Raw genomic sequence first — 56,267 nt, forward strand, 5'->3', positions numbered from 1 at the left:
CCGTGCTGCCGTTCGACTTGCATGTGTAAGGCATGCCGCCAGCGTTCAATCTGAGCCAGGATCAAACTCTTCAGTTCAATGCCTGTTACTGTTTTCGGTCTCTTTCGAAACCGGTCGCTCACTCAACGTACTGACGATGATTAATCCGTCCTAAGACAGACAAACCTTCCTCTGATACTTCGTGTGAGACTCTTGATACTTTTGCTATTACCCGTTCCGAAGAACCGGCCGCACCCGCATCAAGCGCCCACACTTATCGGCTGTTAGTTTTTAAAGAGCACATCGCAGAACAGAACCACTGCACTTCTGTCTTGCGTCGCTGCATCAGCAGCAGAGAAACGAGATTATGAACAACGTTTTGAAGTCTGTCAACAAGAAATTCGAACTTTCTTTCTCGCTAACTGCGCTCGGTGCATTCAACTACCTGCCCCACAACGCGACGTCCAACCCGTCTTTCCCGCTCCCTTCGCGTTCATCGAATCGCGAAGGAACGGAATTCTAGTGACCCTGATCGAGAAGCGCAAGGGCAGCATTGAAAAAAATCGTGCATCTCCGGCCAGGCACTTCGCCCCTGCTCCGGCGTTGGCCAAACGGCCAGCGGTAAAAGCCACGGCTGAGCGACTACAATCAAAGGTTCACCGCACTAACTCATTCCAGTACCGATATGCGCTCGCGAATCGCCAAACGTATTCCCCCAGACGCCGACAAGCTCGTCAGCCTCTCCCTCGCGCTCTTCGCGTCCGGCAGCCGCGTCGAGGATCGCTTCTGGGAAGCCCGCCTCGACACGCTCATCGCCAAGCTCGTGCGCAACGGCAATCAGACCACGCTCGATGCTGCGCTCGATCACCTTCAGCAGAACCATCCCGACGCATACGGCGCGCTCGCCGACATGGCGGAGACGCACAGCGAGTCGTTCTCCATCGACATCGACGGCACGCCTCACGAAGCGCTCCTGATCGCCGCCCCGGTGCTCGCCTGGACGCGCTATGCCATCCCGTCGGGCGCGCTCAAGAGCGATGCCGTCGACGCCCTGCGCACGCAAATGCAGGCGCATATCCTCGCCACAGACGTGCGCGTCGCCGTGGCGCCCTATCTGTACAGCATCGACCAGTTGCCGCGCCATCACGTCGACACGGCCCGGCTCGCGCAGCAGCTGCTGCAAGGCGCGACGGGCGGCGCGACGATCCGGCTGAATCTCGCCGATCTTCCCGAAACCTCACCGATCCTGGCCGATCCGCGCTTCCTGCTCGCGTTGCTCGTGGTGCCGTCGGGCGCCGCGTTCTTTCGCTGGCAGGAAGACGAGAACGGTAGTCGCGTCGAACGGGGGCAATGCCTCGAACAGTGGACGACGCAAGGCGGTCCGAGCTTCGCCGCCATCCTTCCAGGTTGCGAATTCGAGTGCTTGCTGCCGGATGCCTACTATTCAGCCTGTCGCGATGCCGACGAGCAAGTTCGCCCGCATACCGTACGGACCGCAGTCCGCTATCTGTTCGACACGCTCGGGACGGCGCCGCAAGATCTGCGCGCGGTCATTGCCGGGTTCGGCGAGCGACGCATCGACGAGTACCGCATCGGCTTCACCCGTCGCGGCAGCAATGACGTGATCTACGGCGTGGTCTGGCCGCTGTATGGCCGCGAGAACGGCGAGCTCGGCATGGAAGACGACACCGCCGAACTCGAAGGCGCGAACGGCCCGGTCGAGGAGATCGTCGAGTTGCTGAAGAAGGCAGGCGTGACGGACGTGCGTCGTCATGCCGGGCGCTTCGAGCCCGAGTTCTGCGACGACTGCGGCGTGCCGCTCTACGCAGATCCGCTCGGCGAGATCGTTCACGCCGAGATGCCCGAGGACGCCGAACCCGCGCAGCCACACTTCCACTGACGCGCGAAGCCACTGCCGGAACTCAACCAACCCCGCCCTGTGCGGGGTTTTCTGTATTTACGCCTATGCCATTCGGCTAGGGCGCGGAACGGCCCGGAATTTGTCAATATTGCCGAAACGCCTGCCATATGGGCGATAACAATCCCGGCGCGGAGGCGCGTGCGGGGCACTTTTGACACGAGGTCAAGCATGAATATCAATATCATCGGTTCCGACGCAGAACGCCGCGCGGGCCTCAAAACCTTGCTGCGCCGTATCGCTCGTCAAGCGCAGTTCAATGAGGCGAAGGACTGGAGACAAGCTCGTTCGTTACTGCTGCGCACCAGCCCTGACATGATCATGATCGACTGGACATCGGATCTGCGCGCCTATGACTTGCAGTCCATCCTGGACGAAGTCCCGCGCGTGCCCGCCGCCGTGATGATCGACCGTTGCAGCGCGGGGCTCGTGTACTCGCTGATGAACGCCGGCGCCATGGGCATCGTGCCGCGGGCGCTCGACCCCGCGCTGATCCTGCGCGCGCTCGAGATGGTGCTGGTGGGCGGCCACTACATCCCGGCCGATATCGTCGATCCCGATCTCACGCGCGAGATCGCGGCGCGGCGCGCGCAAGTAGTCGAGAAGCAACTGCTCAAGGTCCGGCACCATCCCACCTTGTCGCCGCGGCAGCAGCAGATCATGCGCTGCGTCCATATGGGAAGCACCAACAAGATGATTGCCAAGACGCTGGGCATCAGCGAGGGCACCGTGAAGATCCACCTTGCAAGCATCTTCCAGCAACTGGGCGCAAGCAATCGCGCTGCGGCCGTCGCCATCTACAACGGCGTGCTGAATCCGCATCTCGCCATTCTGCGTGGCCTCGACGAGCAGCCCATGCCCGTCGTGACCGGTGAGCCCGGCATCATTCCGTTGCGGCGCTCGCGCAAACGTTATCCTTCGCTGACCGACCTCGACCCGGGCTCGCTGCCCATGGCCGCGGAGCCGCGATCGCCGTTCTAGGAAAAAAGCGTGCAAACGGGTCCGTCCTTTGCGCACACGTTTCACGCGCAACGAGTAATATGCAAGACATGGGGTTCTTCTACACACCGCTACCGCTGTGGCTGACGGTTGGCAGCTGGGTCGCCGCCGCTGGCCTGCTCGCGCTTGCCGTCCTGCAACGTCCGTTCACGCGTCTGCAGGACGCCACGCTACAGCACGTCTGGCTCGGCACCATCGTCGCCGTCACGGTGCTATGGGCCTGCAACGCATGGTTCGATGACGGCCCCGTGATCCATCTGCTCGGCGCAACCCTCATGGTCACGTTGTTCGACTGGCGGCTCGCGCTGATCGGCACAGCGGCAACCACCGGACTCGCCGCCGTCGTGCTTGACGCGTCATGGCTCAACGTCGCGACCACGTATCTGCTGTTCGGCGCGTTGCCAGTGGGCGTATCCACGCTGCTTCATCGGCTGAGCAATGCATGGCTGCCGCGCAATCTCTTCACATTCATTGCAGGTCACGGCTTCATCACGTCGGGCGCAGCGGTCGCCGCCGCATGCGGCGCCACCGTGCTGCTCGAGATGGCGCTGGCTACCGGCCCCTTTGTCGTACCGGCCGCGTTCATGCGCGGCTCCTTCCTGCTCGGTGCGGGCGAGGCCCTCTTCACCGGCCTGCTCACCATCCTCATCACGGTCTACAAGCCCGCCTGGATCACGACGTATGACGTGCGCCGTTATCGGCTGGATCGTGGTCCACGCGTCTGAAGCGCGTTTGAAGCTTGTCACCGGCATCCTGGCAGTCACTTGCGTACGGTCTGGTTCGCTCCATTTCAGACCGCCCGCGATGGGAACGCGCGCAAAGTACGATAAGATTGAACTCCTTCCCCACACGGCGCATCTTACTTGGCCGTGTCTTCTTAGCGCCTGACCTGATGGATAGTAACTACGCACCGCGCCGGCTGCTGCGGCTCGTCGGCCGGTTGACGGTATGCGTGTCGTTGGCATGCGGGGTGTCCGCCTTTGCCGATACGCTCGACGAACGCAACGAGTTGATTCACCACTTCGTCATCGACTTCAACGCCAATCCGCTCGTGGCGGATTGCGCCGCGCACGGCAACTTCATCGCCAGCACGTCCACTGCGTTCGACCACGTCGAGTTCCCCCCCGAGTCGTTCGATTCATCGCACTCCGGCATCGAGCCGTGGAACGATTCGTTCGACGAGAAGAAGCAGCGCATCAAGGTGGACAACGTCGTGACGGTCGAAGGTCAGGGCATGCCGAAGAGCGACGAGCGCAACCCTACGCCATTGAAGTTCCGCTGCGGGTACGTCGGCAGCCAGTTGCTGGCGTTTGGCTGGAACGATCCCGTGCCGCCGCTGCGTCCGCAATCGCATGCCACGCGCAGCACCAAATCCAAGCACGGCGCCAAGACCAAGTCATCGGGCAAGAAGAGCACGTCGAAGACGAAGTCAACCAAGAAGAGCAGCAAGAAGCACTAGGCTGCACGCCAGCAGGCAAGCCAGATCAAACGAACAGGGCGTGGTCACGCGATGTGACCACGCCCTGTTGCGTATGAACCCAAGAAATACACCTTATTCCGCAAACGCCTGCACATGCCACAGGATGGCCTGCAACATCGAGGCACCCAGCGCCGCGCTGCGTGCACCACTCCAGCCCACGCTCTCGTCCGGCAGATTGGCGTTGTCCTTGAACGGCATCTCGAGCGTCAGTGAAAGACACCCGTACTCGTTGCCGATGTACTTCGACGCCAGCTTGAGCGCATCCGTCTGATACTTGCTCGCCTCATAGCCATGGACGTCCTGGAAATCCGGGCTCGCCTGCTTGAAGAACTGCACGAAGGCCTTCTGCTCCGCTGCCTGCCGTTCGGTGAAGCCCGGCAGCATCTCGGACCCGGCGACGAACACATACGGAATGGCCTCGTCGCCATGGATGTCGAAGAACATGTCGCAGCCCATCTCGGCAATTGCCTCGCGCACGGCCAGCACTTCGGGACTGCGTTCGGCGCTCGGCTCCATCCACTCGCGATTCAGATTCGCGCCCGCCGCGTTGGTGCGCAGGTTGCCGAGCATGCTGCCGTCGGGATTCATGTTAGGCACGATATGGAAGATGGCCCGCTCGAACAGCGCGCGCGCCACGGGATCGCCCGACCAGTCGCCGAAGCCGGCCAGCCGCTTGACGAGCCCTTCGACGAACCATTCGGCCATGGTCTCGCCCGGATGCTGGCGCGCGATGATCCAGATGTTCTTCTTCGGCGGCGCATCGCCGAAATCGGGGATGCCGAGCGAGAGTATCGACATCGGCCGGCCCTGCACCGAGCTGCCGATCTCCGTCAGCGTCGCGAGCGGCATCTGCTGGACCGCGCCGAGGAATTCGGAATGACGCTCCTCGCTGTACGGCTCGAAATACGCGTAGTAGATGCGGTCGAAGTCCGGCGTGTGATCGATCGTCATCACCTTTCCGTCGTACTCCGTCGACACGCGGAACCAGTTCACGCGGTCATAGCTCGCGACCGCTTCATAGTCGCGCCAGCCTTCCGGAAACGCGCACTGCGCCGCGTTCTCGAAGGTCATCACGAGACGCTCGCCGCGCGCGCCCGACACCCGGAAGTAGAACCACTGCGCGAAGTCCGCCTGCGTATCCGGACGGATGCGCAGACGAATGTCGGCGGGGTCGTCGGCGTTCAGGACGTCGATTGCGCCCGCGTCGAAGTTGCTCGAAATGGAGATGCTCATAATGGTGTCCTTTGGCTGTCGTGTTCGCGTCATTGCGGGCGTCTGGCGTCGGGCTCAGTCCGCGATGCGCCGGCGAAACACATAAGTCGAATCGTTCGATGCCTTCGCGTCGAACGCGTAGCCTTCGCTGTCGAAATCCTTGAGTGCTTCGGGCTCGTCGATACGGTTCTCCACCGCATAACGCGCCATCAGGCCGCGCGCGCGCTTCGCGTGAAAGCTGATGATCTTGTAGCGGCCGCCCTTCCAGTCCTCGAACACGGGCGAAATCACGGGCGCCACGAGCTGCTTCGGCTTGACCGACTTGAAATACTCGCCCGACGCGCAATTCACCAGCACGCGCGCGCCGCGCTGCTTGTGCAGCTGCTCGTTGAGCGCTGCCGTGATGCGTTCGCCCCAGAACGCGTAGAGATCCTTGCCGCGTGCATTGGGAAACTTCGTGCCCATTTCGAGCCGGTACGGCTGCAGCAGGTCGAGCGGCCGCAAGAGCCCGTAAAGACCCGACAGCACGCGCACGTGATTCTGTGCGAAGTCGAGGTCGCTCGACGACAGGCTTTTGGCGGCGAACCCTTCGTACACGTCGCCATTGAAGGCGAGCACGGCCTGCTTCGAGTTCTGCGTGTCGAAGGTGGTCGACCATTCCGCGAAACGCTGGAAATTCAGGGCGGCGAGCGGATCCGAGATGCCCATCATGCCGCCGATTTCCTGCGGCGACAGCTTGCGCAGGCCGTGAATCAGTTCGGCGGCGTCATCGACGAATTGCGGCAGCGTGTGTTTGCGGACGTGAGGCGGCGTCTCGTAGTCGAGCGATTTGGCAGGCGAGAGAACGATTATCATGGAGGCTCGCCGGCACGCCGCCGGCGATCATAGGCATAAACCCCAGATTGTATCGAATGGACCATTCCGCCGCGCCGCTGCCGCAGCCGCAGCCGTCGCAGTCAACGCCGCCGTCACCGTCATTGCAGCCGTCGCCGCTGCGCGTCGTGCTCGATTCGAACGTATGGATCGACATCCTCGTTTTCGACGACCCCGCTACGCGCCCGATCCACGCGGCTCTCGAAGCCCGCACGCTCGAAGCGCTGATCGACCGCCGCTGTCTCAGGGAACTCACGCACGTGCTGGATTATCCGCAGTTCGTGCGCATGGACGTGGACGCAAGGGCGGCGCTCGCGACGGTCGCGCGCCTGACGACGCTCGTCGAAACGAACCTGGCCGAAGACGCGCCCCCGCTGCCCAAGTGCAAGGATCGCGACGACCAGAAGTTCCTCGAGCTCGCGCATGCGTCCGGTGCGCACTGGCTCGTCTCGAAGGATCGGGCGGTGCTGAAGCTCGCGCGCCGCGTTGCACGCGATTTCGGTTTCCGCATCGCGGAGCCGAAGCCGTTCGTCCACGAACTCGAAGCAGCCGCGGCCATTGGCTGACACAGACTGACGCTGCACTAAAATAGCGTGCACACGCGCTTCAAAGTGCTTTCCGCATCTGCATTCCATATCGCGACCTATCCGCCGACATGACCATGAACGCCACGCACGAACTGCCGCCCGCTTCACCCGATGCCTTCCCGTCGCGCCTGCCCAACGTGGGCACGACCATCTTCACCGTGATGAGCGCGCTTGCGACGCAGAAAGGCGCGGTGAACCTCGGTCAGGGTTTCCCCGATTTCGATTGCGACGCACGCATCGTCGATGCCGTGGCCGACGCAATGCGCCAGGGTCACAATCAATATCCGCCGATGGCAGGCGCCGCGCCGCTGCGCCAGGCGATCGCCCGCAAGATCGAAGCGCTCTACGGCCGCGCCTATGACGCCGACCGTGAGATCACGGTGACCGCCGGCGCGACCCAGGCGCTGCTCACAGCGGTGCTGTGCTGCGTGCATCCGGGCGATGAAGTGGTCGTGATCGAGCCGATGTACGACAGCTACGTGCCGTCCATCGAGCTCGCGGGCGGCAAGCCGGTGTTCGTGTCGCTGGAGGCGCCGGACTACGCGCTGCCGTTCGACAAGATCGCCGCCGCGATCACGCCGAAGACGCGCCTGCTCATGATCAACACGCCGCACAATCCGACCGGCCGCGTCTGGCGCGCCGAGGACATGCGCAAGCTGGAAGACATCGTGCGCGGCACCGGCGTGCTGATCGTGTCCGACGAGGTCTACGAGCACATGGTCTACGACGGCGCGCCGCACGAAAGCGTCTCGCGCTATCCGGAACTGGCGAAGCGCAGCTTCGTCGTGTCGAGCTTTGGCAAGACCTTTCACGTGACGGGCTGGAAGATCGGCTACGTGGCGGCGCCCGCCGCACTGACCGCCGAGTTCCGCAAGGTGCATCAGTTCAACGTGTTCACGGTCAACACGCCGATGCAGATCGGTCTCGCGCATTATCTCGACGACCCGAAGCCGTACCTCGAACTGCCCGCGTTCTACCAGAAGAAGCGCGACTTCTTCCGCGCCGGTCTGGCGAACTCGCGCTTCTCGCTGCTGCCTTGCGACGGCACTTATTTCCAGTGCGTCGATTATTCGAAGATCAGCGACCTGCCCGAAGCCGAGTTCGCGCAATGGCTCACGAGCGAGATCGGCGTGGCCGCGATTCCGGTGTCGGCGTTCTATCACGAGAGCCATGAGTCGGGCGTCGTGCGCTTCTGCTTCGCCAAGAAGGAAGAGACGCTCGCCCTCGCACTCGAACGGCTCGCCAGGCTCTAAAAAGGGTGCGCGGTCCGCCGCGCGCCGCTGAACGGCTCGCCCGGCGCCGCGCCGCGCGGGCCTGTGTGGTCCACTTCCGAAGGAGCCGAACCGCATCATGAGTCAACCCGAATACCGCATCGAGACGCTCGGCATCGTCGGCAGCGGCGCGATGGGACGCGGCATCGCGCAGATCGCCGCGCTCGGCGGCCTGAACGTGCTGCTGCACGATACGAATCCGCAGGCGCTCGCCGCCGCACGCGCCTATCTGTCCGATACCTTCGCGCGCCTCAGCGCCAAGGGCAAGCTGAAGGAAGCCGATGCGCACGCAGCGCTCGCCCGCATCCGCGAAGCCCACGACACGAGTGAACTGGCCGGCTGCGACGCCGTCATCGAGGCGATCGTCGAGAATCTCGATATCAAGCGCGGGCTGTTCCGCGACCTCGAAGCCGTCGTCGGCGAGCGCTGCATCCTGGCGTCCAACACGTCTTCGCTGTCCATTACCGCAATCGCCGCGGGCTGCGCGCATCCGCAGCGCGTCGCGGGCTTCCACTTCTTCAATCCGGTGCCGCTGATGCGCGTCGTCGAAGTGATCGACGGCCTGCGCGGCGATGTCCAGGCCGGCGATGCGTTGATGGCGCTGGCACGTCGCATGGGTCACACGCCGGTGCGCGCGAAGGACATGCCGGGCTTCATCGTCAATCACGCCGGACGCGGCATGAACACCGAAGGCCTGCGCGTGGCGAGCGAAGGCGTCGCGAGCTTCGCGACCATCGACCGCATCATGCGCGAGCAGGCGGGCTTCCGGCTCGGGCCGTTCGAACTGCTCGACCTCACCGCGCTCGACGTATCGCATCCGGTGATGGAGTCGATCTATCACCAGTTCTACGAGGAGCCGCGCTTCCGGCCGTCGCCGATCACGGCCACGCGGCTCGCCGGCGGCCTGGTCGGACGCAAGACGGGCGAAGGCTTCTACCGTTATGTCGATGGCAAGCCCGACGTGCCGCCCGAAGCCGCCGCGCCCACGCGCCTGCCCACCCGCGTGTGGATCAGCCGCGCGTGGCCCGCCGGACGCGAGCAGGTGCTGAAGCTGATCGCGCGCTGCGACTGCTCGGTGCATCTCGACACCGGCCACACGCCCGCGCCGGACTCGCTGATCGTCGTCACGCCGCTCGGCGTCGATGCCACCACCACCGCCATCAACGAACATCTCGACGCCACGCGCGTCGTCGCCGTCGATACGCTGTTCCCGCTCGACACCGTCGCGCGCCGCACCGTCATGACGACGCCCGCCACCACGCCCGCGATGCGCGACGCCGCCCACGCGCTGTTCGCCGTCGACGGCGTGCCGGTCAGCGTGATCCGCGATTCGACCGGCTTCGTCGCGCAACGCGTGGTCGCGACCATCGTGAACATCGGTTGCGATATCGCGCAACAGGGCATCGCGACGCCCGAGGACATCGATCTCGCCGTGACGCTGGGGCTCGGCTATCCGCATGGCCCGCTCGCACTTGGCGACACGCTCGGCGCGCACACCGTGCTCACGATCCTGCGCAACATTCACAGCGTGCTGGGCGATCCGCGTTACCGCCCTTCTCCGTGGCTCACGCGGCGCGCCCAGCTTGGACTTCCGCTTACCCATATCGAGGAGCTCGGATGAGCGCCGAACTACTGACATCCCGGCCGGCCGGCAGCGACACCACGCTGGTGCTGAAGCTCTCCAATCCGGGCGCGCGCAATGCGCTGCATCCGGACATGTACGCCGCGGGCATCGAAGCGCTGAATGCAGCCGAGCGCGATGCAAGCGTGCGCGCCATCGTGCTGACCGGCGCGGACAACTTCTTCTGCGCGGGCGGCAATCTGAACCGCCTGCTCGAGAACCGCGCGCAGGATCCGTCGGTGCAGGCCGAAAGCATCGACTTGCTGGCCGAATGGATCAGCGCGCTGCGCGCGTCGACCAAGCCGGTGATCGCGGCCGTCGAAGGCGCGGCAGCCGGCGCGGGCTTTTCGCTGGCGCTGGCGTGCGACTTGATCGTCGCCGCCGACGACGCGCGCTTCGTCATGTCCTATGCACGCGTCGGCCTGACGCCGGACGGCGGCGCATCGTGGTTCCTGGCGCGCGCGTTGCCGCGCACGCTCGCGAGCGAGGTGCTGCTCGAAGCGAAGCCGATCGGCGCCGTGCGGCTGCATGAAGTGGGCGTGGTCAACCGGCTGACGAAGAAAGGCATTGCGCTCGATGCCGCCATCGCCTGGGCCGACGATCTCGGCAGCGTGTCGCCGAAAGCGCTGGCACGCATCAAGGCGCTGATCGGCGCTGCGGAAACGCAGGGGCTGCCCGCGCATCTCGACATGGAGCGCGACAGCTTCGTCGATGCGCTCCATCACGGCGACGCGCACGAAGGCATCACCGCGTTCCTCGACAAGCGCCAGCCGAACTACCGCTGAACCATGGCCCACTACGAGCTGCCGCGACGGCGCCGCATCTTCCTGATGCGGCACGGCGACGTCACCTACTTCGACGACAGCGGCCGCGCGATCGATCCGGAAAGCGTGCCGCTCAACGAACGCGGACGCGAGGAAGCGCGCGCGGCGGGCCGTGTCTTTGCCGCGCAGCAGGTGCGTTTCGACCGGGTGATCGTGAGCGGGCTGCCGCGGACGGTCGAGACCGCGCAACGCGTGCTCGCGGAAACGGGCCAGCAGATCGATATCGAAACCTGGCCCGACTGGCAGGAGATTCGCGGCGGCAAACTGAAGGACCTGACCACCGCCGATATCGAGCGTGCGTTTCTCTCGGTATTCGATGGCGTCGTGGCTGAAGACACGCAGTTTCTCGGCGGCGAGACCATCGGTCAGTTGCTGGATCGCGCGGTGCCCGCCGTCGCGCGGCTGCGCGCGGACACGACGTGGGACACGGTGCTGCTTGTGCTGCACGGCGGCGTCAATCGCGCGCTGTTGTCGCACGCGATCACGGCGGGCGGGCGCGCGTTCTTCGGGCACCTGTCGCAGGCGACCGGCTGCATCAATGCGCTCGACGTCGGCGAGAAAGCCGGCGACTGGGTCGTGCACGCGATCAATCACGCGCCTTCAGCGCCGCTGCACGCCGACGTGCGCAACACGACGATGGAACTGCTTTACGCTCAATTCATCCGCTACAAGGCCGGCGACATGAACTGACGGCGCCGCGCAACACGGAGGAGACGATGCAGGATTACTCCGCGTTCGAGGGAACGCGTCCCGTGCAGGAACAGCAGCGCTTCGACACCGGCGCGCTTGCCGCGTGGCTCGCAGCGCACGTCGATGACTTCGACGGCCCGCTCACGGTCGAGCAGTTCGCGGGCGGACAGTCCAATCCCACTTTCAAGCTCGTCACGCCCGCGCGCAGCTACGTGATGCGCACGAAGCCCGGGCCGGCGGCGAAGCTGCTGCCGTCGGCGCATGCGATCGAGCGCGAATACCGCGTGATGGACGCCCTCGCCGCGACCGACGTGCCCGTCGCGCGCATGCTCGCGTTGTGCGAGGACGAGAGCGTGATGGGCCGCGCGTTCTATGTGATGGCCTATGTCGAAGGCCGCGTGTTGTGGGACCCGTCGCTGCCGGGTCTGTCGCGCGAGGCGCGCGCCGCGATCTACGACGAGATGAATCGCGTGATCGCCGCACTGCATACGGTGGATGTCGACGCCGCCGGACTGTCGGGTCATGGCAAGCCGGGCAACTACTTCGAACGGCAGATCGGCCGCTGGAGCAAGCAGTATCTCGCTTCGCAGACCGGCGAGATCGACGCGATGAACCGTTTGATCGACTGGCTGCCGCAGCACGTGCCGCACACCGGAAAGCCGCACGTGAGCGTGGTGCACGGCGACTTCCGGCTCGACAACCTGATCTTTCACCCGGCCGAACCGCGCGTGCTCGCGGTGCTCGACTGGGAACTCTCGACGCTCGGCGATCCGCTCGCCGATCTCGCCTATCACTGCATGGCGTGGCACGTGGACCCGTCGAAGTTTCGCGGCATCGCGGGACTCGACTGGGCCGCGCTCGGCATTCCCGACGAAGACGCCTACGTGCAGCGCTACTGCGAACGCACGGGTTTCGCGATCGAAGGCGACTGGAACTTCTATCTCGCGTACAACATGTTCCGCATTGCCGCGATCCTGCAGGGCATCATGAAGCGCGTCGTCGACGGCACTGCCGCGAGCGCGCAGGCCATCGACGCAGGTCAGCGCGCCCGGCCGATGGCGGAACTCGCCTGGCAGTACGCGCAGAAAGTCGGCCGCTGACCCAAAGGGAGACACCATCGATGAACTTCGACTACACGCCCAAAGTGCAAGCGTTGCGCGAGAAGTTGCTGGCCTTCTTCGACGCGCACATCTATCCGAACGAACGCGCCTATGCCGACGAAATCGCGGCGAATCGCGCGGCGGGCAATGCATGGGTGCCGACGCGCCTCATCGAATCCCTCAAGGAACGCGCGCGCGCCGAGGGTCTGTGGAATCTGTTCCTGCCGTCGTCCGGACGCGGCGCCGGTCTCACGAATCTCGAATACGCGCCGCTGTGCGAGATCATGGGCCGCGTGCCGTGGGCGCCGGAAGTGTTCAATTGCAGCGCGCCCGATACCGGCAACATGGAAACCATCGAGCGCTACGGTTCCGACGCGCAGAAGGCCCAATGGCTGGAGCCGCTGCTGCGCGGCGAGATCCGCTCGGCGTTCCTGATGACCGAGCCGGAAGTGGCTTCGTCGGATGCGACGAACATCCGGTGCAGCATCGTGCGCGACGGCGACAGCTATGTGATCGACGGTCACAAGTGGTGGTCGTCGGGCGCGGGCGATCCGCGCTGCAAGATCTACATCGTGATGGGCAAGACCGATCCCGATGCGCCGAAACACGCGCAGCAGTCGATGATCCTCGTGCCCGCGGATTCACAAGGCGTCACCGTGCATCGGCCGCTGCACGTGTTCGGCTACGACGACGCGCCCCACGGCCACATGGACATCACGCTGCAAAGCGTGCGCGTGCCCGCCGCCAATCTGCTGCTGGGCGAAGGCCGCGGCTTCGAGATCGCGCAGGGACGGCTCGGACCCGGCCGCATTCATCACTGCATGCGGCTGATCGGTCTGGCGGAACGCGCGCTCGAACTGATGACGAAGCGCACGCTCGAACGCGTGGCCTTCGGCAAGCCGATCGCGCAGCATGGCGTGACGCAGGAGCGCATCGCCGAGGCGCGCATCATGATCGAACAGGCTCGACTGCTGACGCTCAAGGCCGCCTTCATGATGGACACGGTCGGCAACAAGGGCGCACGCGGCGAGATCGCGATGATCAAGGTGGTCGCGCCGAACGTGGCGTGCCAGGTCATCGACTGGGCCATCCAGGCGCATGGCGCGGGCGGCGTCAGCGACGACTTTCCGCTCGCCTACGCGTATGCGTCGGCGCGCACCTTGCGGCTCGCGGATGGCCCCGACGAAGTGCATCGCAACGCCATCGCCAAGCTGGAGTTCGGCAAGTTCGCGTAGTCAGAACGCGTGGCGCGTGATGAATTCCGCGACGCATGCGGGTTTATCGGCGCCTTCGCATTCCACCGTCACGCGCCACGTCACCTGCACGCTGCCCGGTTCGACTTCGCTCGCCTGCTCTACCTCGAAGATCGCACGCAGCCGGGAACCCACGCGCACCGGCGACATGAAACGCACGCGGTTCAGCCCGTAGTTGACGCTGACGCGCGCAGCGAGCGGCACGCACTGCGCGAGCCACATCGGCACCAGCGACAGTGTCAGGAAGCCATGCGCGATCGTGCCGCCGAACGGCGACTCACGCGCGGCGCGCTCCACGTCGACGTGGATCCACTGATGATCGTCGGTGGCGTCGGCGAAGCGGTTCACGCGCGCCTGATCGATCGTCGTCCATTCGCTCACGTAGCGCGCGTTGCCCGCTGCGGCGAACGCGTCCGCCGCGCTCTTCAACGAGGCGACGCTCATGCTTCGGCCGCCGGCTGGCGCAGGCCGAAGAGCGCGGCGGAATCGACGGTCAGCACGAGCTCGCCGTGCTGGTTGTGCGCCTCCCAGCGCGTCTGCACGATGCCGCGATCCGGCTTGCTCTTCGACACGCGCTTGTCGAGCACGCGCACCGTCAGCCGCACTGTGTCGCCGACGCGCACCGGCTTGAGCCAGCGAATGTTGTCGAGCCCGGGCGAACCCATCGAGGTCGAATCGCCGACCATGTCGCGCACCAGGATGCCCATCATCGCGGCGCAGGTGTTCCAGCCGCTCGCGACCAGGCCGCCGAAGTGCGAGGCCTCGCCCGCTTCTTCCGACAGATGGAACGGCTGCGGATCGTAGCGCTCCGCAAAGCCGACAATCTCCTCGCGCGTGAATGTATGCGCGCCCAGGACCACCGCGCTGCCAGTCTCGAAATCTTCATAAGCGTATGTCATGCGTGTCTCCTCGCTGCACGTCAGTCTTCGGTCATGGAGAACGCGCGCAATGAAGCGAAGCGCGCGAGATGATGATCGACATCGCCGAGCGTCGTCTCGATGATCGAGAGCCGCTTGAACCAGTGCGCCGCCGGCAGTTCGTGGGTCACGCCCATGCCGCCGTGCAGCTGCACCGCCTGCTGGCCGACGAAACGCGCGGCCTGCCCGATGCGCGCCTTCGCGGCGCTGATGGTCCGGGCGCGGCGGTCGGCATCGTCGTCTTGCAGATGCGCCGCCGCGAGATAGGTGATGGAGCGCGCCTGTTCGATATGGATCAGCATGTCCACCATGCGATGCTGCAACGCCTGGAAGCGCCCGATCGGCATGCCGAACTGCTGGCGCTCACGGCTGTAGGCGACGGTGGCGAGATGCAGCGCATCGAGCGCGCCGAGCGCTTCGGCGCAGAGCAGGAAGCACGCGTGATCGGCGATCCGCTGAAGCGTCGCCGCGCCGGTGTCGCGCTTGCCGAGACGCGTGGCGGGCGACCGGTCGAAGACGAGGGTCGCGGCGCGCTGTCCGTCGATGGTCCGGTATTCGGTCACACTCACGTTCGCCGCGTCCTTCCCGACGATGAACAGCGCCACTTCGCCATCCAGCCGCGCCGGCACGATCCAGTGATCGGCCTGCGCGCCGTGCTGCACCATCGATTTCGTGCCGGCGAGCGTGAAGGCGTCGCCATCTGCCGTGGATTCCGTGCGCAGCTCGAAGAGGTCATAGCGCGCATGCGGCTCGCTGAACGCGACCGCCAGCTTGATCTCGCCGCGACCGGCGCGTTCGAGCAATGCTGCCGCTGTCGCATCGTCTTCGCGTGCGGCGAGTCGCAAGGCCTCGATGCCCACCGCCGTGGCCCAGTAAGGCTCGACCACCTGCGCACGTCCCAGCTCCTGCATGACCACGAGCATGTCAACGGGATTGCCATCGAAACCGCCCTGCGCTTCGGGCACCGGCAACGCGAGCACGCCCAGCTCGGCGAACGCACGCCAGTGTTTGTCATCGACGCCCGCCGCCGATGCCACGATCTTCTGACGCGCATCGAACGGATATTCGCGCTCGAGATAGCGGGCCAGTGCATCGCGGAATTGCTGCTGTTCGTCGCTGAAAGTGAAGTCCATGCGCCGCTCCTCAGAGTCCCAGGATCATCTGCGCGATGATGTTCTTTTGAATCTCGTTCGAGCCGCCGTAGATCGACGTCTTGCGGAAGTTGAAGTAGTACGCGGCGAGCGGCGCGGCATCGTCGTCGCCGGTTTGACTGTGGGCGCGTTCGCCTTCGAGAAACGCGGGATCGAAGGCCGCTGCCTGCGGGCCGATGGCCTCGACCATCAGTTCCGTCAACGCCTGCTGCACTTCCGTGCCCTTGATTTTCAGCATCGACGCCTCAGGCCCCGGCCCCTGCCCGCCCGCCTCGCTCGCCACCACGCGCTGCACCGTCATTTCGAGCGCCATCAGCTCGATTTCGAGCGCGGCCACCTTGGCTGCGAACAACGGATCATGCAGCAGCGGCTTGCTGCCTTGCGTGCGATCGAGCGCCAGCCGCTTCAGGAACTGCAGTTCGCGTTTCGACTGCCCGACCCGCGCGATGCCCGTGCGCTCGTGGCCGAGCAGATACTTCGCATAGGTCCAGCCGCGATTTTCTTCGCCGACGCGGTTCGTCACCGGCACCTGCACGTCCTCGAAGAAGACTTCGTTGACTTCGTGATCCTCGTCGAGCGTGATGATCGGACGCACGGTCACGCCCGGCGTCTTCATGTCGATCAGCAGGAACGAAATGCCTTCCTGTTTCTTCGCGTCGGGGTCGGTACGCACGAGGCAGAACATCATGTCGGCGTGCTGGGCGAGCGTGGTCCAGGTCTTCTGGCCGTTGACGAGGTAGTGATCGCCATACCGCTCGGCGCGTGTGCGCAGCGAGGCCAGGTCCGAGCCCGCGCCGGGTTCCGAATAACCCTGGCACCACCAGTCGGTGCCGTCGAGAATGCGCGGCAGATAGTAAGACCGCTGCTCGACGCTGCCGAACTTCATCAGGACCGGCGCGACCATCGACACGCCGAACGGCAGCACCGAAGGCGCGCCCGCGCGGGCGCACTCTTCGTCCCAGATATGGCGCTGGGTCACGCTCCAGCCGGGACCGCCGTATTCCGTGGGCCACGCGACAGCCGACCAGCCGCGCGCACCGAGCAGCTTGTGCCAGCTGAGGTAGTCATCGCGCGTCAGGCGCTTGTGATGGAGGACTTTGTCGCGCAGCGTGCGCGGGAGGTTGGCGTCGAGCCAAGTGCGGATGTCGACGCGAAAGGCGTCGTCGGAAGGCGAGTAGCTGAGGTCCATGCGCGCTTGTCTCCGGTCCTGTGCAGACCCGGCCGGAGTGGGCGCTTGCGCGCATCTCCGGTCCGCTGCAAAGTTCATGACCCGCATCCGGGCCATGATGGAGAACACCGCGCGCGATGCTTACTGCAGCGGCTCCTTCAGTGCGTCCGGAACAGGCAACGGCAATACGTCGATTCCTTCTTCGAGCAACGCGTGCGCATCTTCAGGCGTCGTGACGCCGCGAATGTTGCGCGCCGGCGCCTCGTTGTAATGAATGCGCCGCGCTTCCTCGGCAAACCGCTCGCCCACGTTCTCGGTCTTCGATATCAGCTCGCGCATGAACTGCAACGCGCGGGCCTGTACGTCGGCTGCAGCGGGCGCGTTCGCCGCGTCCTGCGGCGCGTTCCTCGGCGCTTTCTGCACTGCCTCGCCCCGCGCCGACGACAGATTCAGACGCGGTGCAGACGGCATACGGCTGACATCAGTCGCCGAACACACCGGGCAGGCGACCAGCTTGCGCGCCAGTTGCGACTCGAACTCCTCCGTGGAGGCGAACCAGCCTTCGAACCGGTGATCGTGCGCGCACTTTAAATCGAGGACCTTCATGCTATTCGGGCTTCATGGAGTGTAGCTCAGGTTCACGGACTTTATGAACGAGCGTACTAAAACGCAGTGGAATTGAAAACTCATGACCGGATCGGGCCGGTCGTTCATTCTATCCGCTCGGCCAGCGCGCTGCCTTGCATGGCCGGAAACGACACAGGCGGCCTGCGGGCCGCCTGTGTCTGTTGAATGCGTGGCTTAGTCCTGCGCCGGTTCTCGCGGCTGCCATTCACCCGAGCGGATCTTCTCGAGCCAGAACACGCCGATGATCGTCTTCACGTCACTGATGCTGCCCTCCTTCACCCAGTTCATCAGTTGCGCTTCATCGGCGATGAAGGTTTCGAGGAACTCGCCTTCATCGAGCCGGGCATCGCCCTCGACGAGACCGCGCGCCAGATAGATATCGATGAACTCGGTCGAGTACGAGATCACCGGATGGATGCGCGTCAGGAAGGTCCACTCGCGCGCCGTATAACCGGTCTCTTCCTGCAATTCGCGCTTGGCGCAGTTCAGTTCGCTTTCGTTCGGATCGAGCTTGCCTGCCGGAAACTCCAGCAGCACGCGCCCCACCGGATAGCGAAACTGCCGTTCCAGCAGCACGCGGCCATCGTCGAAGACCGGCAGGATCATCACCGCGCCGGGATGCTCGACGAACTCGCGCGTCGCATGCTTGCCGTCGGGCAATTCGACGGTATCGCGCTTGAGCGTGAGGAACTTGCCTTCGTGGAGCGTGACGCTGTCGACCTTCTTCTCGACAAGGCCTTCATCGCCGGCGGGAAAGGAACGTTGATCTGCCATCTGGAAACCTGTGCGTTGGAAGCGAACAGGCCGCTAACGGCATGAAGCCGTCAGCGGCGTTTGACGAGGTACTGGTACGTGAAGCCCGGAAAAGCAAACACCACGAACAGACTGAAGGTGATGGCATAGAACTGCCATTCCTGATCGAAACGGTTGCCGGCGCGCGCTTCGAGCATGAAGCCGAGCGCGCCGACGACGAAGTAGAGAATCACAAGCTCGCCGATCCGGATCCACGCGCTCTTCTTCGCTGCCTTGTGCGCCGCCGCTGCGGAAAGCGGCAGCGGCACCACGGCGAAGAGGCGCTGATTCAGGAACGGCAGGTTGGCGCACACGAACGCCAACAACACGATGAACCAGCCTGCAGCCGACATTACAGCGACAGCGTATGCGAGATGGCCGTCAGGCAAGCCGACATCAGCGGACCCGGCACCAGGCCGAGCACCAGCACGGCGAGGCCGTTCAACGTCAGCAGCGAACGGTTCAGGCCGCCCGAGACGATGGGCGCGTGGTCTTGCGGTGCATCGAAGTACATCAGCTTCACGACGCGCAGGTAGTAGAACGCACCCACCAGCGACGTCAGCACGGCCAGCACGGCGAGCCAGGTCAGGCCGGCGTTCATCGTGGCTTCGAGCACGGCGAGCTTCGCATAGAAGCCGACCGTCGGCGGAATGCCTGCCAGCGAGAACATCATGATCATCATGACGAACGCGAAGACCGGGCTGCGCTGGTTGAGACCCTTGAAGTCGTCGAGCATCTCGGCTTCGAAATCGCGACGCGCCAGCAGCATGACCACGCCGAACGAACCGAGCGTCGTGATCAGATAGATGATGCTGTAGAACATCGCCGAGCTGTACGCGCCGGCCGCGCCCGTGAGCTTGCCGTCGACGACACCCGACAGCAGGCCGAGCAGCACGAAGCCCATGTTCGAGATGGCCGAGTACGCCAGCATCCGCTTGATGTTCTTCTGCACGATACCGGTGATGTTGCCCACGATCAGCGACAGCGCCGCGAGGATCACCAGCATTTCCTGCCAGTCCACGGCGAGCGGCAGCAGCGCCATCACGAGGAAGCGCAGGCCCCACGCAAAGGCCGCGACCTTCGGGCCGCCGCCGGTGAGCATGGTCATGGCCGTCGGCGCGCCCTGGTAGACGTCAGGCACCCACATGTGAAACGGCACCGCGCCCATCTTGAAGGCCACGCCCGCCACGATGAAGATCACGCCGAACAGCAGGACCGCGTCGTTGATATGTCCGGAGGCCACTGCCTTCAGCACTTCGTTCAGTTCGAGCGAACCGGTTGCGCCGTACAGCATCGAGATGCCGTAGAGCAGGAAGCCGGAAGCGAGCGCGCCGAGCACGTAGTACTTCATGGCCGACTCGTTCGACTGCGGCGCATCCTTGCGCAGCGCGATGACCGCATACAGCGACAGCGACATCAGTTCGAGGCCGAGATACAGCGTCAGGAAGTTGTTGCCCGAGATCATCACGCACTGGCCGAGCAGCGAGAACAGGCCGAGCAGGAAGAAGTCGCCGCGGAACAGGTCACGGTCTTCGAGGTACTTCTTCGAATAGATGATCGATACGGCGTAGCCCAGGCACACCACTGCCTTCATCGCGCTCGCGAACGGATCGACGATGTACATGCGCGTGAAGAAGTAATGCGGCGTCGGGTCGAGCGCCGTGAAGGCGAACCACACGCCGATCACGATCGTCGAGACGAGCGCGATCAGATACGTGGTGCCGCGGCTCTTCGGTCCGAAGATCGTATCGTTCAGCCAGGCCACGACGACCGCGGCCATCAGGAGCGCGTCGGGCCAGAGAATGCTCATAGGGGCGTTTTGCATGATCTTTTAGTTCCTCCGCACGCCGTTACTGGGCCAGCGGCAGCTTGGACTGCGCGACGTGGGAGAGCAGGTTTGCCACCGACGCGTGCATCACGTCGGTAAAGGGCTTCGGATGCAGGCCCATGTACAGCGTGAACACCGCCAGCACGGTCAGCATCAGGAATTCGCGCTTGTTGATGTCCTTGAGCTTGGCGACGTGGTCGTTCGCGACCGCGCCGAAGTACACGCGCTTGTACATCCACAGCGTGTACGCCGCGCCCAGGATCAGCGTGAAGGTGGCCAGGAAGGCGATCCAGAAGTTGTACTTCACCGCCGCCAGAATCACCATGAACTCGCCGACGAAACCCGAGGTGCCCGGCAGGCCGCAGTTGGCCATCGCGAACAGCATCACGAACGCGGCGAACTTCGGCATCGTGTTGACCACGCCGCCGTAATCCGCGATCTGGCGCGAATGCACGCGGTCATACAGCACGCCGATGGACAGGAACATCGCGCCCGACACGAAGCCGTGCGAGATCATCTGGATGATCGCGCCTTCCACGCCGAGCTGGCTCGACGGACCGAACATGAAGAACCCGAGCGTGACGAAGCCCATGTGCGCGATCGACGAATACGCGACCAGCTTCTTCATGTCGGCCTGCACCATCGCAACCAGGCCGATGTAGATCACCGCGATCAGCGACAGCGTGATCACCACCGGCGCGAGGAAGTGGCTGGCGTCCGGCGCGATCGGCAGCGAGAAGCGCAGGAAACCGTAGGCGCCCAGCTTCAGCATGATCGCCGCCAGCACGACCGAGCCGCCCGTCGGCGCTTCCACGTGGGCGTCCGGCAGCCAGGTGTGGACCGGGAACATCGGCACCTTCACGGCAAAGGCCAGGAAGAACGCGATGAACAGCAGCACCTGTGGCGTCATGTCGAGCTTCACCGCGTGCCACGTGGCGAGGTCGAACGTGCCGGTCTTCGTGTAGAGGTACAGCAGCGCGACCAGCATCAGCAGCGAACCGGCCAGCGTGTACAGGAAGAACTTGAACGCCGCGTAGACGCGGTTCGGGCCGCCCCACACGCCGATGATGATGTACATCGGAATCAGCGTGGCCTCGAAGAACACGTAGAACAGCAGGCCGTCCGCCGTGGAGAACACGCCGATCATGATGCCCGAGAGAATCAGGAACGCGGCCATGTACTGCGACACGCGCTCGGTGATCACTTCCCAGCCGGCGATCACGACGATCACCGTGATGAGCGCCGTCAAGACGACGAACCACATCGAGATGCCGTCGACACCGAGGTGATACGTGATGTTGAAGCGTTCGATCCAGTTCGCCTGTTCGACGAACTGAAGCGCGGCGGTGGAATTGTCGAAGCCGGTGATGAGCGGGATCGTGACGATCAGCCCGAGCACCGCGCCGATCAGCGCCACCCAGCGCGCGGGCGCCGGGTTCTGGTCGTTGCCTACCGCGAGCACCAGCAGACCGAAGATGATCGGCAGCCAGATCGCGACACTGAGAATCGGAAAAGAGTGCATGGAGTCCCTCGCCTTATTTGCCGCCGAGCGTCACAAACAGGGTCAAGAGCCCCAACATGCCGATAATCATGGCGAACGCGTAGTGGTAGATGTAGCCGGATTGGAGGAAGCGGATCACGCCGGCGAACCAGCCCATGAACCGCGCGCTGCCGTTGACGATGCCGTCGATGACGACCACATCGCCCTCTTTCCACAGGCCGCGGCCCAATGCCACCGCGCCCTTCGCGAACACGACCTCGTTGATCTTGTCGCAGTAGTACTTGTTCTCGAGCAACACGTAGATCGGACGGAACGTGCGCGCAACGACGGCCGGCAGGTCCGGGCGCTTCATGTAGAAGAACCACGCGACGATCACGCCCAGCGCCGCGAGCCACACCGGGCCCGGCGTCACGATGCCGTGAATCGCCATCGCGACCCAGCCGTGGAACTCTTCGGCCATTTCCTTCAGGCCTTCATGGTTCTCGCCGATGAAGATGACCTTGTCGAACACCACGCCGTGCGAGAAGAAGTCGCCGTAAATCATCGGGCCGATCATGATCGCGCCGATGATGATCGACGGAATCGCCAGCAGGATGAGCGGCAGCGTCACGACCCACGGGCTTTCGTGCGGAATGTGCGGACCGTGGCCATGGCCGTGGTCGTCGTGGCCGTGAGCGTCATGACCATGCGCGTCATGTGCATGCTGCGCTTCGGCCTGGCCCATCGGCGAGTCGGGATGCTTCGGACCGCGGAAGCGCTCCGGACCATGGAACACCATGAAATACATGCGGAACGAGTACAGCGACGTGACGAACACGCTGGCCACCACCGCGAAGTACGCGAAGCCCGAGCCCGCCAGATGCGAGTACTTCACGGCTTCGATGATCGAATCCTTTGAGTAGAAGCCCGAGAAGAACGGCGTGCCGATCAGCGCCAGCGACCCGATCAGCGACGTGATCCAGGTGACCGGCATGTACTTGGCCAGGCCGCCCATGTTGCGCATGTCCTGGTCGTGGTGCATGCCGATGATGACCGAACCCGCGCCGAGGAACAGCAACGCCTTGAAGAACGCGTGCGTGCCGAGGTGGAACACCGCGACCGGATAAGCCGAGACGCCCAGCGCGACCGTCATGTAGCCCAGCTGCGACAAGGTGGAATACGCGACCACGCGCTTGATGTCGTTCTGCACGACGCCGAGGAAGCCCATGAACAGCGCGGTGATCGCGCCGATGACCGTGACGAACGACAGCGCGGCGTCCGAATGCTCGAACAGCGGCGACATGCGCGTCACCATGAAGATGCCGGCCGTCACCATGGTTGCCGCGTGAATCAGCGCGGAGATCGGCGTCGGGCCTTCCATCGAATCCGGCAGCCACACGTGCAGCGGGAACTGCGCGGACTTGCCCATCGCGCCGATGAACAGGCAGATGCAGGCGACCGTCAGCAGGCCCCAGTGCGTGCCCGGGAAAGCCAGGGTGGCGAGCTTGTCGCTCTGCGCGAAGACCTCGCCGTAGTTGAGCGAACCCGAGAACGCGAGCAGCAGGCCGATGCCCAGCAGGAAGCCGAAGTCGCCCACGCGGTTCACGATGAACGCCTTCATGTTGGCGTAGATGGCGCTCTCACGCGTGAAGTAGAAGCCGATCAGCAGGTACGACACCAGGCCCACCGCTTCCCAGCCGAAGAACAGCTGCAGGAAGTTGTTGCTCATCACGAGCATCAGCATCGAGAACGTGAACAGCGAGATGTACGAGAAGAAGCGCTCGTAGCCCACTTCCTCGTCCGCCATGTAGCCGATCGTATAGATGTGCACCATCAACGAGACGAAGGTCACGATGACCATCATCATGGCCGTCAGCGAATCGACCAGAAAGCCGACTTCCATCTTCAGCGGGCCGACGTTCATCCATTCGTAGATGGTGGCGTTGAAGCTCGCGCCGTGCATCACGTCGTTGAAGACGAGCACCGACAGAACGAGGGAAATGAAGACGCCGAGAATGGTCACGCTGTGCGCGCCCTTGCGCCCCACCGCTTTCCCGAACAGCCCTGCGATCAGCGAGCCGGCAAGCGGCGCCAGCGGAACCGCGAGCAGGAGGTTTTCATTGAGTGTCGTGGACATAACAGCCTTGCCTGAAATTAACCTTTGAGCTGATCGAGGTCCTCGACGTTGATCGTGTCGAGGCTACGGAACAGGGTCACGAGAATCGCCAGGCCGATTGCAGCTTCGGCGGCGGCGACGGTCAGCACGAAGAACACGAAGATCTGGCCGTGCACGTCGCCGAGATAGTGCGAAAACGCAACGAAATTGGTGTTCACCGCGAGCAGCATCAGTTCGATCGCCATCAGGATGATGATGACGTTGCGGCGGTTCAGGAAGATGCCGACGATGCTGATCGCAAACAGGATCGCACCGAGCACGAGGTAATGGGCAAGACTCAACATTTTCTGGTTATCTCCTTCCGCTCAGCCCTTGTTGTCGACCGTGCCCGCGCCGATGTTGCCGGTCACCGCGGGTTCCGTGGCGGCATCGGGCGCCTCCGTTTCGGACTTCATCTTCACGATACGCACGCGATCCTGCGCGCGCACCTTGACCTGCTGGCTGACGGTTTGCGTCTTCTTGTCCTTTTTGTCGCGGATCGTCAGCGAGATGGCCGCGATGATCGCGACCAGCAGCACGAGGCCCGCCACTTCGAAGGCGAAGATGTAGTCGGTGTAGATGACCTTGCCGATCAGCTGCGTGTTCGACATCACCGCGGCGCCCGACACGCCCGCGCCGGCCGATGCGTCGCGCAGCGGCGTGGTGGTCGCGCCGAAGCCGTGCCACAGGATCAGCGCGGTTTCCACCACGATGATCGCGCCGACGATGCTCGCGAGCGGCACGAAGCGCTTGAAGTCGCGGCGCAGGACATCGATGTTGATGTCGAGCATCATGACCACGAACAGGAACAGCACCATCACCGCGCCCACGTACACGAGCACCAGCAGGATCGCGAGGAATTCCGCCTGCAGCAGCATCCAGATCGCGGCCGCGTTGAAGAACGCGAGCACGAGGAACAGCGCGGACGACACCGGGTTGCGCGAGGTGATCACCTTCAGCGCGGAGACGACCAGCAGCAGCGCGAAGATATAGAACAGTACGGTTGTGAATTCCATGATTACCGGTTCATCGTTAGGCCATCATCAGGCATGGTGTGTCGGCGCCGGGACGGTCCGCCCCGCGCGCACGCCGCATGTGCCGAGCAGCAACTGCGAGCAAAGCGAGCAACTGCGCGTTTGCAACAAATTGATCAGCGATACGGCGCGTCCGCCGCCTTCGACGCGGCAATCTCGTTCTCGTAACGGTCGCCGACCGCAAGCAGCATGTCCTTCGTGAAGTACAGGTCGCCGCGCTTCTCGCCGTGATACTCGAGGATGTGCGTCTCGACGATCGAATCGACCGGGCAGCTCTCTTCGCAGAAACCGCAGAAGATGCACTTGGTCAGGTCGATGTCGTAGCGCGTCGTGCGGCGTGTGTTGTCCGCGCGCGTTTCCGATTCGATCGTGATCGCCATGGCCGGGCAGACCGCTTCGCACAGCTTGCAGGCGATGCAGCGCTCTTCGCCGTTCTCATAACGGCGCAGCGCGTGCAGGCCGCGGAAACGCGGCGAGATCGGGGTCTTTTCTTCCGGGAACTGCACCGTGATCTTGCGCTGGAACGTGTAACGACCCGTCAGCGCCAGACCTTTCAGCAGCTCGGTCAGGAAGAAGGTTTTGAAGAAGTTCTGAATTGCGTTCATGATGATTTCGTCCGCTCTTGTCCTGCGCTCTTTTGCTGGCTTCGTCCGACTACTTCCAGATGTTGAGCGGCGACATGATCCAGAAACCGACCACGACCACCCAGATCACCGACACCGGCAGGAACACCTTCCAGCCCAGACGCATGATCTGGTCGTAGCGGTAACGCGGAAACGTCGCGCGCGCCCAGATGAACACCGACAGCAGCAGGAAAACCTTGAAGGCGAACCAGAATACGCCCGGAATGAACGACAGGAAGCCGAACGGCGCATCCCAGCCGCCGAGGAACAGCGTCGTCGCGATGGCCGAGATCACGATCATGTTGATGTACTCGGCCAGGAAGAACAGCGCGAACGCCATGCCGGAGTAATCGATCATGTGGCCCGCGACGATTTCCGATTCGCCTTCCACCACGTCGAACGGGTGACGGTTCGTTTCGGCAATGCCCGAGATGAAGTACACGACGAACATCGGCAGGAGCGGCAGCCAGTTCCACGACAGGAAGTTGACGCCCCAGCCCGCGAACATGCCGCGCTGCTGCGAGTGCACGATGTCCGACATGTTCAGCGTGCCGGCCACCATCAGCACCACGACCAGCGCGAAGCCCATCGAGATTTCGTAGGACACCATCTGCGCCGCCGCGCGCATCGCGCCGAGGAACGCGTACTTCGAGTTCGACGCCCAGCCCGCCAGGATCACGCCGTACACGCCGATCGACGAGATCGCCATCACGTACAGCAGACCCGCGTTGATGTCGCCCAGCACCGCCTTCGCCTGGAACGGGATCACCGCCCACACCGCGAACGCGGGCACCACGGTCATGATCGGCGCGATCATGTAGATCCACTTGCTGGCGGCGGTCGGCTGAATCACTTCCTTCAGCAGAAGCTTCAGCACGTCCGCGATCGGCTGCAGCAGACCGGCGGGACCGACACGGTTCGGGCCAAGACGTACGTGCATCCAGCCGATGAGCTTGCGTTCCCAGAGAATCAGGTACGCCACGCACAGCAGGATGACCACCGAAACCACCAGGATGCGGACCACCGCCCACACCGTCGGCCATGCGACGCCGAGAAGCTGCGTGCCGCCTGCGTTGATCGTATCGAACAAGCCCATTTACGCCTTCTCCACTACCAGTTCACCGAACAGGCCGCCGAGCGCGGCGCCAGCCGTCGTGCCCGCGGACACGCGGACCACCGATTCCGCCAGGTTCGCATCGCGGACCGCCGGCAGCGTCACCGACAGGTTGCCCTGCTTGATGCGCACCGCTTCGCCGTCCTTGAGGCCGAGCTTGTCGAACAGCGCGGTCGGCAGGCCCGCGACGTTCGCGTCACGCGCAGCCGCCGTCAGATGCAGCGACGGGGCGCGGCGCACGAGTGCGTCGGCGTGATAGATCGGCACATCGGCGAGACGCTGCAGGCCGCTGCCGTTCAGCGCGACGTTCGATGCCGCACGCGTCGCCGCCACCGAGGTCTTGTTCGACAGACGCGCGGTGAGGTCGCCCGTACCGAGCGCCGCGACGCGCACTTCTTCCGCCGTATCGAATTCGAAGCCCGACAGGCCCAGGATCGTGCCCAGCACGCGCAGGACCTTCCAGCCCGGACGCGTGTCGCCCAGCGCGCGCACGACGCCGTTGAACGACTGGGCCGTGCCTTCCGCGTTGACGAAGGTGCCCGATGTTTCCGTGTGCGGCGCGACCGGCAGCAGCACGTCCGCGTAGTCCATGCCGTGCTTGAACGGCGACATCACGACAACCATTTCCGCAGCCTTCAGCGCGGCGATGGCCTGCGCCGGATTGGCCGTATCGAATTCCGGCTCGGCGTGCAGCAGCACGTAGCCCTTGCGCGGCTGTTCGAACACTTCGCGGGCGTTGAGACCGCCCTCGCCCGGCACGGCATCGACGAGATACGCGCCGACCGAGTTCGCGCCTTCCGTGAGGAAGCCGAGCGTGGCGCCGGTGTTGTCGGCGATCCACTGCGCAGCTGCCTGGATCTGTGCGAAGTCCGGATGCTGGACCGCAACGTTGCCGAGCAGCACGACGCGCTGTTCGCCCGCCGACAGGGAAGCCGCCACGTCCTTCGCCGCCGCCGATACTTCGCGGCCCGCGAACGCGTCCGGCAGCGCGACGCCGCGCGCTTCCGCCACGGCTGCCGCGATGCCCGCGAGTTGATCGAGCCACGCCGACGGCGCCGCGACCAGGCGATGCGCGGTCGGGATCAGCGAGTCGTCGTTGCTGGCGTTGAGGAAGGTGATCTTCGCGCCGCTCTTCGCGGCCTGACGCAGGCGCGCGGCGAACAGCGGATGATCGCGGCGCAGGAACGAGCCGATCACGAATGCCGTGTCGATCAACGACAGATCGGCGATCTTCGTGCCGAGCCACGGTGCGCCGACGCCGACCGGCGCCGAGAAATCATGCTGGCGCAGACGGAAGTCCACGTTCGGCGTACCGACGCCTTCAGCCAGCGCCTTCAGCAGGTGCAGTTCCTCGACCGTGCTGTGCGGCGTGGCCAGCGCAGCGATGGCGTTCGCGCCATGATCCGCCTGGATGCCCTTCAGGCCCTTCGCCACGTATTCGAGCGCGGTCTGCCAGTCGGTTTCGATCCAGTTGCCGCCTTGCTTGAGCATCGGCGTGGTGAGACGTTCTTCGCTGTTCAGGCCTTCGTACGAGAAGCGGTCCTTGTCCGAGATCCAGCATTCGTTGATGGCTTCGTTTTCCATCGGCAGAACGCGCATCACGCGGTTGTTCTTCACCTGCACCACCAGGTTCGCGCCGACGGAATCATGCGGGCTCACCGACTTGCGGCGCGACAGTTCCCAAGTACGGGCGCTGTAGCGGAACGGCTTGCTCGTGAGCGCGCCGACCGGGCACAGGTCGATCATGTTGCCCGACAGTTCCGAGTCCACCGTCTTGCCGACGAAGGACGTGATTTCCGAATGCTCGCCGCGGCCCAGCATGCCGAGCTCCATCACGCCGGCCACTTCCTGGCCGAAGCGCACGCAGCGCGTGCAGTGGATGCAGCGCGACATCTCTTCCATCGAGATGAGCGGACCGACGTTCTTGTGGAACACCACGCGCTTTTCTTCGCTGTAGCGCGACTGCGACTTGCCGTAACCGACGGCCAGATCCTGCAGCTGGCATTCGCCGCCCTGATCGCAGATCGGGCAGTCGAGCGGGTGGTTGATCAGCAGGAATTCCATCACCGACTGCTGGGCCTTCACGGCCTTGTCGGAGGTCGTGCGCACGACCATGCCGTTCGACACGGGCGTCGCGCAGGCCGGAACGGCCTTCGGCATCTTTTCGATCTCGACCAGGCACATCCGGCAGTTCGCCGCGATCGAAAGCTTCTTGTGATAGCAGAAGTGAGGAATGTACGTGTCGACCTTGTGCGCAGCCTGGATCACCATGCTGCCTTCGGGCACCTCGACCGTCTTGCCGTCAATTTCTAGTTCAACCATGATGGGGAATGGTCCTCAACCTCTTGTCTCGCGCATCTGACTGCGCGCCTGATTACGCGGTCAGCGCTTCGGACGGCGCGTGCGCATGTCCGCCGACAACACAGTGCTTGTGCTCGACGTGGTATTCGAATTCGTCCCAGAAGTGCTTGAGCATGCCGCGCACGGGCATCGCCGCTGCGTCGCCCAGCGCGCAGATGGTGCGGCCCATGATGTTCTCGGCGACCGAGTTCAGCAGATCCAGATCTTCCTTGCGGCCCAGCCCGTGCTCGATCCGATGCACCACGCGATACAGCCAGCCGGTGCCTTCGCGGCACGGCGTGCACTGCCCGCACGACTCTTCATAGTAGAAGTACGACAGGCGCAGCAGCGAGCGCACCATGCAGCGCGTTTCGTTCATCACGATCACCGCGCCCGAACCCAGCATGGAGCCGGCCTTGGCGATGGAATCGTAGTCCATGTCGGTGGCGAGCATCATGTCGCCCGGCACCACCGGCGCCGACGATCCGCCCGGAATCACCGCCTTGATCTTCTCGCCGCGCACGCCGCCGGCCAGTTCCATCAGCTTTGAGAACGGCGTGCCGAGCGGAATCTCGTAGTTGCCCGGACGATTCACGTCGCCCGAGACGGAGAAGATCTTCGTGCCGCCGTTGTTCGGCTTGCCGAGCTCGAGGTAATTCTGCGGGCCGATTTCCAGCAGGAACGGCACGGCCGCAAAGGTCTCGGTGTTGTTGATCGTGGTCGGCTTGCCATACACGCCGAAGCTCGCCGGGAACGGCGGCTTGAAGCGCGGCTGGCCCTTCTTGCCTTCCAGCGATTCGAGCAGCGCGGTTTCTTCGCCGCAGATGTACGCGCCATAGCCATGGTGCGCATACAGTTCGAACGAGAAGCCCGAGCCCAGGATGTTCGCGCCGAGATAACCGGCCTGGCGCGCTTCTTCCAGCGCGGCCTCGAACACGCGGTAGACCTCGAAGATCTCGCCGTGAATGTAGTTGTAGCCGACCGTGATGCCCATTGCGTACGCGCCGATGGCCATGCCTTCGATCAGCGAATGCGGGTTCCAGCGCAGGATGTCGCGGTCCTTGAACGTGCCCGGCTCGCCTTCGTCCGAGTTGCAGACGAGATACTTCTGCCCCGGGAACTGACGCGGCATGAAGCTCCACTTCAGGCCGGTCGGAAAGCCCGCGCCGCCGCGGCCGCGCAGACCCGACGCCTTGACGTCGGCGATCACCTGCTCCGGCGGAATCTTCTCTTCCAGGATGCGGCGCAGCTGCTTGTAGCCGCCGCGCGCGACGTAGTCTTCGAGATGCCAGTTCTCGCCATTGAGGCCGGCGAGGATCAGCGGCTTGATGTGCCGATCGTGGAGTGACGTCATTTCGAAAGTTCCTCGAGCAACTGGTCGATCTTCTCGCGGCTCATGAAGCTGCACATGCGATGGTTGTTCACGAGCATCACCGGTGCGTCGCCGCACGCGCCGAAGCACTCGCCTTCCTTCAGCGTGAACTTGCCGTCGGCCGTGGTTTCGCCGAAATCGATTCCCAGCTTCTGCTTCAGATACTCGGCCGCGCTGTCGGAACCGCCGGCCGGCCCGCGCGGGCACGGCAGAATCGTGCAGAGCGTGACCTTGTGCTTGCCGACCGGCCTGAGCTCGTACATCGTGTAGAACGTCGCGACTTCCTGCACGGCGACAGGCGGCATGCTCAGGTAGTCCGCCACGAACTGCATGAGTTCGGGCGAGAGCCAACCATGCTCTTCCTGGGCGACCGCGAGCGCTGCCATCACCGCCGACTGCTTTTGCTCGGCGGGATATTTCGCGACTGCGCGATCGATTTCTTTCAGGCCTTCAGCTGAGATCATTTTCAGACACGACTCTTTCAATTCCTACCGAACGAAAACCCGCCGCGCCCTTCACGTTGCGGCAGACCTGGCGTTCCCGCGGATTCCTGTTATTGCACTCGCGTTTTCATGCGCGGCGGCTCGACGAGCGCGCCGCTCACGCGGCAAGGGAGATCAGCGATCGATCTCGCCGAACACGATGTCCTGCGTACCGATGATCGTCACGGCGTCGGCGATCATATGGCCGCGCGCCATTTCGTCGAGCGATGCGAGATGCGCATAGCCCGGCGCGCGAATCTTGAGACGATACGGCTTGTTGGCGCCGTCCGAGATCAGATAGATGCCGAACTCGCCCTTCGGATGCTCCACGGCCGCGTACGTCTCGCCTTCCGGCACGTGGAAACCTTCGGTGAAGAGCTTGAAGTGGTGAATCAGCTCTTCCATGTTGCTCTTCATGCCGACGCGCGACGGCGGCGCAACCTTGTGATTATCGACCATCACAGGGCCGGGATTCTTGCGCAGCCACGCAATGCACTGTTTGGCGATGCGGACCGACTGGCGCATTTCTTCCACGCGCACCAGATAACGGTCGTAGCAATCGCCGTTCACGCCGACGGGAATGTCGAAGTCCAGCTGGTCATACACTTCGTACGGCTGCTTCTTGCGCAGATCCCACTCGATGCCCGAGCCGCGCAGCATCGCGCCGGACAGGCCCATCTGCAACGCGCGCTCCGGGCTCACCACGCCGATGCCCACGAGACGCTGCTTCCAGATGCGGTTGTCGGTGAGGAGCGTTTCGTACTCGTCGACGCAACCCGGGAAACGGTTGAAGAAGTCTTCGATGAAGTCAAGCAACGAGCCCTGGCGGTTCTCGTTCATCCTGTCGAGCGCCTTCGCGTTGCGGATCTTCGATGCCTTGTATTGCGGCATCGCATCCGGCAGGTCGCGATAGACACCGCCCGGGCGATAGTACGCCGCGTGCATGCGCGCGCCGGACACCGCCTCGTAGACGTCCATCAGGTCTTCGCGCTCGCGGAACGCGTACAGGAACACCGCCATCGCGCCGACGTCGAGCGCGTGCGAGCCGATCCACATCAGGTGGTTCAGCACGCGCGTGATTTCGTCGAACAGCACGCGGATGTACTTGGCGCGCACCGGGACGTCGATGCCCAGCAGCTTCTCGATCGCCATCACATAGCCGTGCTCGTTGACCATCATCGACACGTAGTCGAGACGGTCCATGTACGGCACGGACTGGATGAAGGTCTTGGTTTCGGCGAGCTTCTCGGTCGCGCGATGCAGCAGACCGATGTGCGGGTCGGCGCGCTGGATCACTTCGCCGTCGAGTTCGAGCACGAGGCGCAGCACGCCGTGCGCTGCCGGGTGCTGCGGGCCGAAATTCAGCGTGTAGTTCTTGATCTCTGCCATGGCGCTCTCTTAATGTTTCAGACCGCCATAGCGATCTTCGCGAATCACGCGCGGCGTGATTTCGCGCGGTTCGATCGTCACAGGCTGATACACCACGCGCTTCTCTTCCGGGTCGTAGCGCATTTCCACGTAGCCGGACACCGGGAAGTCCTTGCGGAACGGATGGCCGATGAAGCCATAGTCCGTCAGGATACGGCGCAGGTCGGGGTGGCCTTCGAACACGATGCCGTAGAGGTCGAACGCTTCGCGCTCGTACCAGTTCGACGAGGTCCAGATGTCGACCACCGAAGGCACGATGGGCACTTCGTCGTCCGGGGCGAACACGCGCACACGCACGCGCCAGTTGTTCGACACGGAAAGCAGATGGCTGACGGCGGCGAAGCGCGGGCCGTCGTAGGCGCCGTCGCCGTAGGTGGAATAGTCCACGCCGGAGAGGTCCATGAGCTGCTCGAAGCGCAGCGACGGATCATCGCGCAGCTGCTTGCAGACTTCCAGGTAGTTCGACGCCTTGACGACGATCGTCACTTGCCCGAGCGACTCCGTAATGCTCTGGAGACGGCCGCCAAACGCCGTCTCGAGGTTCGCTTTGAGGGTCTCGAGTTTGCTTGCCATAGTTGGGGAGACTCAGGCCCTTAACTACGGGCGATGGTGTTGGTGCGGCGAATCTTCGCCTGCAACTGGATCACGCCGTAGACCAGCGCTTCGGCGGTCGGAGGACAGCCGGGGACGTAGACATCCACCGGCACGATCCGGTCGCAACCGCGCACGACGGAATACGAATAGTGGTAGTAGCCGCCGCCGTTCGCGCACGAGCCCATGGAGATGACCCAGCGCGGCTCGGCCATCTGGTCGTACACCTTGCGCAGCGCGGGCGCCATCTTGTTGCACAGCGTGCCGGCAACGATCATGACGTCGGACTGACGCGGACTCGGGCGGAACACGACGCCGAAGCGGTCCAGGTCATAGCGGGCCGCGCCCGCGTGCATCATCTCGACCGCGCAGCAGGCGAGGCCGAACGTCATCGGCCACAGCGAGCCGGTGCGCGTCCAGTTGATCAGCTTGTCAGCCGTGGTGGTGACAAAGCCTTCCTTCAAGACCCCTTCGATACTCATTTCTTGTCCACTCCAGATGAGCTGCCAGCCAAAGCCGCCCATGAATCCGGTGATCTAACCGTCATTCCCAGTCGAGCCCGCCCTTTCTCCAGATGTAGGCGAAGCCGAGCAAAAATTCGAGCAGGAAAATCATCATCGCGATGAAGCCCGGCCAGCCGATCTCGCGCAGGGACACACCCCACGGAAACAGGAACGCAGTCTCAAGGTCGAAAATGATGAAAAGAATTGCGACGAGATAGTAACGCACATCGAACTTCATCCGCGCGTCTTCGAACGCTTCGAAGCCGCACTCGTAAGGCGCGTTTTTTTCGGTGTCGGGCTTGTTGGGACCGAGGATCTTGCCAATGCTGACCAACGCTATACCTAAACCAAGGCCCACCAGAAGAAACAAGAAGACGGGGTAATAGGGTGCGAGGTTCAAGGCTATCCTCTGTTCGGTAGAGATGGTCTGTTATTGATTGAGCGCCTCAGCCGGGACAAACCACCCGACAGGGGATTCACTTGGGACCGCTCACGATATCAGCACACTGTGACAGTCGCCTCATGGCGAGCACCACCGCCTCAGAACCGTAAGGGTACTCCAGAAGTGACAATGCCAGCCGAAGCGATGCATGCGGCTGGCATTGGATAACTTTGGTGCCGACGGCGAGACTCGAACTCGCACAGCTTTCGCCACTACCCCCTCAAGATAGCGTGTCTACCAATTTCACCACGTCGGCACTGTACTGCAATCCGGGAAAACTACTTCTTAATTGCCGCGAATCGCTTCAAGACTTGAATTATAACTGGCCCTTCGGAATTGTTCAACGCACAAAATGCAGATTTCGCGAGAAATTTGTTTTGGCGTTCGAGCCGATTATTTCGGTACGTCGTTGCCTGGTGCGGACGAAGCGGCGGCAGGTGCAGCACCCGAAGCAGCCGGCGTGGAAGCAGCGCCCGAGGCCGGAACCGCAGCCGAAGCAGCCATCGGCGCGTCACCCAGCAGACCCGCGGACGCCTGCGGCTTGTAGCTGCCGAGATAGGTCAGCGCCAGCGTCGTCACGAAGAATACGGCGGCGAGGACGGCCGTCGTACGCGAAAGAAAATTCGCTGATCCGGTTGCGCCGAACAGGCTGCCCGACGAACCGCTGCCGAACGCCGCGCCCATGTCGGCGCCCTTGCCGTGCTGCAGCAATACGAGTCCGATAACGCCCAGCGCCGACAACAATTGGACGACGATAATCAATGTCTTCAAATACAGCATTTCAACTCACCCGATTCCTGATGTTTCAGTGACACTTGCGTGTCGCAATTGACTTCCCTGATCCGCCCTGCACGCTTGCCGACACCTGCTTGTCGACACCTTATTGCAAGGCGGTTTGCGCAGCCTGGCAGATCGCCAGAAAATCCTTCGACTTCAACGATGCGCCGCCGATCAGGCCGCCGTCGATGTCGCCTTGTGCAAACAATTCCCGCGCATTGTCCGGCTTGACGCTGCCGCCGTACAGCAGCAACGCGTTGGCCACTCCTGCGCCCTTCTCCTGCAGCTTGCGGCGCAGGAATGCATGAACCGCCTGCGCCTGCTCCGGCTGCGCGGTCTTGCCGGTACCGATGGCCCAGACCGGCTCATAAGCCACCACGATGCCCGCCGCCTGCTCTTCGCTCAGCAGCGCCAGCACGGCGTCCAGCTGCGTGCCGATGACCTGTTCCGTCGCGCCCGACTCGCGCTCTTCCAGCGTTTCGCCGACACAGACGATGGGCACGAGGCCCGCCTCGATGGCGCGCTGCGTTTTCGCGCCGACGAGTTCCGGGCTTTCGCGATGATACGCGCGACGCTCCGAATGACCCACGATTGCATACGTGACGCCGAAGTCCACTGCCATTTCCGCCGCGACTTCGCCGGTATAGGCGCCGCCGGCATGCGCCGACACATCCTGCACGCCCCACTTCACCACGGAGCCGCCCAGCAGCGCCTGCGATTGCGCGAGATAAGGGCACGGTACGCACACGCCCACGCGCACGTCCTTCTGCAAAGCCGATGCTCCGGCAGCTACTTCGGTCAGCAGGGCCGCGTTCTCACCGATGCGACCATGCATCTTCCAGTTGCCTACCACCAGTTTCGCTCGTTGTCTGGACATAAGTCTCGTCGATCGGCGGCGGCTTGCCGGATACGCTTGACCGGTGAACCGGAACAGCCGCCCTGTTATTGGAATGAAACCTTTACGAATCGCAAACTGCCTGCAAAACAGGCGATTTTACTGTGATCCGACGAAACCGGTCAAACCGGCAAAAGTGCCCTGCATCATCAGCACGTCGCGGAACGTCACGACGCCTCGCGCCAGTCGAGCATGATCTTGCCGACATGCGTGCTGCTTTCCATCAGCGTGTGCGCGGCCGCAGCTTCAGCGGCCGGAAACACCTGATGGATGACCGGCTTGATGCGCCCCGCCTCGATCTCCGGCCAGACGCGCTCCTTCAGCTTCGCTGCGAGCTTCGCCTTGAACGCGACCGGACGCGGCCGCAGCGTCGAACCCGTGATGACCAGCCGGCGCCGCAGGATATCGTTCAGATTGATCTCGGCCTTCGCGCCGCCAAGCAGCGCGATCACGCAGACACGGCCGCCGTCGGCGAGCGCCTTGAGTTCGCGCGGCAGATAGTCGCCGGCCACCATGTCGAGAATCACGTCGACGCCACGGTCGTTGGTCAGCGACTTCACCACTTCGACAAAATCTTCCGTCTTGTAGTTGATCGCCCGCTCCGCGCCGAGCGCTTCGCACGCGCGGCATTTTTCATCGGTGCCGGCTGTCGCGAACACGCGAAACCCGAGCGCCTTCGCGATCTGGATGGCCGTCACGCCGATACCGCTCGATCCGCCCTGCACCAGCAGCGTCTCTTCCTCGCCGTTCTCGCCCGCGCCGAGATGCGCACGCTCGAATACGTTGCTCCACACGGTGAAGAAGGTTTCCGGCAGCGATGCAGCCTCGATGTCGGACAGGCCCGCCGGCACCGGCAGACATTGTTCGAGCGGCGCGACCGCGTATTCGGCATAACCGCCGCCCGCGAGCAGCGCGCAGACGCGATCGCCCTTCTTCAGACCGAACGGATTGTGCTTCGGATCGAAGTCGCCATCGACGATCTCGCCCGCCACTTCCAGCCCCGGCAGGTCCGACGCGCCTGGCGGCGGCGCATACGCGCCCTTGCGCTGCAGGACATCCGGACGGTTCACGCCCGACGCCGACACCTTGATGAGCACTTCGTTCTTGCCGGGCGCGGGCTGCGGGCGCTCGCCCAGCTTCAAGACTTCGGGCGCGCCAAACTCGGTGATTTCGATGGCTTTCATGACCTCTCCCCTGGAACCCGTGATCGCGCTCGGAATGATTCGAACCGGATAACACTGTGCGCGCTGAAGCAATCGATACTCCCGGACTCGCACGTCACACTGTGATCCAGTCCAACGACGCATCCGCTCTCATGCCACGGACACGCGTCAGACAAGAAAACGGCCGGCTCGCGCATGCGGCCGGCCGTCAACACATTACCGCATTACTGCTGCGGCTGCGTCGGTTCCGCGGGCTGGGCGGCTTCGTTCAGCAAAGCCTTCGCCGACAGGCGCACGCGGCCCTTCTCGTCCGTCTGGATGACCTTGACCTTCACGACTTGGCCTTCCTTCAGATAGTCGTTGATGTCCTTCACGCGCTCGTTGACGATCTCCGAGATATGCAGCAGACCGTCCTTGCCCGGCAGGATGTTCACGATCGCGCCGAAGTCGAGCAGCTTGAGCACCGGGCCTTCGTAGATCTGGCCCACTTCCACTTCGGCCGTGATGTTCTCGATGCGCTTCTTCGCCTCGGCCATGCCTTCGCTCGACGTGCTCGCGATGGTCACGACGCCGTCGTCGGAGATGTCGATGGTCGTGCCGGTTTCTTCCGTCAGCGCGCGGATCACCGAACCGCCCTTGCCGATCACGTCGCGGATCTTCTCCGGATTGATCTTGATGGTGATCATGCGCGGCGCGTAGTCCGACAGTTCCGTGTTCGTGCTCGGCACCGCCGCGGTCATCTTGCCGAGGATGTGCATGCGGCCTTCCTTCGCCTGCGCGAGCGCGACCTGCATGATTTCCTTCGTGATGCCCTGGATCTTGATGTCCATCTGCAGCGCGGTCACGCCTTGCGCCGTGCCGGCCACCTTGAAGTCCATGTCGCCGAGGTGATCTTCGTCGCCGAGGATGTCGGTCAGCACGGCGAACTTGTTGTCCTCGAGGATCAGGCCCATCGCGATGCCCGCGACGTGCGCCTTCATCGGCACGCCGGCGTCCATCAGCGCGAGGCAGCCGCCGCACACCGAAGCCATCGACGACGAACCGTTCGATTCCGTGATTTCCGACACCACGCGAATGGAGTAGCCGAACTCGTCCGGACCCGGCAGGCACGCGACCAGCGCGCGCTTGGCCAGACGGCCATGGCCGATTTCACGGCGCTTCGGCGAGCCGACGCGGCCCGTTTCGCCCGTCGCGAACGGCGGCATGTTGTAGTGGAGCATGAAGCGCTCGCGGTATTCGCCTTCGAGCGCGTCGATGTTCTGCTCGTCGCCCTTCGTGCCCAGCGTCGCGACGACCAGCGCCTGCGTCTCGCCGCGCGTGAACAGCGCCGAGCCGTGCGTGCGCGGCAGGACGCCCGTGCGGATTTCGATCGGACGGACGGTGCGCGTGTCGCGGCCGTCGATGCGCGGCTCGCCGTTCAGGATCTGCGTGCGGACGATCTTCGCTTCGATGTCGAACAGGACGTTGCCGACGGTGGCCTTGTCGGCCGCCACGGTGCCGCTTGCAGCGGCATCCTGTTCCAGCTTCGCCGAGGCCGCTGCGTACACTTCCTTCAGCTTGGCCGAGCGCGCCGACTTGTCGCGCAGTTGATAAGCGGCTTCGAGTTCCGGCTTGGCGATTTCGGTGACGCGCGCGATCAGCGCTTCGTTCTTCGGCGCGGGCGCCCAGTCCCACTCCGGCTTGCCGCCTTCGCGCACGAGTTCGTGAATGGCGTCGATGGCCGTCTGCATCTGCTCGTGGCCGAACACGACCGCGCCGAGCATGACTTCTTCGGACAGCTGCTGGGCTTCGGATTCGACCATCAGCACCGCGCGTTCCGTGCCCGCGACCACCAGGTCCAGCGCCGATTCCTTCATCTGCGGGCGCGTCGGGTTCAGCACGTACTCGTTGTTGATGTAGGCGACGCGCGCGGCGCCGACCGGACCGTTGAACGGCAGGCCCGACACGGCGAGCGCGGCGGAGGCGCCGATCAGCGCGGGGATGTCGGCGGGGATTTCCGGGTTCAGCGACAGGACGTGGATCACGACCTGCACTTCGTTATAGAAGCCTTCCGGGAACAGCGGGCGCAGCGGGCGGTCGATCAGGCGCGAAATCAGCGTTTCGCCTTCCGACGGACGGCCTTCGCGGCGGAAGAAGCCGCCCGGGATCTTGCCGGCGGCGTAGGTCTTCTCGAGGTAATCGACGGTCAGCGGGAAGAAGTCCTGACCCGGCTTGGCGCTCTTCGCGCCGACGACGGTGGCCAGCACCACGGTGTCTTCCACGTCGACGATCACGGCGCCGCTCGCCTGACGGGCGATCTCGCCCGTTTCGAGACGGACGTTATGCTGGCCCCACTTGAATTCCTTGACGATCTTATTGAACATTTCCACTCCTTATACGTTGCGCCAGCGTCCCTTGACGCTGGCGGGACGATCCCAAGCCGCGCGTAAGAGGTGTGTTATGCCATTCCAGCGCGGTACGTCGCGCTTCGATCGCGCGGCGTGCCGCGCTGGAATGACACAAAGCTCTGCCGCGAGGCCGGACCGGGTGTCGAACCGGATGGAGCATCCGGGTAAAGCATGTGTACTGCCGAAATCATCCGCCTGGATGTGTCGCGCGCGGTTAAGCGATCGAACACCACTTCACGGCCAGACCGTACAAAAACAAAGTGCCTGTATCAGCGGACTGACACAGGCACTCTGTTTCAAAGGCGGCTATGAAGCCACATATGCGCCAATTACTTGCGCAGACCCAGCTTCTCGATCAGCGAGCGGTAGCGGTCCGCGTCCTTGCCCTTCAGGTAGTCGAGCAGCTTGCGGCGACGGCTCACCATGCGCAGCAGACCGCGGCGGCTGTGGTGATCCTTCGAGTGCGACTTGAAGTGGGAAGTGAGTTCGTTGATGCGGCTCGTGAGCAGTGCGACTTGCACTTCGGGGGAGCCGGTGTCGTTGGCGCCGCGCGCGTATTCGGCGACGATGTCGGATTTCTTGATTTCTGCTACGGACATTTGCTTTTCCTTTGATACAGACAGGCGGTCACGGAAGAAAGGCCGTGCCGTGGGGTTACGGGTTTCATGTTTCGCTTCGTCTTCGTGTAGCCCGCCGGTAAGGGAAGGCTGACTGAAGGCGAAGCGCGGAGTATAGCACAGGCGCGCGCCGCCCACGACCTTCAGCGGTCCGGGCGTGTCATCCGGCAGGTGGTCGGTTGGGCGGTCTTGTCAGCCGGGATGGCGAGCAGCGTCCGGAAACCGTAGCCCGAGCCCTCGTTGTCCAGCTTCACGCCTGCCGTGCCGGCGCGGTCCATCTCCATGACATACAGGGGCTGGATCAGCTGGTGATCGGCGGCGCGCATCGTCGACGGATGGAAATCCTCGCCGTCGAACTTCATGCCTTCCAGCGCGCGCGCCACCGCCAACGGATCGGCGCTGCCCGCACGCGTCATCGCCGCCGCCAGCATTTCCACCATCAGCGGCATGCGGGCCACCAGGTAGTCGTCGGCGGCCGCGGGATAGCGCGTGCGGAACGCGCGGTAATACGCATCCGATGCCGCGCCGCCCACGTTCGGATGCCAGTCCGCCACCGCGATCACGCGCTTCACGCCGGCATCACCGAGCGCGGTCGGCGCACCCAGGCTGTTGCCGTAGAAGGTGTAGAACTTCGTGTCGAGGCCTTGTTCGCGCGCGGCCTTCACCAGCAGCGTGAGATCGTTGCCCCAGTTGCCGGTGATGACCGCGTCCGCCCCGCTCGCGCGGATTTTCGCGATGTAGGGCGCGAAATCCTTGACACGCCCGATCGGATGAAACTCGTCGCCCGCAATCGCGATATCCGGCCGGCGCTCTTTCAAGGCGCGCTGCGCCTCGCGGCTCACGTCGTGACCGAAGCTGTAGTCCTGGTTCAGCAAATACACCTTCTTGACCGCGCGATCGTCCTTCAGCGCGTCTGCGAGCGCGTCCATGCGCATGCCGGCGTGGGCATCGAAGCGGAAGTGCCAGAAACTGCAGGCATCGTTGGTGAGCGCGGGGTCGTCGGCGGAATAGTTGAGGAACAGCACGCGATGTTGCGGATCGCGCGCGTTCTGCCGGTCGATCGCCGCCACCAGCGCCGCCGCCACCGCCGAACTGTTGCCCTGCATCACGAAGCCGACGCCGTCGTCGATTGCCGCGCGCAATTGCACGAGGCTCGCTTCGCTGCCGCCCTTGCCGTCGAGCACGACCAGTTGCAGCGGATGCCGGCCGTCGGCGAGCTGGACGCCGCCCTGCGCGTTCACCCGTTCGACCCCGAACTGCAAATTGCGCTCGACCATCGCGCCGGCGTTGGCAAACGAGCCCGACATGCCCTCGATCATCGCGAGCTTGATCGGCGCGGGGCCGGCAGCGTTCGCCCCCTGCACGCCGATCAGGCATGCCCATGCCGCCACGCACAGCCATCGCGCCCCGCGCGCGCCGATTCGATTCTTCATGCCTGCCGCCGATTCGCTGAAAGCGCGGATCATAGGCCGTCACGTCCGCGCCGCGCAAGTGCGTCATTGCCGACAGATCGGCCCGGATGCCGCCGCGTCGCGGAGCGTGATTCAGCGCCCGCGCATGTCAGAATCACGGAAAAGATCGAATGAACGATCCTCGCCATCGAGAGGATCTCCACATGCCGGAGGCTTGCCATGCCGTATCCCCTCTTTCGCCTGCGCGCCCTGTTGGCGGGCGCGGGCGCCGCGCTCCTGCTGTCCGCCTGTGCCCAGCCGTGGCAGAACTATCAGGCGGGCGCGGATGCATCGACGATCACCGCGCGCCTCGGCCCGCCGCGCGAAGTCTACGACCTGCCGAGCGGCGGCAAACGCCTGATGTGGCCGACGCAACCGCTCGGCGAGTTCACCACCGCCGCCGACATCGACAGTTCGGGGAAAATCGTCAGCGTGCGCCAGGTGCTCGACGAGAACGAGTTCTACAAGGCGCAGATCGGCACCTGGACGAAGGCGGACGTGCTGCTGAATTTCGGCCGGCCGGTCGAAACCTCGTACTTTCCGTTGATGAAACGCCAGGTCTGGACGTATCGCTACATGGAGGCAAACATCTGGTACCTGATGTACAACTTCTATTTCGACGATCAGGGCATCCTGCGCATGACGCAGAAAACGCCTGACCCGCTGCACGATCCGGACCGGCGCAACATGTTCTGAGCGTCTGCCTGCCGTTAGCGCACGAGCAACGAAAAAGCCCTCTCGCGAGGGCTTTTTCATGTCCGCGAGACGTGGGGGAATGACGTGCCGGAATCAGAGCTGCGGGTTGAGCTTCTCGACCTTCGAGTGCAGCTTGTTCAACGCGGCCAGATAAGCCTTCGCCGACGCCGCGACGATATCCGGATCCGTGCCCACGCCGTTCACGATGCGCCCGCTCTTCGACAGACGCACCGTCACTTCGCCTTGTGCCTGCGTGCCGGTGGTGATGGCGTTGACCGAATACAGGACGAGTTCCGCACCGCTGTCCACCTTCGATTCGATCGCGTGCAGCGTCGCGTCCACCGGACCGTTGCCGCGCGCTTCGCCCGTGACCTCGGCGCCTTCCACCGCGAACACGACCTTGGCCTGCGGCTGCTCGCCCGTCTCGGAATGCTGCTTCAGCGACACGAAGCGGAAATGCTCCTTTGCCTGCGCCTCGGCGGATTCCTCGGAGACGATCTGCATGATGTCTTCGTCGAAGATCTCGGCCTTGCGGTCCGCGAGTTCCTTGAAGCGCGCGAACGCGGCGTTCACCTCGCCTTCGGACTCCAGTTGCACGCCCAGTTCTTCGAGACGCTGCTTGAACGCGTTGCGGCCCGACAGCTTGCCGAGCACGATCTTGTTCGCGGCCCAGCCCACGTCTTCCGCGCGCATGATTTCGTAGGTGTCGCGCGCCTTCAGCACGCCGTCCTGGTGGATGCCCGACGCGTGCGCGAACGCGTTCGCGCCGACCACCGCCTTGTTCGGCTGCACGACGAAGCCGGTGATCTGGGAAACGAGCTTCGAGGTCGGCACGATCTGCGACGTGTCGATGCCGAGATCCAGACCGAAGTAGTCCTTGCGCGTCTTGACCGACATCACGATCTCTTCGAGCGACGTATTGCCCGCGCGCTCGCCGAGACCGTTGATCGTGCATTCCACCTGACGCGCGCCGCCGATCTGCACGCCGGCCAGCGAATTGGCGACGGCCATGCCGAGGTCGTCGTGGCAGTGCACCGACCAGACCGCCTTGTCGGAATTGGGCACGCGTTCGCGCAGCGTCTTGACGAGATTGCCATACAGCTCGGGCACGCCGTAACCGACCGTGTCCGCGATGTTGATGGTGCGCGCGCCTTCATCGATGACCGCTTCGAGGACGCGGCAGAGATAGTCGATGTCGGAGCGGCTGCCGTCTTCCGGCGAGAACTCGACGTCGTCGGTGAACTTGCGGGCGAAACGCACGGCAAGACGCGCCTGGTCGTACACCTGCTCCGGCGTCATGCGCAGCTTCTTCTCCATGTGCAGCGCCGACGTGGCAATGAACGTGTGAATGCGGAACTGGCCGGCGGGCTTGAGGGCGTCGGCGGCGCGCTGGATGTCCTTGTCGTTGGCCCGGGCCAGCGAGCAGACCGTGCTGTCCTTCACGAGCGAGGCGATGGTGTGGATGGCGTCGAAATCGCCGTTCGAGCTGGCCGCGAAGCCCGCCTCGATGATGTCCACCTTCATGCGCTCCAGTTGCTTCGCGATGCGGATCTTCTCTTCCTTCGTCATCGACGCGCCGGGGGACTGCTCGCCATCACGCAAGGTGGTGTCGAAGATGATCAACTTGTCTGCTGCCATGTTGGGCTCCAGTGGGGAGATTGTTTAAGTGTTGGAAATGACGCGCGGAAATGCAAAAGGGAATTCGGGTGTTCGCGCCACCGCTGGCGTCGAAAACCTGACAGGACGAGCAGACGGGAGGCGAGAAAGATCAGCGCGGTAGGCGCGCTAGTAGCGATAGTGCGCGTAGCGACGCACCAGCTTGGACCGACAGGAAGGGAAACAGGAAAAAACGCATTCAAAAACTATAACGGCTTTCCGAAGCGCGTGCAATGAGGCGTTCCGTTCGCTGAATCTCAAGGGCTGAATCTCAAGGCCGCCAAAAACAAAAAGCCTGCGTCCAGTCAGGAGGCAGGCTTTCGATTTTCCTTCACAGCGGCTATCAATAACCGCCGATGCTCGCGCTCACTCGCTGACGCAGTTCGGAACCGTCGCCGACTTGCGCGTTGTCGATCCGGCGCGCGCCCTGGAAACGCTTCTCCCAGTAGCCGTCTTCCATGTCGTCGACGCGGATCGTGCTGCCGGTGGACGGCGAGTGCACGAACTTGTTGTCGCCAATATAGATGCCCACGTGCGAGAACGAGCGGCGCATCGTGTTGAAGAAGACGAGATCGCCGGGTTTCAGATCCGATACGCGGACCTTCTCGCCGACGCGGCTCATTTCTTCGGCGCGGCGCGGCAGCGTCATGCCGAGCGTGTCCTGGAACACGTAGCGGACGAAGCCGCTGCAATCGAGGCCGGAATCCGGCGAATTGCCGCCCCAGCGATAACGCACGCCGATCATGTTGAGCGCGCCGACGACGACGTCGCCGGCCTTGCTCGCCATGCCCGACAGAAACGACTTCGCGGCGCCCTGGCTGCTGGCGGCGTCGGTGTTTGCGGTGTCGGTGGATCTGGAGGAGAAGATGCCGTTGCCGGCATTCTGGCTGCTACTGCTGACTTCGTCGGCGAACGCGCCGGAAGTTGCTGTCATCAGGAGGCCGATCAACATGCCCGCGGCGGCGCGCGCGCATGTCTGAGTCAACGATAGTGGCTGCATCGGTCGGTAGGTTTTACAATTAAAAGCTGTTAAATCAGGGAGATAGCAGAAAGTTTGGAAGGATACTAGCCACAAAGTATTTACCTGTCAAAAGAAATAGAAAAATACAATTGAGACGGGCACCCAATTGGTGAAAAAGAAAGATTTTAGGATTCGAGGGCCGCGCTCAGAAGCTTTCGCGTGTATTCGTCGGAGGGGTTCGAAAAAATCTTCTCTACCTCGCCCGACTCCACGATAAAACCATTTCGCATCACCGCGACGCGATGTGCCATCGCGCCGATCACCTGTAAGTCGTGGCTAATAAAGACGTAGCCCAGGTTGTGCTTCTTCTGAATGTCGGCGAGCAGCGCCAGGACTTGAGTCTGGATCGACACGTCGAGGGCGCTGGTGGGCTCGTCGAGGATCAGGATGCTCGGTTCGAGCACCAGCGCGCGGGCGATCGCGATGCGCTGCCGCTGGCCGCCCGAAAACTCGTGCGGATAGCGCGTGAGCGCCGAGCGCTCCATGCCGACTTCCCGCAACACCGCCACGACCCGCGCCCGGCGCGCGGCGGCGTCCAGTTCCGGCCGATGCAGCGCCAGCCCCTCGCCGACGATCCGCTCGACGGTCTGGCGCGGCGACAGCGAGCTGAACGGATCCTGAAACACCACTTGCAGATTCGAGCGCAGCGCGGTCTGTTCGCGCCCCTGGAACTCACTGAGCGCGCGGCCCTGGAACTGCACCGCGCCGTGCGAGATGCGTTGCAGGCCGAGCAGCGCCATCGCCAGGGTGGACTTGCCGGAGCCCGATTCCCCGACGATCCCGAGCGTCTCGCCCTGCCGCACCGTCAGCGTGACGTCGTCGACGGCCTTGAAGCGGCCGCGCCGGAACCAGCCTTGCAAGCCCGGCAGGCGCGTCGGGTAAGCGACGGAGACGTTCTTCGCATCGAGCAGGACCGGCGCGATCGGCAGCACCGGCAGCACGTTGCGCTTCGGCTTGCTGGCCAGCAGCCGCTGGGTGTACGGATGCTGCGGCGACGCGAAGATGCTTTCGACCGTGCCGCTCTCGACCAGCACGCCCTTCTCCATCACCGCGACACGCTCCGCGAAGCGCCTGACGAGATTCAGGTCGTGCGTGATCAGCAGCACCGCCATGCCGCGCTGCTGGGCTTCGTCGCGCTGCAGTTCGAGCAGCAATTCGACGATCTGCGCGCGGATCGTCACGTCGAGCGCCGTCGTGGGCTCGTCGGCGAGGAGGAGGCGCGGACGGCACGCGAGCGCCATCGCGATCATCACGCGCTGGCGCTGGCCGCCCGACAACTGATGCGGATAGCTGTCCACGCGCCGCTCGGGCTCCGTGATGCCGGTGCGCGCGAGCAGTGCGATCGCGCGGCGGCGCGCCTCGCGCGGCGTAGTGCCGTCGTGCAGCTGGATCGTCTCGCCGATCTGGTCGCCCACCGTGTAGAGCGGATTGAGCGCCGTCATCGGCTCCTGGAAGATCATCGCGATGTCGGAGCCGCGCAGGCCGCGCATCGCGCGCTCGCTCTTGTCGAGCAGCTCTTCGCCGGCGAAGCGGATCGAGCCGGACAGTTCGGCTTCGCGCAGCAGCCGCAGGATGGACAGCGCCGTGACGCTCTTGCCCGAACCCGATTCGCCGACCAGCGCCACGCGTTCGCCCGCGTGGATGTCGAGATTGACGCCGTCGACGGCCAGCGTGTCGCCGAAACGCACGCGCAGGTCCTTGATGGACAACAGGGGTTCGTTCACTGCCCGCCTCCGGCTTTCACGGCATCGGCGATTCGCGTGTCGAGCGCGTTGCGCAGCGCGTCGCCCATGAAGGTCAGCAGGAGCAGCGTCGCGACCAGCACGCCGAAGGTGGACAGCGAGATCCACCAGGCATCGAGATTGGCCTTGCCTTGCGCGAGCAGCTCGCCGAGCGACGGCGTCGGCGACGGCACGCCCAGCCCGAGAAAGTCGAGGCTCGTCAGCGCAAGAATGGCGCCGCTCATGCGGAACGGCAGGAACGTGATGACCGGCGTGAGACTGTTGGGCAAGACGTGACGCCAGATGATCTGCCAGTTCGACAGGCCCATCGCGCGGGCGGCGCGTACGTAATCCTGCGTGCGGTTGCGCAGGAACTCGGCGCGCACGTAGTCCGACAAACCGATCCAGCCGAACAGCGACAGGAGGATGATCAAGAGGATCAGGCTCGGCTCGAAGATCGACGCGAAGATGATGAGCAGGTAAAGCTCGGGCAATGCGCTCCAGACTTCGATGAGCCGCTGCCCGGTGATGTCAATGCGCCCGCCGAAATAGCCCTGCACCGCACCGGCGACGACGCCCAGCAGCGTGCCGATCGCCGTCAGCACGAGCGCGAACAGCACCGACACGCGAAAGCCGTACACGAGCCGCGCGAACACGTCGCGGCCGCGGTCGTCGGTGCCGAGCCAGTTCTCGCGCGACGGCGGCGCCGGATTCGAGCCCTTCGAGAAGTAGTTGAGCGTGTCGTAGTAGTAGTGATTCGGCGGATAGATCGCGAAGTTGCCCGGCGCGCTGAAGCGGTCGCGCACGTAGGGATCGAGATAATCGGCGGGCGTGGGGAAGTCGCCGCCGAAGGTGGTCTCCGCGTAGGTCTTCACGAGCGGAAAGTAGAGATGCCCCTGATAGCGCACGACGAGCGGCTTGTCGTTCGACCACAGCGGCCCGGCGAGGCTGATGACGAACGCCACGACGAACACGACGAGGCTCCAGTAGCCCAGCCGGTTGCGCTTGAAGCGCTGCCACACGCGCCGTCCGGGCGGGATGGACTTTTCGAAGCTGAGCGGCTGGGCGTCGCTGCCGTGCGCGTCGCGCCGCGAGGAGCGGGATGAAGCGGCTCGATTCAAATCAGCGCTCCAGTTGTTCGAATTGAATGCGCGGATCGACCCAGACGTAGCACAGGTCCGAGATGAGCTTCGTGGCGAGGCCGATCAGCGTGAAGAGATAGAGCGTGCCGAGCACCACCGGATAGTCGCGCCGCACCACGGATTCATAGGACAGCAGGCCGAGCCCGTCGAGCGAGAACAGCGTCTCGATCAGCAGGCTGCCGGTGAAGAACGCGCCGATGAACGCCGCCGGAAAGCCGACGATCAACGGCAGCAGCGCATTGCGGAACACGTGCTTCCAGAGCACGCGGCGTTCGGAGAGGCCCTTCGCGCGCGCGGTCAGCACGTATTGCTTGCGGATCTCGTCGAGGAAGGCGTTCTTGGTGAGCATCGTGACGATGGCGAAGCTGCCCACCACCGAGGCCGTCACCGGCAGCGTGATGTGCCACAGATAATCGAGAATCTTGCCGCCGAGCGACAGCGTGGCCCAGTTGTCGGAGGTGAGATTGCGCAGCGGGAACAGTTGCCAGAAGGTGCCTCCGCCGAACAGCACGAGCAGCAGCACGCCGAGCACGAAGCCCGGAATCGCAAAGCCGATCAGCACGATCAGGCTCGTCGCGACATCGAACTTCGAGCCGTTCCTGACCGCCTTCGCGATGCCGAGCGGCACCGATATCAGATACGTGATGAAGAAGGTCCACAGGCCGATGCTGATCGACACCGGCAGCTTCGACACGATCAGCGACCACACGCTCTGATGCCTGAAATAGCTCTCGCCGAGATCGAAGCGCGCGAACTTGCCGAGCATCAGCACATAGCGCTGCAGCGGCGGCTTGTCGAAGCCGTAGAGCTTCTTCAGCTGCTCGACCTGCTGGGCATCGACGCCCGTGTGCGTGCGCAATCCGAAACCGCCGCCGCCCCCTTCGGACTGTCCGCGCCGCAGGTCGTGCACCGCCTGCTCGACCGGCCCGCCCGGCACGAACTGGATCACGACGAAGGTCAGCGTCAGCACGCCGAGCAGCGTCGGGATCATCAACAGAATGCGTTTAAGGATGTAGCTCCACATGGCGCGCCTTATTCAACTAAATCGGCTAAATCGGCTATTGGGTTGGCGCCGCGGGCGCGTGCTGCGCCCACCACGTCGAGATGATCCATTCCTCGGCGCTGTAGTACAGCGGCAAGGTCGACGGATACGCCAGCGTGTTGCGATACGCCACGCGATGCGTCGCCGAGTACCAATGCGGCACCACATAGTAGCCGTTCATCAGCACGCGATCGAGCGCATGGGTGGCGTCGACCAGCTGCTCGCGCGTCTGCGCGGACACCACCTTCTGCAGGATGGCATCGACGGCCGGCGACTTCACGCCCGCCAGATTGTCCGAGCCCTGCTCGTTCGCCGACTGGCTGCCGAAGCGCGACACCTGTTCCGTGCCCGGCACCTGCACGTCGGGCATGCGCACGCTCGTCATGTCGAAGTCGAAGGCATCGAGGCGCTTCTGGATCAGCGCGTAATCCACCGTGCGGAAGTTCATCGTGATGCCGAGCTTCTGCAAATTGCGCCCGAACGCGGCCGCGACCGGCTCCATCGACGCGCCGCCGCCGGTGTCGTCGAGGATCTCGAAGACGAAGGGCTCGCCTTTCGCGTTGCGCAGCGCGCCGTCGCGATAGGTCCAGCCCGCCTGCGCCAGCAGCTCGCGCGCCTTGATGAGATTGGCGCGCAGCGAACCGGGCGGATCGGTGTCCGGCTGGCGCGGCATCGGGCCGAACACGGACGGGTCCAGTTGCGCCTTCAACGGATTCAGGATGGCGAGCTCGCCTTCGCTCGGCAGGCCCTTCGCCTGCAGGTCCGTGTTGACGAAGAAGCTGTCGATGCGTCGGTACTGGTTGAAGAACAGTTGCCGGTTGAGCCATTCGAAGTCGAGCGCGAGATCCAGCGCCTGACGCACGCGCACGTCCTTGAACAGCGGCCGGCGCGTGTTCATGAAGAAGCCCTGCATGCCCGTGCCGTTGTGCTGCGGGAATTCGCGCTTGATCAGCTCGCCGTTGTCGAAGCGCTTGCCGATGTCGCGCCGCACCCAGCTGCGCGCGATGTACTCGACCAGCACGTCGTACTCGCCGGCCTTGAAGGCTTCGAGGCGCGCGGTGGGATCGCCGTAGAGCTTGTAGTCGATGTGCGCGAAGTTGTTCGTGCCGACCCGCACCGGCAGCGCCGCGCCCCAGTAGTCCGGATTGCGCCGGTAGGAGATGGTGCGGCCGTTGTCGTAATGGTCGATCAGATACGGGCCGCTGCCGATCGGCTTCTGGAACGCGATCTGGTCGAACGGAACGCGCGTGCCGTCGGGCTTCATCGCCCACTTGCGCGAGAACACCGGGATGCCGCCCGCAAGCAGCGGCATTTCGCGCGTCGCGGCCTTGAACTCGAAGCGGATGGTCAATGGATCGACGATCACCGCGCGCGCGATCTGCCCGAAATACACCGCGAACTGCGGCGCGGCCAGCGGGCTCTTCAGCGTCTCGAACGAGAACTTGACGTCTTCGGCGGTGACCGGATCGCCGTTCGAGAAGCGCGCCTTCGGATTGATGTGGAAGGTGGTCGACATGCCGTCGGGCGCCACCGAGATGTCGTCGGCGAGCAGGCCGTAGGCGGTCGCGACTTCATCGGAACTGCCTGTTGTCAGGCTTTCGAACATCAGCGACAGACCCGGCGCCGGATTGCCGCGCAGCGTGAACGGATTGAACTTGTCGAAGCTCGTCAGGCGGTTCGGATTGGCGAGCACCAGGGTGCCGTCGCGCGGGGCGTCGGGGTTGACGTAGTCGAAGTGCGTGAAGCCCGCCGGATACTTGGGTTCGCCGTATTGCGCGATGGCATGCACCGCGAAGGCCGGACTCGCCGCCAGTGCAATCGATCCGGCCAGCCACCCGGATAGAACCAGGCGTGAGACGCTGGATGAGCGGATCGTCGGGCGAGTCGTCATGTGCCTTGGTTGTCTCTGGGCGCGATGGGTGATGGAGTTGAACGCCCTGCCCGACGACTCCGCGCAAGCGCAGGAATCCTCGGCGGGGCATTGCGATGTGAGAGAATTCTACCCAAAATCACGCGCCGTCCGGCTTGCCTTATCGGGTCGTCCCTCGGGTCTTCCCCGCGAGCCATCCCCGCCGGCGACTGCGCGCGGTCCTGCCTGCCCGCCCGCGCGCGACACTGACTTCAAAGAAGGAGCATTCATGGGCTTTCTCGCTGGAAAACGGATTCTGCTCACAGGCCTGCTGTCGAACCGGTCGATTGCCTACGGCATCGCCGAGGCCTGCAAGCGCGAAGGCGCCGAACTCGCGTTCACCTACGTCGGCGAGCGCTTCAAGGAGCGCATCACCGAATTCGCCGCCGAGTTCGGCAGCGACATGATCTACCCGTGCGACGTCGGCGACGACGCGCAAATCGACGCGCTGTTCGGCGCGCTCAAGGAACGCTGGGACTCGCTCGACGGTCTCGTGCACTCCATCGGCTTTGCACCGCGCGAGGCCATCGCCGGCGACTTCCTCGACGGCATCACGCGCGAGAACTTCCGTGTCGCGCACGACATCTCCGCCTACAGCTTCCCGGCGCTCGCCAAGGCCGCGCTGCCGCTGCTGAAAGACGGCTCGTCGCTGCTCACGCTGTCGTACCTCGGCGCCGAGCGCGCGCTGCCGAACTACAACACGATGGGTCTCGCGAAGGCCTCGCTCGAAGCGAGCGTGCGCTACATGGCGGCGTCGCCGTCGCTCGGCGGCAAGGGCGTGCGCGTGAACGCGATTTCGGCCGGCCCGATCAAGACGCTCGCCGCGAGCGGCATCAAGGGCTTCGGCAAGATCCTGAACTTCGTCGAGGAAAATGCGCCGCTCAAGCGCAATGTCACGACCGAGCAAGTGGGCAATGTCGCGGCATTCCTGCTGTCGGATCTGTCGGCGGGCGTGAGCGCGGAAGTCGTGCACGTCGATGCGGGCTTCCATGCGGTCGTGGGCGGCATGGGCGCCGACGCGGAGTAACGCGCTCCCCTCGCAACGCGTGCCGTACAAACGAAAGCGCCGCCCGGAGATTCAGGCGGCGCTTTTTCTTTGGACGGCCGAGGCCTGTCCGGCTTGTCTTAATGACGTCCGTGCGGCCCGCCATGTCCGTGCCCGTAGCCATGTCCCGGCGGCGGACCACGATGCGGCCCGCGGCCATGCCCGTGATGGCGGTAGTAATCGTTGCGGCTCCAGTAGCGACGGCCGTCCCAGTAACGGCTGCCGTGCCAGCCGATCACGACGGGCGGCGCATACACCGGCGCGGGGCGATACACGACCGGAGGCGGCGGCGGCGCGTACACCGGCGTGGGCGCGACATACACCGGCGCCGGAATGCCGACGTTCACGCCGACATGCACATCCGCGCGCGCGGCATGCGTGCTCATCAGGCCGACGGCCGCGACGGCCATCACGCCCGTCCAGAATGTTTTCGAGTTGATCTTCATGTGCAAACGGACCTCGCTGTTGTGCTTGTTCGCTTGCCGGGAAATATAACGGAAGGCTTTCAATGCAATATTTCAGCTTTGTAAGTTGTTGCGCGTCCCGGCGTAATGTCAGGAGAAAGCTTACCTTTTGTTACATTGCAGGTGGGTGAAAATTGCTTTCAAACAAACAACTGACAGCGCTTCCCCCTTTCGGGCATTGACAGAAATGAAAAAGCCACCCGCGCGGGGTCGCTTCCTCGGGGACTTCCCGGCCGGTCAGTGCCAGCCGCGATGGCCATGGTCATAGCCGTGGCCGTATCCATGACCGTGGTTACGGTAGTACTCGTCGCGATTCCAGTAGCGGCGGCCATCCCAGTAACGATCGCCATGCCAGCCGATCACGATCGCCGGCTGCGCATACACGGGCGGCGGAGGCGGCGCGTAGACCACCGGGGGCGGCGGCGGTGCATAGACCGGCGCGGGCGCGACATAGACAGGCGCGGGCACTCCGATGTTCACGCCCACGGAGACCCTTGCCACGGCTGCGCCGGACAACGTCACGCCACCGATCAACACGGCGCCGGCCAGCGCGGAAGCCTTCAAAACCTTGTTCATGTGAAGCCCACCTCGACGGTTTGTTTGTAGTGTTGACCGGACTATATCGGACGGATGGTGACGCAAGTGTTCGACTTGGTAACCTCCTATTACCGCCCTCCTATTACCGCCGAAAACCTTACGAAAGAAAAACGCGCGCGGGATGAAAAAAAACGGCGGCCCTGCATCGGCAGGCCGCCGTTCGGCATAAAAGCGCGGATCGCTCAGTTCGGCAGTTCCTGCCCTTTCGTTTCCGGCGCAAACGGAATGACGGCGAGTCCGACGAGGAAGACGATGCCAGTCAGCGCGATCGGCACGCCGAGCGTCTTCATGTTGAGCACCATCGCGCCGATGCCGAAGTTGACGATCGCGCCGATGAAGCGTCCGACCGACGTACAGAAAGCGAAAGCCGTCGCCCGCACGCGGGTTTCGAACTGCTCCGGCAGCCACAGCGAAAACAGCGCGAAATTGCCGCCGAAGAAGCCCAGCACGACCAGCAGCGCGATGAACGGCACCAGTCCGTTCGGCAGATAGAAGGCCCAGCCGAAGGCCAGCGCAATCGACGCCGCCATGCCGACGAAATACACCGCGAGCGTCTTGCGGCGGCCGATCTTCTCGGCCATCGGCGGCAGCGCGAGACAGCCGACGATGGTGCCGATAGAGAGCAGTCCCGTCGCGATCGACGCCATGCGCGCCGCGTCATGCTTGTCCATGCCGGCCTTCGTCGCCAGCTGGATGACCGCCGACGGCTCATACACCGCGCCCGCCCACAAGCCGATGATCGCCACCGTGAGCAGCACCGCCGCGACGATCGTGCGCTTGCGGTACTGCGCATTGAAGATCGCCTTCAGCGAACTTTCGTGCTTCACATGCGGCTGGGCCGTTTCGGCGTGTTGCCATTTGTCGGTTTCCTTCACGCGCAGCAACACGAGGATCGAGATGACCACCGGGAACAGGCCGACCAGGAACATCGCGCGCCAGCCGAACGCCGCGCCGATCGTATAGTTCAGCGCCGCCGCGAGGAAGAAGCCCGCGTAATAGCCGGTTTGCAGATAGCCCGCGCCCATCTTGCGGCGATCTTCCGGCCAGGCCTCGGCGACATACGTGCCGGCGAGCGCCCACTCCCCGCCGATCCCCACGCCCGCGAAGAACCGATAGATGCCGAGTTCCCACACGTTGTGCGCGGTCGCGGCGAGCCCGGTGAAGATCGCGAACGTGAAGATGGTCGCGGCCAGCACCTTGGTGCGTCCGAAGCGATCCGCGAGCGGCCCCCAGATGAACGACAGTCCCCATCCCACCAGGAACAGCGCGAACAGGATCGAGCCTGCGAGACCGACGTTCGCGGGCGTCGCGGCATAACCGGAGCGCGGCAACAGTTCGGTGAGCGCGGGCGCGAGCACGAGCGCATAGATGAACGAGTCCATGCCGTCGAGCGTCCAGCCGGCCCAGGCGCCCCAGAAGCCCGTGATCTGCGAGCGGTTGAGCGGTGTCTTCGCGGCGCGCGTGGCGCCTATCTCACGATCCAGCGTAGTCGGCATGGCCATGTCTCTCCGATGAAACTCAAGCGAGGATGAACGACGCGCGCATTCGCAATCTTGCAATCTTGTTATGGCGTCTAGGGAAAGCACCGAAGACCGGTGCGCGTTTTTATATATAATATTTGAACATCGACCTCCGACAAGTCCGCACTTTCACCTAGCCATGCCCAACGACCTCGCTGCTTCCGCAAGCTCCCAGCCTGCCGCGTCGTTCCGCGATGCGCAGTTCGAACCGCGCCAGAGCACGTCGCGCTACATTGCGGACGCGCTGCGGTCGGCCATCGTCGAGGGTGCGCTGCTGCCGGGCGAACCGCTGCGCCAGGACGCCATCGCGCGGCAGTTCTCGGTCAGCGCGATTCCCGTGCGCGAAGCATTCCGCCAGCTTGAAAGCGAGGGCTGGGTGACCATCGAGCCGAATCGCGGCGCGGCCGTCAGCCTGCAATCCGCCGATGAGGCGCGCGAGATCTATGAGATCCGGGCGTCGCTGGAGAGTCTGGCGATCGGCATTGCCATCGAACATCACACGCCCGAGACGCTGGCCGAAGCGCAGCGTCTGCTGGAAGCCGCTGAACGCGAACCCGACCCGGCGCTCTACGTGGTGCGCAACGAGCAGTTCCATATGAGCCTGTACGCGCCCGCCGGCCGGCCGCGCCTGATGGAGCTGATCGGGCAGATGCACCGGCGCGGCGAACGCTACCTGCGCCTGAAGCTCGGCTTGCCGATCCACAAGGACGCGTCCGATGCCGAACATCGCGCGATCTTCGCCGCGCTCGCCGCCCGCGATACCGAACAGGCGCAGACGCTGGTCGCGCGCCATCTGCTCGCGACGGGCGACCTGATCTACCGCTTTCTCGCCGATGCGCAAGCGCTCGCACACCTGAGTCACAAGAAGAAAAAGCGCCGCGCCTCTTCCCGAACGCTCACTCCGAAGGCCGACCGATGAATTCGTCCCTCCCCGCTGACGCGCCCCGCGACAGCCGCAACTGGAACACGCGCGCGCAGGAAAAGGCGCGCCGCCTGAAACTGATCGAGCCCTGGCTGGACGGCGCGGTGCTCGATCCGGCGCATATCGTCGATGCCTTGGGCGCGCTGATCGTGACCGGCGACCGCGTGGCGCTGGAAGGCAACAACCAGAAGCAGGCCGACTTCCTGTCGCGCGCCTTCGCAAAACTCGATCCGGCACGCGTGCACGACATCCATCTCCTGATTTCGAGCATCAGCCGCCCGGAACATCTCGCGCTGTTCGAGCAAGGCATCGCGCACAAGGTGGACTTCGCCTTCGCCGGACCGCAGAGCCTGCGCGTGGCGCAGTTGCTCGAGGACGGCATGCTGGAGATCGGCGCGATCTATACGTACATCGAGTTGTACGCGCGCATGTTCATCGACCTCACGCCGCAGGTCGCGCTGGTGTGCGCCGTGCAGGTTGACCGTCACGGCAACCTGTACACGGGCGCGAACACCGAGGACACGCCGACCATCGTCGAGGCCGCCGCGTTCCGGCACGGCATCGTGGTCGCGCAGGTGAACGAGATCGTCGATGAACTGCCGCGCGTCGATATTCCCGGCTCGTGGGTGGATGTCGTCGTGCAGGCGGATCGCCCCTTCGCGGTGGAGCCGCTCTTCACGCGCGATCCGCGTCATATCGGCGAATTGCAGATCCTGATGGCGATGATGTCGATCCGCGGCATCTACGACCGCTACGGCGTGACGGCGCTCAATCACGGCATCGGCTTCGACACCGCGGCGATCGAACTGCTGCTGCCCACTTATGGCGAAGCGCTCGGCCTGAAGGGCAAGATCTGCACGCACTGGGCGCTCAACCCGCATCCGACGCTGATTCCCGCGATCGAATCCGGCTGGGTGCAGAGCGTGCATTGCTTCGGCAGCGAAGTGGGCATGGAGGATTACATCGCCGCACGTCCGGACGTGTTCTTCACCGGCCGCGACGGCAGCCTGCGTTCGAACCGCGTGTTCTGCCAGCTGGCGGGCCAATATGGCGTGGACCTGTTCATCGGCTCGACCTTGCAGATGGACGCCGACGCCAATTCCTCCACCGTCACGCTCGGCCGCCTGGCGGGCTTCGGCGGCGCGCCGAACATGGGACACGATCCGCGCGGCCGGCGCCATTCGAGCGAAGCCTGGCTCAAGCTGCTGAAGAACGACGGCCCGAATCCGCAGATCGCGCGCGGCCACAAGCTCGTCGTGCAGACCGCCGAGACCTACAAGAAAGGCGGTGAGCCGACCATCGTCGAGTCGCTGGATGCCATCGCGGTCGGGGCGAAGAGCGGCATGCCGATCGCGCCCGTGATGATCTACGGCGACGACGTCACGCAC

At 64.0% G+C, this 56,267-nt stretch carries 53 protein-coding genes and 1 tRNA gene (1 of these 54 cut by a window edge); 15 read left to right on the forward strand and 39 right to left on the reverse strand.

What is annotated here, in order from left to right:
• Positions 1–664 precede the first annotated feature (664 nt).
• The 4 genes from QCE83_RS08435 (at position 665) to QCE83_RS08450 (ending at position 4,355) form a co-directional block, all read left to right on the forward strand.
• Positions 665–1,879 (forward strand): DUF2863 family protein, encoded by a 1,215-nt coding sequence (locus QCE83_RS08435; protein ID WP_309808661.1) that lies wholly within the window; start codon positions 665–667, stop codon positions 1,877–1,879.
• A gap of 189 nt (positions 1,880–2,068) precedes the next feature.
• Complete coding sequence (locus tag QCE83_RS08440; protein WP_309808663.1) at positions 2,069–2,878, forward strand: response regulator transcription factor; 810 nt, start codon at positions 2,069–2,071, stop codon at positions 2,876–2,878.
• Positions 2,879–2,946: 68 nt separating this feature from the next.
• Positions 2,947–3,621 (forward strand): energy-coupling factor ABC transporter permease, encoded by a 675-nt coding sequence (locus QCE83_RS08445; RefSeq protein ID WP_309808665.1) that lies wholly within the window; start codon positions 2,947–2,949, stop codon positions 3,619–3,621.
• 167 nt (positions 3,622–3,788) lie between these two features.
• A complete protein-coding gene (locus QCE83_RS08450) occupies positions 3,789–4,355 on the forward strand; it encodes a BspC domain-containing protein (protein WP_309808667.1) in 567 nt (188 codons plus the stop codon).
• 93 nt (positions 4,356–4,448) lie between these two features.
• Here the strand turns inward: QCE83_RS08450 and QCE83_RS08455 are convergent, their stop codons facing one another.
• Both QCE83_RS08455 and yaaA read right to left on the reverse strand, forming a co-directional pair.
• Positions 4,449–5,609 (reverse strand): M14-type cytosolic carboxypeptidase, encoded by a 1,161-nt coding sequence (locus QCE83_RS08455; protein WP_309808669.1) that lies wholly within the window; start codon positions 5,607–5,609, stop codon positions 4,449–4,451.
• A 54-nt stretch (positions 5,610–5,663) separates the two neighbouring features.
• Positions 5,664–6,443 carry a peroxide stress protein YaaA gene (gene yaaA / locus QCE83_RS08460; protein WP_309808671.1) on the reverse strand — a complete coding sequence of 260 codons (780 nt, stop codon included), beginning with the start codon at positions 6,441–6,443 and terminating at the stop codon, positions 5,664–5,666.
• A gap of 56 nt (positions 6,444–6,499) precedes the next feature.
• On the opposite strand from yaaA, the gene QCE83_RS08465 reads away from it, so the two are divergent.
• From QCE83_RS08465 to QCE83_RS08495, 7 genes are all read left to right on the forward strand, one after another.
• Positions 6,500–7,027, forward strand: a complete 528-nt coding sequence (locus QCE83_RS08465) for a putative toxin-antitoxin system toxin component, PIN family (protein WP_309808673.1) — start codon at positions 6,500–6,502, stop codon at positions 7,025–7,027.
• Positions 7,028–7,122: 95 nt separating this feature from the next.
• Entirely contained in the window at positions 7,123–8,301 is a 1,179-nt protein-coding gene (locus QCE83_RS08470) for a pyridoxal phosphate-dependent aminotransferase (protein ID WP_309808675.1), read from the forward strand.
• A gap of 97 nt (positions 8,302–8,398) precedes the next feature.
• The gene (locus QCE83_RS08475; RefSeq protein ID WP_309808677.1) at positions 8,399–9,940 is read left to right on the forward strand and encodes a 3-hydroxyacyl-CoA dehydrogenase; all 1,542 of its coding nucleotides are present in this window, start codon (positions 8,399–8,401) and stop codon (positions 9,938–9,940) included.
• Positions 9,937–10,725 carry an oxepin-CoA hydrolase, alternative type gene (locus tag QCE83_RS08480; RefSeq protein ID WP_309808678.1) on the forward strand — a complete coding sequence of 263 codons (789 nt, stop codon included), beginning with the start codon at positions 9,937–9,939 and terminating at the stop codon, positions 10,723–10,725. Before QCE83_RS08475 ends, QCE83_RS08480 begins: the two co-directional genes overlap by 4 nt.
• 3 nt (positions 10,726–10,728) lie before the next feature.
• Positions 10,729–11,454, forward strand: coding sequence for a histidine phosphatase family protein (locus QCE83_RS08485; protein ID WP_309808681.1), 726 nt, complete (start codon positions 10,729–10,731; stop codon positions 11,452–11,454).
• A gap of 26 nt (positions 11,455–11,480) precedes the next feature.
• Positions 11,481–12,554, forward strand: coding sequence for a phosphotransferase (locus tag QCE83_RS08490; RefSeq protein ID WP_309808682.1), 1,074 nt, complete (start codon positions 11,481–11,483; stop codon positions 12,552–12,554).
• A gap of 20 nt (positions 12,555–12,574) precedes the next feature.
• Positions 12,575–13,789 carry an acyl-CoA dehydrogenase family protein gene (locus QCE83_RS08495; RefSeq protein ID WP_309808684.1) on the forward strand — a complete coding sequence of 405 codons (1,215 nt, stop codon included), beginning with the start codon at positions 12,575–12,577 and terminating at the stop codon, positions 13,787–13,789.
• Here the strand turns inward: QCE83_RS08495 and QCE83_RS08500 are convergent, their stop codons facing one another.
• The 28 genes from QCE83_RS08500 to QCE83_RS08635 all read right to left on the reverse strand — a co-directional run bounded on the left by QCE83_RS08500 (position 13,790) and on the right by QCE83_RS08635 (position 41,126).
• On the reverse strand, positions 13,790–14,251 hold the full coding sequence (locus QCE83_RS08500) for a MaoC family dehydratase (RefSeq protein WP_309808686.1): 462 nt from the start codon (positions 14,249–14,251) through the stop codon (positions 13,790–13,792).
• Positions 14,248–14,706: a MaoC family dehydratase gene (locus QCE83_RS08505; protein WP_309808688.1), complete on the reverse strand. Its 459-nt coding sequence runs from the start codon at positions 14,704–14,706 to the stop codon at positions 14,248–14,250. The genes QCE83_RS08500 and QCE83_RS08505 overlap by 4 nt, the downstream gene beginning before the upstream one ends.
• Before the next feature lie 20 nt (positions 14,707–14,726).
• The gene (locus tag QCE83_RS08510) at positions 14,727–15,857 is read right to left on the reverse strand and encodes an acyl-CoA dehydrogenase (RefSeq protein ID WP_309808689.1); all 1,131 of its coding nucleotides are present in this window, start codon (positions 15,855–15,857) and stop codon (positions 14,727–14,729) included.
• Between the two features lie 10 nt (positions 15,858–15,867).
• Entirely contained in the window at positions 15,868–17,064 is a 1,197-nt protein-coding gene (locus tag QCE83_RS08515) for an acyl-CoA dehydrogenase family protein (protein WP_309808691.1), read from the reverse strand.
• Between the two features lie 120 nt (positions 17,065–17,184).
• Complete coding sequence (locus QCE83_RS08520; RefSeq protein WP_309808694.1) at positions 17,185–17,649, reverse strand: DUF1178 family protein; 465 nt, start codon at positions 17,647–17,649, stop codon at positions 17,185–17,187.
• 195 nt (positions 17,650–17,844) lie between these two features.
• On the reverse strand, positions 17,845–18,444 hold the full coding sequence (locus tag QCE83_RS08525; protein WP_309808697.1) for an NUDIX hydrolase: 600 nt from the start codon (positions 18,442–18,444) through the stop codon (positions 17,845–17,847).
• 50 nt (positions 18,445–18,494) lie between these two features.
• Entirely contained in the window at positions 18,495–18,815 is a 321-nt protein-coding gene (locus QCE83_RS08530) for a DUF2818 family protein (RefSeq protein WP_309808699.1), read from the reverse strand.
• Positions 18,815–20,287: an NADH-quinone oxidoreductase subunit NuoN gene (gene nuoN / locus QCE83_RS08535; protein WP_309808701.1), complete on the reverse strand. Its 1,473-nt coding sequence runs from the start codon at positions 20,285–20,287 to the stop codon at positions 18,815–18,817. The genes QCE83_RS08530 and nuoN overlap by 1 nt, the downstream gene beginning before the upstream one ends.
• 25 nt (positions 20,288–20,312) lie before the next feature.
• Positions 20,313–21,812: an NADH-quinone oxidoreductase subunit M gene (locus QCE83_RS08540; protein WP_309808703.1), complete on the reverse strand. Its 1,500-nt coding sequence runs from the start codon at positions 21,810–21,812 to the stop codon at positions 20,313–20,315.
• Between the two features lie 13 nt (positions 21,813–21,825).
• The gene (nuoL, locus tag QCE83_RS08545) at positions 21,826–23,907 is read right to left on the reverse strand and encodes an NADH-quinone oxidoreductase subunit L (RefSeq protein WP_309808705.1); all 2,082 of its coding nucleotides are present in this window, start codon (positions 23,905–23,907) and stop codon (positions 21,826–21,828) included.
• A 17-nt stretch (positions 23,908–23,924) separates the two neighbouring features.
• Complete coding sequence (nuoK, locus tag QCE83_RS08550) at positions 23,925–24,230, reverse strand: NADH-quinone oxidoreductase subunit NuoK (protein ID WP_007588140.1); 306 nt, start codon at positions 24,228–24,230, stop codon at positions 23,925–23,927.
• Positions 24,231–24,251: 21 nt separating this feature from the next.
• On the reverse strand, positions 24,252–24,941 hold the full coding sequence (locus QCE83_RS08555; protein ID WP_309808707.1) for an NADH-quinone oxidoreductase subunit J: 690 nt from the start codon (positions 24,939–24,941) through the stop codon (positions 24,252–24,254).
• 134 nt (positions 24,942–25,075) lie between these two features.
• The gene (gene nuoI / locus QCE83_RS08560) at positions 25,076–25,564 is read right to left on the reverse strand and encodes an NADH-quinone oxidoreductase subunit NuoI (RefSeq protein ID WP_016345650.1); all 489 of its coding nucleotides are present in this window, start codon (positions 25,562–25,564) and stop codon (positions 25,076–25,078) included.
• Positions 25,565–25,613: 49 nt separating this feature from the next.
• Positions 25,614–26,678, reverse strand: a complete 1,065-nt coding sequence (gene nuoH, locus QCE83_RS08565; RefSeq protein ID WP_309808709.1) for an NADH-quinone oxidoreductase subunit NuoH — start codon at positions 26,676–26,678, stop codon at positions 25,614–25,616.
• On the reverse strand, positions 26,679–29,018 hold the full coding sequence (nuoG, locus tag QCE83_RS08570; RefSeq protein WP_309808711.1) for an NADH-quinone oxidoreductase subunit NuoG: 2,340 nt from the start codon (positions 29,016–29,018) through the stop codon (positions 26,679–26,681).
• Between the two features lie 52 nt (positions 29,019–29,070).
• Positions 29,071–30,390, reverse strand: a complete 1,320-nt coding sequence (gene nuoF / locus QCE83_RS08575) for an NADH-quinone oxidoreductase subunit NuoF (RefSeq protein ID WP_309808713.1) — start codon at positions 30,388–30,390, stop codon at positions 29,071–29,073.
• Positions 30,387–30,872 carry an NADH-quinone oxidoreductase subunit NuoE gene (gene nuoE / locus QCE83_RS08580; RefSeq protein WP_309808715.1) on the reverse strand — a complete coding sequence of 162 codons (486 nt, stop codon included), beginning with the start codon at positions 30,870–30,872 and terminating at the stop codon, positions 30,387–30,389. Before nuoE ends, nuoF begins: the two co-directional genes overlap by 4 nt.
• Before the next feature lie 153 nt (positions 30,873–31,025).
• Entirely contained in the window at positions 31,026–32,279 is a 1,254-nt protein-coding gene (locus tag QCE83_RS08585; protein WP_309808716.1) for an NADH-quinone oxidoreductase subunit D, read from the reverse strand.
• 9 nt (positions 32,280–32,288) lie between these two features.
• Positions 32,289–32,891, reverse strand: a complete 603-nt coding sequence (locus tag QCE83_RS08590) for an NADH-quinone oxidoreductase subunit C (RefSeq protein WP_309808718.1) — start codon at positions 32,889–32,891, stop codon at positions 32,289–32,291.
• Positions 32,892–32,911: 20 nt separating this feature from the next.
• Complete coding sequence (locus tag QCE83_RS08595; RefSeq protein WP_076786425.1) at positions 32,912–33,391, reverse strand: NADH-quinone oxidoreductase subunit B family protein; 480 nt, start codon at positions 33,389–33,391, stop codon at positions 32,912–32,914.
• Between the two features lie 61 nt (positions 33,392–33,452).
• Positions 33,453–33,812, reverse strand: coding sequence for an NADH-quinone oxidoreductase subunit A (locus QCE83_RS08600; protein ID WP_309808724.1), 360 nt, complete (start codon positions 33,810–33,812; stop codon positions 33,453–33,455).
• Positions 33,813–34,025: 213 nt separating this feature from the next.
• Positions 34,026–34,110, reverse strand: a tRNA-Leu gene (locus tag QCE83_RS08605).
• A gap of 137 nt (positions 34,111–34,247) precedes the next feature.
• On the reverse strand, positions 34,248–34,634 hold the full coding sequence (secG, locus tag QCE83_RS08610; protein ID WP_309808727.1) for a preprotein translocase subunit SecG: 387 nt from the start codon (positions 34,632–34,634) through the stop codon (positions 34,248–34,250).
• Positions 34,635–34,734: 100 nt separating this feature from the next.
• Positions 34,735–35,508 carry a triose-phosphate isomerase gene (tpiA, locus tag QCE83_RS08615; protein ID WP_309808729.1) on the reverse strand — a complete coding sequence of 258 codons (774 nt, stop codon included), beginning with the start codon at positions 35,506–35,508 and terminating at the stop codon, positions 34,735–34,737.
• 185 nt (positions 35,509–35,693) lie between these two features.
• Positions 35,694–36,710 carry an NAD(P)H-quinone oxidoreductase gene (locus tag QCE83_RS08620; RefSeq protein WP_309808731.1) on the reverse strand — a complete coding sequence of 339 codons (1,017 nt, stop codon included), beginning with the start codon at positions 36,708–36,710 and terminating at the stop codon, positions 35,694–35,696.
• 203 nt (positions 36,711–36,913) lie between these two features.
• Positions 36,914–39,052 carry a polyribonucleotide nucleotidyltransferase gene (gene pnp, locus QCE83_RS08625; RefSeq protein WP_404984347.1) on the reverse strand — a complete coding sequence of 713 codons (2,139 nt, stop codon included), beginning with the start codon at positions 39,050–39,052 and terminating at the stop codon, positions 36,914–36,916.
• 353 nt (positions 39,053–39,405) lie between these two features.
• Complete coding sequence (gene rpsO, locus QCE83_RS08630; RefSeq protein WP_309808735.1) at positions 39,406–39,675, reverse strand: 30S ribosomal protein S15; 270 nt, start codon at positions 39,673–39,675, stop codon at positions 39,406–39,408.
• 161 nt (positions 39,676–39,836) lie between these two features.
• Positions 39,837–41,126 carry a branched-chain amino acid ABC transporter substrate-binding protein gene (locus QCE83_RS08635; RefSeq protein ID WP_309808737.1) on the reverse strand — a complete coding sequence of 430 codons (1,290 nt, stop codon included), beginning with the start codon at positions 41,124–41,126 and terminating at the stop codon, positions 39,837–39,839.
• Between the two features lie 198 nt (positions 41,127–41,324).
• Here QCE83_RS08635 and QCE83_RS08640 point away from each other — a divergent pair, with 198 nt between their 5' ends.
• A complete protein-coding gene (locus QCE83_RS08640; RefSeq protein WP_309808739.1) occupies positions 41,325–41,840 on the forward strand; it encodes a hypothetical protein in 516 nt (171 codons plus the stop codon).
• 93 nt (positions 41,841–41,933) lie between these two features.
• On the opposite strand, the gene QCE83_RS08645 is transcribed toward QCE83_RS08640, so the two are convergent.
• From QCE83_RS08645 to QCE83_RS08670, 6 genes are all read right to left on the reverse strand, one after another.
• Complete coding sequence (locus tag QCE83_RS08645; RefSeq protein ID WP_309808741.1) at positions 41,934–43,478, reverse strand: 2-isopropylmalate synthase; 1,545 nt, start codon at positions 43,476–43,478, stop codon at positions 41,934–41,936.
• A 361-nt stretch (positions 43,479–43,839) separates the two neighbouring features.
• Positions 43,840–44,496, reverse strand: a complete 657-nt coding sequence (locus QCE83_RS08650) for a C40 family peptidase (RefSeq protein WP_309808744.1) — start codon at positions 44,494–44,496, stop codon at positions 43,840–43,842.
• 146 nt (positions 44,497–44,642) lie between these two features.
• Entirely contained in the window at positions 44,643–46,241 is a 1,599-nt protein-coding gene (locus tag QCE83_RS08655; RefSeq protein WP_309808748.1) for a dipeptide ABC transporter ATP-binding protein, read from the reverse strand.
• Positions 46,238–47,359, reverse strand: a complete 1,122-nt coding sequence (locus tag QCE83_RS08660; RefSeq protein ID WP_309808749.1) for an ABC transporter permease — start codon at positions 47,357–47,359, stop codon at positions 46,238–46,240. The genes QCE83_RS08655 and QCE83_RS08660 overlap by 4 nt, the downstream gene beginning before the upstream one ends.
• Position 47,360: 1 nt before the next feature.
• Positions 47,361–48,404, reverse strand: a complete 1,044-nt coding sequence (locus QCE83_RS08665; protein WP_309808751.1) for a microcin C ABC transporter permease YejB — start codon at positions 48,402–48,404, stop codon at positions 47,361–47,363.
• 34 nt (positions 48,405–48,438) lie between these two features.
• Entirely contained in the window at positions 48,439–50,313 is a 1,875-nt protein-coding gene (locus QCE83_RS08670; RefSeq protein WP_309808753.1) for an extracellular solute-binding protein, read from the reverse strand.
• A gap of 247 nt (positions 50,314–50,560) precedes the next feature.
• On the opposite strand from QCE83_RS08670, the gene fabI reads away from it, so the two are divergent.
• Positions 50,561–51,358, forward strand: a complete 798-nt coding sequence (gene fabI, locus QCE83_RS08675) for an enoyl-ACP reductase FabI (protein ID WP_309808755.1) — start codon at positions 50,561–50,563, stop codon at positions 51,356–51,358.
• A gap of 98 nt (positions 51,359–51,456) precedes the next feature.
• On the opposite strand, the gene QCE83_RS08680 is transcribed toward fabI, so the two are convergent.
• From QCE83_RS08680 to QCE83_RS08690, 3 genes are all read right to left on the reverse strand, one after another.
• Positions 51,457–51,822, reverse strand: a complete 366-nt coding sequence (locus QCE83_RS08680; protein WP_309808757.1) for a hypothetical protein — start codon at positions 51,820–51,822, stop codon at positions 51,457–51,459.
• A 255-nt stretch (positions 51,823–52,077) separates the two neighbouring features.
• Positions 52,078–52,416 (reverse strand): hypothetical protein, encoded by a 339-nt coding sequence (locus tag QCE83_RS08685; RefSeq protein ID WP_309808759.1) that lies wholly within the window; start codon positions 52,414–52,416, stop codon positions 52,078–52,080.
• Between the two features lie 203 nt (positions 52,417–52,619).
• Complete coding sequence (locus tag QCE83_RS08690; RefSeq protein WP_309811568.1) at positions 52,620–53,933, reverse strand: MFS transporter; 1,314 nt, start codon at positions 53,931–53,933, stop codon at positions 52,620–52,622.
• A 163-nt stretch (positions 53,934–54,096) separates the two neighbouring features.
• On the opposite strand from QCE83_RS08690, the gene QCE83_RS08695 reads away from it, so the two are divergent.
• Positions 54,097–54,876, forward strand: coding sequence for a GntR family transcriptional regulator (locus tag QCE83_RS08695; protein WP_309808760.1), 780 nt, complete (start codon positions 54,097–54,099; stop codon positions 54,874–54,876).
• Positions 54,873–56,267 carry the 5' portion of a malonate decarboxylase subunit alpha gene (gene mdcA, locus QCE83_RS08700; RefSeq protein WP_309808762.1) on the forward strand. 282 nt of this gene lie beyond the right edge of the window, so 1,395 of the gene's 1,677 nt are visible here — the first part of the coding sequence; the start codon lies at positions 54,873–54,875; its stop codon lies off the right edge, out of view. Before QCE83_RS08695 ends, mdcA begins: the two co-directional genes overlap by 4 nt.

Source organism: Caballeronia sp. LZ034LL (assembly GCF_031451215.1).
Taxonomy (GTDB): Bacteria; Pseudomonadota; Gammaproteobacteria; order Burkholderiales; family Burkholderiaceae; genus Caballeronia.

What these genes read in the sequence shown, in the direction of transcription:
- nuoL (WP_309808705.1), bottom strand. Translation starts at nt 23,907, where the DNA reads ATGTCCACGACACTCAATGAAAACCTCCTGCTCGCGGTTCCGCTGGCG.
- QCE83_RS08685 (WP_309808759.1), bottom strand. Translation starts at nt 52,416, where the DNA reads ATGAACAAGGTTTTGAAGGCTTCCGCGCTGGCCGGCGCCGTGTTGATC.
- nuoF (WP_309808713.1), bottom strand. Translation starts at nt 30,390, where the DNA reads ATGACGTCACTCCACGATCGGCACATCAAGCCGCTGATCCTCGCCGGC.
- QCE83_RS08590 (WP_309808718.1), bottom strand. Translation starts at nt 32,891, where the DNA reads ATGGCAAGCAAACTCGAGACCCTCAAAGCGAACCTCGAGACGGCGTTT.
- QCE83_RS08450 (WP_309808667.1), top strand. Translation starts at nt 3,789, where the DNA reads ATGGATAGTAACTACGCACCGCGCCGGCTGCTGCGGCTCGTCGGCCGG.
- QCE83_RS08650 (WP_309808744.1), bottom strand. Translation starts at nt 44,496, where the DNA reads ATGCAGCCACTATCGTTGACTCAGACATGCGCGCGCGCCGCCGCGGGC.
- QCE83_RS08510 (WP_309808689.1), bottom strand. Translation starts at nt 15,857, where the DNA reads ATGGACTTCACTTTCAGCGACGAACAGCAGCAATTCCGCGATGCACTG.
- QCE83_RS08555 (WP_309808707.1), bottom strand. Translation starts at nt 24,941, where the DNA reads ATGGAATTCACAACCGTACTGTTCTATATCTTCGCGCTGCTGCTGGTC.
- secG (WP_309808727.1), bottom strand. Translation starts at nt 34,634, where the DNA reads ATGCTGTATTTGAAGACATTGATTATCGTCGTCCAATTGTTGTCGGCG.
- QCE83_RS08505 (WP_309808688.1), bottom strand. Translation starts at nt 14,706, where the DNA reads ATGACATACGCTTATGAAGATTTCGAGACTGGCAGCGCGGTGGTCCTG.
- tpiA (WP_309808729.1), bottom strand. Translation starts at nt 35,508, where the DNA reads ATGTCCAGACAACGAGCGAAACTGGTGGTAGGCAACTGGAAGATGCAT.
- QCE83_RS08680 (WP_309808757.1), bottom strand. Translation starts at nt 51,822, where the DNA reads ATGAAGATCAACTCGAAAACATTCTGGACGGGCGTGATGGCCGTCGCG.
- QCE83_RS08435 (WP_309808661.1), top strand. Translation starts at nt 665, where the DNA reads ATGCGCTCGCGAATCGCCAAACGTATTCCCCCAGACGCCGACAAGCTC.
- QCE83_RS08485 (WP_309808681.1), top strand. Translation starts at nt 10,729, where the DNA reads ATGGCCCACTACGAGCTGCCGCGACGGCGCCGCATCTTCCTGATGCGG.
- QCE83_RS08620 (WP_309808731.1), bottom strand. Translation starts at nt 36,710, where the DNA reads ATGAAAGCCATCGAAATCACCGAGTTTGGCGCGCCCGAAGTCTTGAAG.
- QCE83_RS08640 (WP_309808739.1), top strand. Translation starts at nt 41,325, where the DNA reads ATGCCGTATCCCCTCTTTCGCCTGCGCGCCCTGTTGGCGGGCGCGGGC.
- QCE83_RS08520 (WP_309808694.1), bottom strand. Translation starts at nt 17,649, where the DNA reads ATGAAGGTCCTCGATTTAAAGTGCGCGCACGATCACCGGTTCGAAGGC.
- QCE83_RS08470 (WP_309808675.1), top strand. Translation starts at nt 7,123, where the DNA reads ATGAACGCCACGCACGAACTGCCGCCCGCTTCACCCGATGCCTTCCCG.
- QCE83_RS08475 (WP_309808677.1), top strand. Translation starts at nt 8,399, where the DNA reads ATGAGTCAACCCGAATACCGCATCGAGACGCTCGGCATCGTCGGCAGC.
- QCE83_RS08540 (WP_309808703.1), bottom strand. Translation starts at nt 21,812, where the DNA reads ATGCACTCTTTTCCGATTCTCAGTGTCGCGATCTGGCTGCCGATCATC.
- nuoN (WP_309808701.1), bottom strand. Translation starts at nt 20,287, where the DNA reads ATGCAAAACGCCCCTATGAGCATTCTCTGGCCCGACGCGCTCCTGATG.
- QCE83_RS08495 (WP_309808684.1), top strand. Translation starts at nt 12,575, where the DNA reads ATGAACTTCGACTACACGCCCAAAGTGCAAGCGTTGCGCGAGAAGTTG.
- QCE83_RS08445 (WP_309808665.1), top strand. Translation starts at nt 2,947, where the DNA reads ATGGGGTTCTTCTACACACCGCTACCGCTGTGGCTGACGGTTGGCAGC.
- nuoH (WP_309808709.1), bottom strand. Translation starts at nt 26,678, where the DNA reads ATGGGCTTGTTCGATACGATCAACGCAGGCGGCACGCAGCTTCTCGGC.
- pnp (WP_404984347.1), bottom strand. Translation starts at nt 39,052, where the DNA reads ATGTTCAATAAGATCGTCAAGGAATTCAAGTGGGGCCAGCATAACGTC.
- QCE83_RS08695 (WP_309808760.1), top strand. Translation starts at nt 54,097, where the DNA reads ATGCCCAACGACCTCGCTGCTTCCGCAAGCTCCCAGCCTGCCGCGTCG.
- QCE83_RS08690 (WP_309811568.1), bottom strand. Translation starts at nt 53,933, where the DNA reads ATGCCGACTACGCTGGATCGTGAGATAGGCGCCACGCGCGCCGCGAAG.
- QCE83_RS08635 (WP_309808737.1), bottom strand. Translation starts at nt 41,126, where the DNA reads ATGAAGAATCGAATCGGCGCGCGCGGGGCGCGATGGCTGTGCGTGGCG.
- nuoE (WP_309808715.1), bottom strand. Translation starts at nt 30,872, where the DNA reads ATGATCTCAGCTGAAGGCCTGAAAGAAATCGATCGCGCAGTCGCGAAA.
- QCE83_RS08480 (WP_309808678.1), top strand. Translation starts at nt 9,937, where the DNA reads ATGAGCGCCGAACTACTGACATCCCGGCCGGCCGGCAGCGACACCACG.
- QCE83_RS08490 (WP_309808682.1), top strand. Translation starts at nt 11,481, where the DNA reads ATGCAGGATTACTCCGCGTTCGAGGGAACGCGTCCCGTGCAGGAACAG.
- nuoG (WP_309808711.1), bottom strand. Translation starts at nt 29,018, where the DNA reads ATGGTTGAACTAGAAATTGACGGCAAGACGGTCGAGGTGCCCGAAGGC.
- QCE83_RS08585 (WP_309808716.1), bottom strand. Translation starts at nt 32,279, where the DNA reads ATGGCAGAGATCAAGAACTACACGCTGAATTTCGGCCCGCAGCACCCG.
- QCE83_RS08645 (WP_309808741.1), bottom strand. Translation starts at nt 43,478, where the DNA reads ATGGCAGCAGACAAGTTGATCATCTTCGACACCACCTTGCGTGATGGC.
- QCE83_RS08665 (WP_309808751.1), bottom strand. Translation starts at nt 48,404, where the DNA reads ATGTGGAGCTACATCCTTAAACGCATTCTGTTGATGATCCCGACGCTG.
- nuoI (WP_016345650.1), bottom strand. Translation starts at nt 25,564, where the DNA reads ATGAACGCAATTCAGAACTTCTTCAAAACCTTCTTCCTGACCGAGCTG.
- QCE83_RS08515 (WP_309808691.1), bottom strand. Translation starts at nt 17,064, where the DNA reads ATGGACCTCAGCTACTCGCCTTCCGACGACGCCTTTCGCGTCGACATC.
- nuoK (WP_007588140.1), bottom strand. Translation starts at nt 24,230, where the DNA reads ATGTTGAGTCTTGCCCATTACCTCGTGCTCGGTGCGATCCTGTTTGCG.
- yaaA (WP_309808671.1), bottom strand. Translation starts at nt 6,443, where the DNA reads ATGATAATCGTTCTCTCGCCTGCCAAATCGCTCGACTACGAGACGCCG.
- QCE83_RS08670 (WP_309808753.1), bottom strand. Translation starts at nt 50,313, where the DNA reads ATGACGACTCGCCCGACGATCCGCTCATCCAGCGTCTCACGCCTGGTT.
- rpsO (WP_309808735.1), bottom strand. Translation starts at nt 39,675, where the DNA reads ATGTCCGTAGCAGAAATCAAGAAATCCGACATCGTCGCCGAATACGCG.
- QCE83_RS08530 (WP_309808699.1), bottom strand. Translation starts at nt 18,815, where the DNA reads ATGTCGGCTGCAGGCTGGTTCATCGTGTTGTTGGCGTTCGTGTGCGCC.
- QCE83_RS08465 (WP_309808673.1), top strand. Translation starts at nt 6,500, where the DNA reads ATGGACCATTCCGCCGCGCCGCTGCCGCAGCCGCAGCCGTCGCAGTCA.
- QCE83_RS08595 (WP_076786425.1), bottom strand. Translation starts at nt 33,391, where the DNA reads ATGAGTATCGAAGGGGTCTTGAAGGAAGGCTTTGTCACCACCACGGCT.
- QCE83_RS08440 (WP_309808663.1), top strand. Translation starts at nt 2,069, where the DNA reads ATGAATATCAATATCATCGGTTCCGACGCAGAACGCCGCGCGGGCCTC.
- QCE83_RS08525 (WP_309808697.1), bottom strand. Translation starts at nt 18,444, where the DNA reads ATGGCAGATCAACGTTCCTTTCCCGCCGGCGATGAAGGCCTTGTCGAG.
- QCE83_RS08500 (WP_309808686.1), bottom strand. Translation starts at nt 14,251, where the DNA reads ATGAGCGTCGCCTCGTTGAAGAGCGCGGCGGACGCGTTCGCCGCAGCG.
- fabI (WP_309808755.1), top strand. Translation starts at nt 50,561, where the DNA reads ATGGGCTTTCTCGCTGGAAAACGGATTCTGCTCACAGGCCTGCTGTCG.
- QCE83_RS08455 (WP_309808669.1), bottom strand. Translation starts at nt 5,609, where the DNA reads ATGAGCATCTCCATTTCGAGCAACTTCGACGCGGGCGCAATCGACGTC.